The organism is Streptomyces sp. NPDC003327 (assembly GCF_053589515.1).
This window is the reverse complement of record NZ_JBSFSA010000043.1, coordinates 1-55,458: the sequence shown is the minus strand read 5'-3', so window position 1 is coordinate 55,458 and position 55,458 is coordinate 1. Positions and strand designations below refer to the sequence as shown.

At 74.9% G+C, this 55,458-nt stretch carries 52 protein-coding genes (1 of these 52 only partly in view); 29 read left to right on the top strand and 23 right to left on the bottom strand.

Going from position 1 to position 55,458, the window contains the following annotated elements; translation table 11 throughout:
- The 4 genes in view from ACWDVG_RS26105 to ACWDVG_RS26090 are tightly spaced (at most 3 nt apart) and all read left to right on the top strand, a layout consistent with a single transcriptional unit that may run on beyond the window.
- Nucleotides 1–505, top strand: the final stretch of a protein-coding gene (locus tag ACWDVG_RS26105) for an AAA family ATPase (protein WP_451702438.1). The gene continues 761 nt to the left of window position 1, outside the view; the window shows 505 of its 1,266 coding nt (coding positions 762–1,266); its start codon lies off the left edge, out of view; the stop codon is at nt 503–505.
- Nucleotides 502–1,242, top strand: coding sequence for an NUDIX hydrolase (locus ACWDVG_RS26100; protein WP_451702436.1), 741 nt, complete (start codon nt 502–504; stop codon nt 1,240–1,242). Before ACWDVG_RS26105 ends, ACWDVG_RS26100 begins: the two co-directional genes overlap by 4 nt.
- Nucleotides 1,239–2,255, top strand: a complete 1,017-nt coding sequence (locus ACWDVG_RS26095; protein ID WP_451702433.1) for an ADP-ribosylglycohydrolase family protein — start codon at nt 1,239–1,241, stop codon at nt 2,253–2,255. Before ACWDVG_RS26100 ends, ACWDVG_RS26095 begins: the two co-directional genes overlap by 4 nt.
- A gap of 3 nt (nt 2,256–2,258) precedes the next feature.
- Entirely contained in the window at nt 2,259–3,023 is a 765-nt protein-coding gene (locus ACWDVG_RS26090) for a nucleotidyltransferase domain-containing protein (RefSeq protein ID WP_451702431.1), read from the top strand.
- Here the strand turns inward: ACWDVG_RS26090 and ACWDVG_RS26085 are convergent.
- The 3 genes from ACWDVG_RS26085 to ACWDVG_RS26075 form a co-directional block, all read right to left on the bottom strand.
- Nucleotides 3,020–3,709: a nucleotidyltransferase domain-containing protein gene (locus ACWDVG_RS26085; RefSeq protein ID WP_451702443.1), complete on the bottom strand. Its 690-nt coding sequence runs from the start codon at nt 3,707–3,709 to the stop codon at nt 3,020–3,022. The genes ACWDVG_RS26090 and ACWDVG_RS26085 overlap by 4 nt on opposite strands.
- A gap of 16 nt (nt 3,710–3,725) precedes the next feature.
- Nucleotides 3,726–4,232, bottom strand: a complete 507-nt coding sequence (locus ACWDVG_RS26080) for a Rieske (2Fe-2S) protein (RefSeq protein ID WP_451702429.1) — start codon at nt 4,230–4,232, stop codon at nt 3,726–3,728.
- 221 nt (nt 4,233–4,453) lie between these two features.
- Nucleotides 4,454–4,789 (bottom strand): DUF952 domain-containing protein, encoded by a 336-nt coding sequence (locus ACWDVG_RS26075; RefSeq protein ID WP_451702426.1) that lies wholly within the window; start codon nt 4,787–4,789, stop codon nt 4,454–4,456.
- 127 nt (nt 4,790–4,916) lie between these two features.
- Between ACWDVG_RS26075 and ACWDVG_RS26070 the strand changes: the two genes are divergently transcribed.
- The 5 genes from ACWDVG_RS26070 (at nt 4,917) to der (ending at nt 9,403) form a co-directional block, all read left to right on the top strand.
- The gene (locus tag ACWDVG_RS26070; protein WP_451702424.1) at nt 4,917–5,258 is read left to right on the top strand and encodes a chorismate mutase; all 342 of its coding nucleotides are present in this window, start codon (nt 4,917–4,919) and stop codon (nt 5,256–5,258) included.
- The gene (locus ACWDVG_RS26065) at nt 5,255–6,343 is read left to right on the top strand and encodes a prephenate dehydrogenase (protein ID WP_451702422.1); all 1,089 of its coding nucleotides are present in this window, start codon (nt 5,255–5,257) and stop codon (nt 6,341–6,343) included. The genes ACWDVG_RS26070 and ACWDVG_RS26065 overlap by 4 nt, the downstream gene beginning before the upstream one ends.
- A gap of 198 nt (nt 6,344–6,541) precedes the next feature.
- The gene (gene cmk / locus ACWDVG_RS26060; protein ID WP_451702420.1) at nt 6,542–7,243 is read left to right on the top strand and encodes a (d)CMP kinase; all 702 of its coding nucleotides are present in this window, start codon (nt 6,542–6,544) and stop codon (nt 7,241–7,243) included.
- Complete coding sequence (locus tag ACWDVG_RS26055) at nt 7,171–7,884, top strand: lysophospholipid acyltransferase family protein (RefSeq protein ID WP_451702418.1); 714 nt, start codon at nt 7,171–7,173, stop codon at nt 7,882–7,884. The genes cmk and ACWDVG_RS26055 overlap by 73 nt, the downstream gene beginning before the upstream one ends.
- 70 nt (nt 7,885–7,954) lie before the next feature.
- Nucleotides 7,955–9,403 (top strand): ribosome biogenesis GTPase Der, encoded by a 1,449-nt coding sequence (gene der / locus ACWDVG_RS26050; protein WP_451702416.1) that lies wholly within the window; start codon nt 7,955–7,957, stop codon nt 9,401–9,403.
- A gap of 96 nt (nt 9,404–9,499) precedes the next feature.
- Here the strand turns inward: der and ACWDVG_RS26045 are convergent, their stop codons facing one another.
- Both ACWDVG_RS26045 and ACWDVG_RS26040 read right to left on the bottom strand, forming a co-directional pair.
- A complete protein-coding gene (locus tag ACWDVG_RS26045) occupies nt 9,500–9,775 on the bottom strand; it encodes a hypothetical protein (protein WP_451702414.1) in 276 nt (91 codons plus the stop codon).
- A 206-nt stretch (nt 9,776–9,981) separates the two neighbouring features.
- The gene (locus ACWDVG_RS26040; protein ID WP_451702411.1) at nt 9,982–10,764 is read right to left on the bottom strand and encodes a hypothetical protein; all 783 of its coding nucleotides are present in this window, start codon (nt 10,762–10,764) and stop codon (nt 9,982–9,984) included.
- A 274-nt stretch (nt 10,765–11,038) separates the two neighbouring features.
- Between ACWDVG_RS26040 and ACWDVG_RS26035 the strand changes: the two genes are divergently transcribed.
- On the top strand, nt 11,039–11,626 hold the full coding sequence (locus ACWDVG_RS26035) for a LysM peptidoglycan-binding domain-containing protein (RefSeq protein WP_451702409.1): 588 nt from the start codon (nt 11,039–11,041) through the stop codon (nt 11,624–11,626).
- 22 nt (nt 11,627–11,648) lie between these two features.
- On the opposite strand, the gene ACWDVG_RS26030 is transcribed toward ACWDVG_RS26035, so the two are convergent.
- Genes ACWDVG_RS26030 through ACWDVG_RS26020 form a run of 3 tightly spaced genes read right to left on the bottom strand, consistent with a single transcriptional unit; the run spans nt 11,649 to nt 15,513 of the window.
- The gene (locus tag ACWDVG_RS26030; protein ID WP_451702407.1) at nt 11,649–12,296 is read right to left on the bottom strand and encodes an ATP-binding cassette domain-containing protein; all 648 of its coding nucleotides are present in this window, start codon (nt 12,294–12,296) and stop codon (nt 11,649–11,651) included.
- Nucleotides 12,293–15,112, bottom strand: coding sequence for an ABC transporter permease subunit (locus tag ACWDVG_RS26025; protein ID WP_451702405.1), 2,820 nt, complete (start codon nt 15,110–15,112; stop codon nt 12,293–12,295). Before ACWDVG_RS26025 ends, ACWDVG_RS26030 begins: the two co-directional genes overlap by 4 nt.
- Nucleotides 15,100–15,513, bottom strand: a complete 414-nt coding sequence (locus ACWDVG_RS26020; protein WP_451702404.1) for a hypothetical protein — start codon at nt 15,511–15,513, stop codon at nt 15,100–15,102. The genes ACWDVG_RS26025 and ACWDVG_RS26020 overlap by 13 nt, the downstream gene beginning before the upstream one ends.
- Nucleotides 15,514–15,614: 101 nt before the next feature.
- Between ACWDVG_RS26020 and ACWDVG_RS26015 the strand changes: the two genes are divergently transcribed.
- From ACWDVG_RS26015 to ACWDVG_RS25995, 5 genes are all read left to right on the top strand, one after another.
- A complete protein-coding gene (locus ACWDVG_RS26015; protein WP_451702403.1) occupies nt 15,615–16,184 on the top strand; it encodes a hypothetical protein in 570 nt (189 codons plus the stop codon).
- Nucleotides 16,162–17,454, top strand: a complete 1,293-nt coding sequence (locus ACWDVG_RS26010; RefSeq protein WP_451702401.1) for an ABC transporter substrate-binding protein — start codon at nt 16,162–16,164, stop codon at nt 17,452–17,454. Before ACWDVG_RS26015 ends, ACWDVG_RS26010 begins: the two co-directional genes overlap by 23 nt.
- A 68-nt stretch (nt 17,455–17,522) precedes the next feature.
- Nucleotides 17,523–18,800, top strand: a complete 1,278-nt coding sequence (locus tag ACWDVG_RS26005; protein ID WP_451702399.1) for a glycosyltransferase family 4 protein — start codon at nt 17,523–17,525, stop codon at nt 18,798–18,800.
- A gap of 112 nt (nt 18,801–18,912) precedes the next feature.
- Entirely contained in the window at nt 18,913–19,905 is a 993-nt protein-coding gene (locus ACWDVG_RS26000; RefSeq protein ID WP_451702397.1) for a helix-turn-helix transcriptional regulator, read from the top strand.
- A 338-nt stretch (nt 19,906–20,243) separates the two neighbouring features.
- A complete protein-coding gene (locus ACWDVG_RS25995) occupies nt 20,244–20,459 on the top strand; it encodes an I78 family peptidase inhibitor (RefSeq protein ID WP_451702396.1) in 216 nt (71 codons plus the stop codon).
- A 73-nt stretch (nt 20,460–20,532) separates the two neighbouring features.
- On the opposite strand, the gene ACWDVG_RS25990 is transcribed toward ACWDVG_RS25995, so the two are convergent.
- A complete protein-coding gene (locus ACWDVG_RS25990; RefSeq protein ID WP_451702395.1) occupies nt 20,533–21,423 on the bottom strand; it encodes a phosphatase PAP2 family protein in 891 nt (296 codons plus the stop codon).
- Between the two features lie 403 nt (nt 21,424–21,826).
- On the opposite strand from ACWDVG_RS25990, the gene ACWDVG_RS25985 reads away from it, so the two are divergent.
- A complete protein-coding gene (locus ACWDVG_RS25985; RefSeq protein WP_451702394.1) occupies nt 21,827–23,635 on the top strand; it encodes an MFS transporter in 1,809 nt (602 codons plus the stop codon).
- A gap of 42 nt (nt 23,636–23,677) precedes the next feature.
- Here the strand turns inward: ACWDVG_RS25985 and ACWDVG_RS25980 are convergent, their stop codons facing one another.
- A complete protein-coding gene (locus ACWDVG_RS25980; protein WP_451702392.1) occupies nt 23,678–24,112 on the bottom strand; it encodes a cell division protein SepF in 435 nt (144 codons plus the stop codon).
- A gap of 323 nt (nt 24,113–24,435) precedes the next feature.
- On the opposite strand from ACWDVG_RS25980, the gene ACWDVG_RS25975 reads away from it, so the two are divergent.
- The 3 genes from ACWDVG_RS25975 to ACWDVG_RS25965 all read left to right on the top strand — a co-directional run bounded on the left by ACWDVG_RS25975 (nt 24,436) and on the right by ACWDVG_RS25965 (nt 28,225).
- Entirely contained in the window at nt 24,436–25,803 is a 1,368-nt protein-coding gene (locus ACWDVG_RS25975; protein WP_451702391.1) for a DUF5685 family protein, read from the top strand.
- Nucleotides 25,804–26,248: 445 nt separating this feature from the next.
- A complete protein-coding gene (locus ACWDVG_RS25970) occupies nt 26,249–27,115 on the top strand; it encodes a S1 family peptidase (protein ID WP_451702389.1) in 867 nt (288 codons plus the stop codon).
- Nucleotides 27,116–27,370: 255 nt separating this feature from the next.
- Nucleotides 27,371–28,225: a S1 family peptidase gene (locus tag ACWDVG_RS25965; protein ID WP_451702441.1), complete on the top strand. Its 855-nt coding sequence runs from the start codon at nt 27,371–27,373 to the stop codon at nt 28,223–28,225.
- Between the two features lie 102 nt (nt 28,226–28,327).
- Here the strand turns inward: ACWDVG_RS25965 and ACWDVG_RS25960 are convergent, their stop codons facing one another.
- The gene (locus ACWDVG_RS25960) at nt 28,328–29,368 is read right to left on the bottom strand and encodes a DUF3533 domain-containing protein (RefSeq protein ID WP_451702387.1); all 1,041 of its coding nucleotides are present in this window, start codon (nt 29,366–29,368) and stop codon (nt 28,328–28,330) included.
- A 173-nt stretch (nt 29,369–29,541) separates the two neighbouring features.
- Here ACWDVG_RS25960 and ACWDVG_RS25955 point away from each other — a divergent pair, with 173 nt between their 5' ends.
- The 3 genes from ACWDVG_RS25955 to ACWDVG_RS25945 all read left to right on the top strand — a co-directional run bounded on the left by ACWDVG_RS25955 (nt 29,542) and on the right by ACWDVG_RS25945 (nt 35,067).
- Nucleotides 29,542–33,054: a DNA polymerase III subunit alpha gene (locus tag ACWDVG_RS25955; RefSeq protein WP_451702385.1), complete on the top strand. Its 3,513-nt coding sequence runs from the start codon at nt 29,542–29,544 to the stop codon at nt 33,052–33,054.
- Complete coding sequence (locus ACWDVG_RS25950) at nt 33,051–34,034, top strand: DNA polymerase Y family protein (RefSeq protein ID WP_451702383.1); 984 nt, start codon at nt 33,051–33,053, stop codon at nt 34,032–34,034. The genes ACWDVG_RS25955 and ACWDVG_RS25950 overlap by 4 nt, the downstream gene beginning before the upstream one ends.
- 145 nt (nt 34,035–34,179) lie before the next feature.
- A complete protein-coding gene (locus tag ACWDVG_RS25945; protein ID WP_451702382.1) occupies nt 34,180–35,067 on the top strand; it encodes an esterase/lipase family protein in 888 nt (295 codons plus the stop codon).
- Nucleotides 35,068–35,070: 3 nt separating this feature from the next.
- On the opposite strand, the gene ACWDVG_RS25940 is transcribed toward ACWDVG_RS25945, so the two are convergent.
- Nucleotides 35,071–36,102, bottom strand: a complete 1,032-nt coding sequence (locus tag ACWDVG_RS25940) for a lytic polysaccharide monooxygenase auxiliary activity family 9 protein (protein WP_451702380.1) — start codon at nt 36,100–36,102, stop codon at nt 35,071–35,073.
- 287 nt (nt 36,103–36,389) lie between these two features.
- Between ACWDVG_RS25940 and ACWDVG_RS25935 the strand changes: the two genes are divergently transcribed.
- Nucleotides 36,390–36,803: a DUF6299 family protein gene (locus ACWDVG_RS25935; RefSeq protein ID WP_451702378.1), complete on the top strand. Its 414-nt coding sequence runs from the start codon at nt 36,390–36,392 to the stop codon at nt 36,801–36,803.
- Here ACWDVG_RS25935 and ACWDVG_RS25930 read toward each other — a convergent pair.
- Both ACWDVG_RS25930 and ACWDVG_RS25925 read right to left on the bottom strand, forming a co-directional pair.
- Entirely contained in the window at nt 36,800–37,282 is a 483-nt protein-coding gene (locus ACWDVG_RS25930; protein WP_451702377.1) for a DUF402 domain-containing protein, read from the bottom strand. The genes ACWDVG_RS25935 and ACWDVG_RS25930 overlap by 4 nt on opposite strands.
- Nucleotides 37,263–38,186, bottom strand: coding sequence for an N-acetyltransferase family protein (locus ACWDVG_RS25925; protein WP_451702375.1), 924 nt, complete (start codon nt 38,184–38,186; stop codon nt 37,263–37,265). Before ACWDVG_RS25925 ends, ACWDVG_RS25930 begins: the two co-directional genes overlap by 20 nt.
- A 74-nt stretch (nt 38,187–38,260) precedes the next feature.
- On the opposite strand from ACWDVG_RS25925, the gene ACWDVG_RS25920 reads away from it, so the two are divergent.
- Nucleotides 38,261–38,638: a GntR family transcriptional regulator gene (locus tag ACWDVG_RS25920; RefSeq protein WP_451702372.1), complete on the top strand. Its 378-nt coding sequence runs from the start codon at nt 38,261–38,263 to the stop codon at nt 38,636–38,638.
- Between the two features lie 64 nt (nt 38,639–38,702).
- Here the strand turns inward: ACWDVG_RS25920 and ACWDVG_RS25915 are convergent, their stop codons facing one another.
- From ACWDVG_RS25915 to ACWDVG_RS25900, 4 genes are all read right to left on the bottom strand, one after another.
- On the bottom strand, nt 38,703–39,812 hold the full coding sequence (locus ACWDVG_RS25915; RefSeq protein ID WP_451702370.1) for a DUF5925 domain-containing protein: 1,110 nt from the start codon (nt 39,810–39,812) through the stop codon (nt 38,703–38,705).
- A gap of 91 nt (nt 39,813–39,903) precedes the next feature.
- Entirely contained in the window at nt 39,904–40,668 is a 765-nt protein-coding gene (locus tag ACWDVG_RS25910) for a polysaccharide deacetylase family protein (protein WP_451702440.1), read from the bottom strand.
- Nucleotides 40,669–40,712: 44 nt separating this feature from the next.
- Complete coding sequence (locus ACWDVG_RS25905; protein WP_451702368.1) at nt 40,713–41,777, bottom strand: glycosyltransferase family 2 protein; 1,065 nt, start codon at nt 41,775–41,777, stop codon at nt 40,713–40,715.
- A complete protein-coding gene (locus tag ACWDVG_RS25900; RefSeq protein ID WP_451702366.1) occupies nt 41,774–42,601 on the bottom strand; it encodes a glycosyltransferase family 2 protein in 828 nt (275 codons plus the stop codon). The genes ACWDVG_RS25905 and ACWDVG_RS25900 overlap by 4 nt, the downstream gene beginning before the upstream one ends.
- 562 nt (nt 42,602–43,163) lie before the next feature.
- Here ACWDVG_RS25900 and ACWDVG_RS25895 point away from each other — a divergent pair.
- The gene (locus ACWDVG_RS25895; RefSeq protein ID WP_451702364.1) at nt 43,164–43,970 is read left to right on the top strand and encodes an SGNH/GDSL hydrolase family protein; all 807 of its coding nucleotides are present in this window, start codon (nt 43,164–43,166) and stop codon (nt 43,968–43,970) included.
- Here ACWDVG_RS25895 and ACWDVG_RS25890 read toward each other — a convergent pair.
- Nucleotides 43,954–45,036 (bottom strand): protein kinase domain-containing protein, encoded by a 1,083-nt coding sequence (locus ACWDVG_RS25890; protein ID WP_451702362.1) that lies wholly within the window; start codon nt 45,034–45,036, stop codon nt 43,954–43,956. The genes ACWDVG_RS25895 and ACWDVG_RS25890 overlap by 17 nt on opposite strands.
- Nucleotides 45,037–45,360: 324 nt before the next feature.
- Between ACWDVG_RS25890 and ACWDVG_RS25885 the strand changes: the two genes are divergently transcribed.
- Nucleotides 45,361–45,633: a hypothetical protein gene (locus ACWDVG_RS25885; RefSeq protein WP_451702360.1), complete on the top strand. Its 273-nt coding sequence runs from the start codon at nt 45,361–45,363 to the stop codon at nt 45,631–45,633.
- A 159-nt stretch (nt 45,634–45,792) separates the two neighbouring features.
- Here ACWDVG_RS25885 and ACWDVG_RS25880 read toward each other — a convergent pair whose 3' ends face one another.
- The 4 genes from ACWDVG_RS25880 to hmgA are packed head-to-tail and all read right to left on the bottom strand — an operon-like array spanning nt 45,793 to nt 50,425.
- Nucleotides 45,793–46,989 carry a CaiB/BaiF CoA transferase family protein gene (locus ACWDVG_RS25880; protein ID WP_451702358.1) on the bottom strand — a complete coding sequence of 399 codons (1,197 nt, stop codon included), beginning with the start codon at nt 46,987–46,989 and terminating at the stop codon, nt 45,793–45,795.
- A gap of 59 nt (nt 46,990–47,048) precedes the next feature.
- Nucleotides 47,049–48,266 (bottom strand): type ISP restriction/modification enzyme, encoded by a 1,218-nt coding sequence (locus ACWDVG_RS25875; RefSeq protein WP_451702355.1) that lies wholly within the window; start codon nt 48,264–48,266, stop codon nt 47,049–47,051.
- A 54-nt stretch (nt 48,267–48,320) separates the two neighbouring features.
- Complete coding sequence (locus ACWDVG_RS25870; protein WP_451702353.1) at nt 48,321–49,070, bottom strand: GntR family transcriptional regulator; 750 nt, start codon at nt 49,068–49,070, stop codon at nt 48,321–48,323.
- A gap of 41 nt (nt 49,071–49,111) precedes the next feature.
- Nucleotides 49,112–50,425 (bottom strand): homogentisate 1,2-dioxygenase, encoded by a 1,314-nt coding sequence (hmgA, locus tag ACWDVG_RS25865; RefSeq protein ID WP_451702350.1) that lies wholly within the window; start codon nt 50,423–50,425, stop codon nt 49,112–49,114.
- Between the two features lie 278 nt (nt 50,426–50,703).
- Here hmgA and ACWDVG_RS25860 point away from each other — a divergent pair, with 278 nt between their 5' ends.
- From ACWDVG_RS25860 to ACWDVG_RS25850, 3 genes are all read left to right on the top strand, one after another.
- On the top strand, nt 50,704–51,441 hold the full coding sequence (locus ACWDVG_RS25860) for a TetR family transcriptional regulator (protein ID WP_451702348.1): 738 nt from the start codon (nt 50,704–50,706) through the stop codon (nt 51,439–51,441).
- Nucleotides 51,442–51,468: 27 nt separating this feature from the next.
- Nucleotides 51,469–53,724 carry a molybdopterin oxidoreductase family protein gene (locus tag ACWDVG_RS25855; protein ID WP_451702345.1) on the top strand — a complete coding sequence of 752 codons (2,256 nt, stop codon included), beginning with the start codon at nt 51,469–51,471 and terminating at the stop codon, nt 53,722–53,724.
- A gap of 133 nt (nt 53,725–53,857) precedes the next feature.
- Complete coding sequence (locus tag ACWDVG_RS25850) at nt 53,858–55,333, top strand: CitMHS family transporter (protein WP_451702342.1); 1,476 nt, start codon at nt 53,858–53,860, stop codon at nt 55,331–55,333.
- The last annotated feature ends 125 nt before the right edge of the window (nt 55,334–55,458 follow it).

The window sequence follows — 55,458 nt, the reverse complement described above, 5'->3', positions numbered from 1 at the left end:
GGAGGCGGCCCGGGACGGCTCGCCCGTCCTCTTCTGCGACACCGACGCCTTCGCCGCCACCATCTGGCACGAGCGGTACACCGGGACGACCAGCCCCGACACGGGTGCCGTCGCCGCGCGCGGCCGCCAGCACCTCTGGCTGCTGACCGACCACCGGGGCGTCCCGAACCGGCCCCGCGCCGCACACGCGGCTCCGGACGGCGCCCCGCCCGGGGGCGAGCGGCTGCGGGCCTGGACGACCGCCCGCTTCCTCACCCAGCTCGCCCGCTCCGGCCGCTGCGCGGTCCTCCTCACCGGCCCCCACGAGGAACGGCTCGCCACCGCCGTCGCCGCCGTCGACGCCCTGCTGGCCGAAGGGCCGCGCCTCGCCGACGCGCCCCCCGGCCGGCCCGGTGACCGAGCAGCCGTCGGGCCCCGCGACCGAGCAGCCGCCCGGCCCGCCGTCGGGCCCCGCGACCGAGCAGCCGCCCGGCCCGCAGACCAGCCCCTCCGGGAACGCCGATGACCACGCCCGGCCCGCCCCCGCACGGCTACGACAAGCGCGCCTTCGAGCCCTTCGCCGTCACCGTCGACCTCGCCGTCCTCACCGTCCGCGAGGAACGGCTGCACGCCCTGCTCGTCCAGCGCGGCCAGGAGCCGTACGCGGGCGAGTGGGCGCTCCCCGGCGGCTTCGTCCTGCCCCGCGAGTCCGCCGAGGCCGCCGCCCGCCGCGAACTGGCGGAGGAGACCGGCCTGCCGGGACCGACCGTCGAGGGCCTCCACCTCGAACAGCTCCGCACCTACAGCGAGCCGGACCGCGACCCCCGGATGCGGGTCGTCTCCGTCGCCTTCACCGCCCTCGTCCCCGGGCTGCCCGAACCGCACGGCGGGGGCGACGCGGTCGAGGCCCGCTGGCTGCCGTACGACGAGGTTCCCGGCCTCGCCTTCGACCATGACCGCATCCTCGCCGACGCCCGGGAACGCGTCGGCGCCAAGCTCGAGTACACCTGCCTCGCCACCGCCTTCTGCCCGCCCGAGTTCACCCTCGGCGAGCTGCGGCAGGTGTACGAGACGGTCTGGGGCGTCCCGCTCGACCGCCCCAACTTCCGGCGCAAGGTCCTCACCACGCCAGGCTTCGTGGAAGCCGTGGCGGGACCGCCGCGCCGCACCGGCGGACGGGGGAAACCGGCCGCGCTCTACAGGGCGGGCGAGGCCACGGCCCTCCACCCGCCACTGCTCCGACCGGAAGGACGATCCGCATGACGACGAAGCAGGCAGCGACCGGGACCCTGATCGGACTGGCGCTCGGCGACGCCCTGGGCTTCCCGACCGAGTTCCACGACGTCCCCGCGATCCTCGCCGCGCACGGACCGTGGCGGTCCATGGAACTGCCGCTCGCCCGAGGCACGGCGTACGTCACCGACGACACCCAGATGACCCTCGCCCTCGCCCGGGGCATCCGGACCGCCTCGGAGCGGGGCCCGCTCACCCCGCTGCGGCTCGCACGGCCCGTCCGGGAGGAGTACGTCGACTGGTACCACTCCCCGGAGAACAACCGCGCCCCGGGCCGCACCTGCCTGGTCGCCTGCCGGCTCCTCGACGGCGACCGGCCCTGGCAGGACGCCAGCCAGATCCACTCCAAGGGCTGCGGCGCCAACATGCGCGTCGCCCCCGTCGGACTCGTCCCCGGACTCACCGAGGAGCAGCGCGCGGGCGCCGCCCAGCTCCAGGCCGCCCTCACCCACGGCCACCCCACCGCCCTCGCCGCCTCCGACCTCACCGCCCGCGCCGTGTACCTGCTCGCCCAGGGCGTCGACCCGACCGGCCTCGTCGGACAGCTCCGCTCGTACGCGTACGAGAACCGCTCCCGCTACGACGAGCGCTGGCTCGGCGACCTGTGGACCCGCTCCCAGGACCCCGGCGCGACGCACTTCGCCCGGCGCGGCTGGGACGAGTGCCTGGCCGTCCTGGAGCGGCTCGACGCCGTCCAGCGCACCGCCGACCCGGAGCTCGACCCCTGCACGTACACCGGCGACGGCTGGATCGCCGAGGAAGCCCTCGCCACCGCCCTGCTCTGCTTCCTGCTCTTCCCCGACGAGCCCCTCACCGTCCTGCGCCGGGCCGCCTGCACCCGCGGCGACTCCGACTCGATCGCCGCCCTCGCGGGCGCCTTCGCCGGCGCCCACCTGGGCGCGGACGCCTGGCCCGCCGCCTGGTCGCAGACCGTCGAACACCGGGCCGAGCTGCTGGCCTTCGGAGCGCTCTGGGACGCTTGAGCCATGACACAGCTCGTGGACGCCGACCTCTCCGCCGTCGTGGCGGAGCAGCCCGACCGGCTGCTCTTCGCGACCGTCTCCGGTGCGCACCTGTACGGATTCCCCTCGCGGGACTCCGACGTGGACCTGCGCGGGGCGCACCTGCTGCCGCCGGAGGCGCTCCTCGGGCTGCGCGAGCCCGAGGAGACCCGGGACCGGATGTGGGTCAGGGACGGCGTCGAGATGGACCTCGTCACCCACGACCTGCGGAAGTTCGCCCGGCTGATGCTGCGGCGCAACGGCTACGTCCTGGAGCAGCTCACCTCCCCGCTGGTCGTGCACACCACGGACGTCCACGCCGAGCTCGTCGCCCTCGTGCCCCAGGTGCTGACGCGCCACCACGCCCACCACTACCGGGGCTTCGCCGGCACCCAGTGGCGGCTGTTCGAGAAGAGCGGCGAGCTCAAGCCGCTGCTCTACACCTACCGCGCGCTGCTCACCGGCATCCACCTGATGCGCGCGGGCGAGGTGCAGGCGCACCTGCCGACGCTCGTCGGCGAGGTGCCCGAGGCCCCGGCCCGCCTCCCCGGGCTCGTCGCGGCGAAGGCCGAGGCCGAGCACGGTGCCGCCGAGGTCGTACGGGAGGACGTACGGGCCGAGGTGGAGGCGCTGCACGCGGTCCTCGACGCGGCGCAGGAGGCCTCGGCCCTCGGAGAGACGGTGCGCGCCCACGACGCGCTCCACGACCTCGTCGTACGGGCCCGGCTCCATCCGGAAGGGACGGGCTAGACCTCCCGCAGGGCCGAGGCGCGGCGGGCCCGGATCAGGAAGTCCTCGATCCGGGCCGCGTCCGGGTCGGCGGGCAGCGGGCTGGCGTCGTGCGCCCGGTCCGCCTCCTCCTGGAGCCGGTTCATCCAGGCCTCGACCTCGGGCCAGGCCACCTCGCCGCGCTTGACGGCGAGGAGCCGGTCGCGGTCCTCGCCGACCTCGATGTGGAGTTCGCCCGTGCGCAGCAGGTCGCGGCAGCTGGTCAGCAGCCGGAGCAGGTGCATCGCGTGCTTCCAGCGGGGCCGGCCGTACTGGCGGACGTCCGCGTCGAGCTTGCGGCGCTGGCCCCCGGCGTACCGGACGAAGGTCTGGTGGGAGCGGCGGGACAGGAACGAGCCGCGCAGCGCGATCAGTTCGCGGCCGAGGTCGTCGGCGTGGGTGACGACGGGGGAGTGGAGGCACTCCAGGACGTTCGGGTTGTTGCGCAGGGCCAGCTCGCAGAAGCGTTCCAGCTCCCAGCTGAACTGCTCCTCGCGGGGGCCCTCGACGTGCGCGGGCGGCTTGTCGAAGCGCCAGAACAGCGGCGTCGGGGCGAGGTAGACGCCTCGGACGTCCGTGTCGCTGTCCTCGGTGGCCAGGCCGAACGCGCGCGAGCCCATCACGCAGGAGTAGATCGTGTGGTCGCGCACCAGCGCTTCCGGAGTCATGTCCATGCCGGTCAGGCTACGCGAGGGTGATCGACTCCCCGGAGACGGTGATCCGCTCGGCCGGCAGCGGGCGGGTGGCGGGTCCGGCCGCCACCGAGCCGTCGGCGATCCGGAACCTCGACCCGTGGCACGGGCAGTCGATGGTGCCGTCCGCGACCTTGTTCACCGTGCAGCCCTGGTGGGTGCAGACGGCCGAGAACGCCCTGAACTCACCGGCGGCCGGCTGCGTCACGACCACCTTCTCCTTCGCGAAGACCGTGCCGCCGCCGACCGGGATCTCGGACGTCCGGGCCAGCGCCCCGCCCGCCGACGCGCTCGGGGTGTCCTCGGCGGCCGGGCCGCTCGGCGTCGACGGTGCCGAAGGAGCAGTCGTGGACCGGCCGGGCTCCGCGGGCGACGCCGTGGTGCTCGTACCGTCCCCGCCGTCCCCGCCGCCGTCCGAGCCGCAGCCGGTGGTCGCCGCGGTCGTCAGGGCCGCGGCGGCGAGGAGGACGGTACGGCGCGGAGTCGCGTGCGAAGTCATACGGCCCAGCTTGGCGCGGGCCCGTGCCGAGCAGGACGCAACACGCCGTCGACCCGGCCCGCCGGCCGGCGTCGCGCCGAGAGTGCCCGCTCGTGCGGCCGGGCAGGACTCGCACGGGCGGGCAGGACTCGTGCCGGCGGGCCGGGCCCGCGCCGCTCGGGCAGGACTCGTGCAGGCGGGCAGGACTCGTGCCGGCGGGCCGGGCCCGCGCCGCTCGGGCTTCACGGCCAGGGCGTCAGCTCCCGCGCGCGGCCGTCCGGATCGCGGCGGACCTCCAGGACGGACGTCACCGCCGCCCGCTCGATCGGGCCGTGGACGTGCGGGAACAGCCGGCCCTCCGAACCCTCCCAGCGGACCTCGGCGCCCAGCCGCGTCTCGTCGATCACCAGGACGAGCAGCGGGCCCCGGACGTCCCGGTAGCGGGCGTCGGCGATCGCGAGGGCCGCGCGCTCGTCCGGCGAGCAGTGGACGAAGCCCTCGGCCGCGAGCGACGGCGGGGCGTACGGGACCTCGGGAGCGGCGGACCACGAGTCCAGGGGCACGACGTGCATCAGCATGCCGACCTTTCTACCTCTCTGCCTCCCGGCCCGCCCGCCGCCCGTCTCGGAGGGCGGGCGCCCCGGCGCGCCGCACCCCGGCTGGCTAGGCTGAGTGGTGCGCAGACGCAGGTGAAGGAGTGAGGACGTGGCCGTACGAGCGGTCCGGGGCGCGGTCCGGCCGGACCGGGACGAGGCCGGGCGGACGCACGCGCGCGTCCAGGAGCCGCTCACCGCCGTGCCCGACCGCAGCGGATGCACCGCCGTCGGCGTCCCCCTGGTCCGCGCACAGGAACTCGACGCCCGGTACGAGGGCGACCCTCCGCCTTGCGATCGCACGCACCGGACGCCGCAGGCCCTGCCCTTCGGGCAGACGGCGCTACTTTCCGGACACGACCCGGCCCACGTCGAGACCGACCTCCCCACGTCCCGGACCGCGCCCGTCCACCCCGGCGCCGCGGCCGCCCTGCGCAAGGACATCGCCCCGTGAGAACAGCCCTCGTCATCGGAACCGGACTGATCGGCACCTCCGCCGCGCTCGCCCTCGCGAGCCGCGGGGTCACCGTCCACCTCCGCGACCACGACCCGGCGCGCGCCCGCACCGCCGCCGCACTCGGCGCGGGCACCGACGAGGCGCCCGAGGGCCCCGTGGACCTCGCGATCGTCGCCGTACCGCCCGCGCACGTCGCCGCCACCCTCGCCGGGGCGATGGCCGCCGGGCTCGCCCGCGGCTACCTCGACGTGGCGAGCGTCAAAGGCGGGCCGAAGCGGGAGCTGGAGGCGCTGGGCCTCGACCTCACCGCGTACATCGGCACCCACCCCATGTCCGGCAAGGAGCGATCCGGCCCGCTCGCCGGGACCGCCGACCTCTTCGAGGGCCGGCCGTGGGTGCTCACCCCGACCCGGGACACCGACACCGAGGTGCTCAACCTCGCCCTGGAGCTGGTCGCCCTCTGCCGGGCCGTGCCCGTCGTCATGGACGCCGACGCCCACGACCGGGCCGTGGCCCTGGTCTCCCACACCCCGCAGCTGGTCTCCTCGATGGTCGCCGCGCGCCTGGAGGAGGCCGACGAGACGGCCGTACGGCTCTGCGGGCAGGGCATCAGGGACGTCACCCGGATCGCCGCCTCGGACCCGCGGATGTGGGTCGAGATCCTCTCGGCCAACCCGGGGCCCGTCGCCGACGTCCTCGCGGGCGTCGCCGCCGACCTCGACGAGACCGTCCGCGCCCTGCGCGCCCTCCAGTCCGCCGACGACGACAAGCGCCGCGACGGCGCCTCGGGCGTCGAGGACGTCCTGCGCCGCGGCAACGCCGGCCGCGCCCGCGTCCCCGGCAAGCACGGCGCCGCCCCCACCGCGTACGAGACGGTCGCCGTCCTCATCAGCGACCAGCCCGGCGAGCTGGCCCGGATCTTCGCCGACGCGGGCCGGGCGGGCGTGAACATCGAGGACGTCCGCATCGAGCACGCGACCGGCCAGCAGGCGGGCCTGGTCCAGCTGATGGTGGAGCCGTCGGCCGCCCCGACGCTGGGCACGGCCCTGAAGGAACGCGGCTGGGCGCTCCGCACGGGCTGAGGCGGCCGCACGAGCCGGGGCGTACGGTCGCACGGGCTGAGGCGGTCGTACGAGCCGGGGGTACGGCCGCGCGGCGCGGGCCGGGGCGCCGGGCGCCGTGCGGGCTGGGCCGAACGGGTGCGTGGGACTCGGTAACCTTGTGGGGGTCCCCCGCATCCCCGCCGGGTCCAGCCGTTCACCCAGGAAGGTGTCCCCACCGTGGAATCCGTGATCGTCGCCATCGACGGGCCCTCCGGCACGGGCAAGTCGAGCACCTCGAAGGCGGTCGCCGCCAAGCTGGGGCTGAGCTACCTCGACACCGGCGCCCAGTACCGGGCGATCACCTGGTGGATGATCAGCAACGGGGTCGACGTCACCGACGCCGAGGCCGTCGCCAACGCCGCCTCCAAGCCGGTCATCGTCTCCGGCACCGACCCGGCCCGGCCCACGATCACCGTCGACGGCGCCGACGCCTCCGGCCCGATCCGTACGGAGGAGGTCACCTCGAAGGTCAGCGCCGTCAGCGCCGTCCCCGAGGTGCGGACCCTCATCACCGAGCTCCAGCGGAGCATCGCCCGCGGCGCCGAGGCCGGCATCGTCGTCGAGGGCCGGGACATCGGCACCACCGTCCTGCCCGACGCCGACCTCAAGATCTTCCTCACCGCCTCGCCCGAGGCCCGCGCCGCGCGCCGCTCCGGCGAGCTGAAGGGCGCCGACGTGCAGGCCACCCGGGAGGCCCTGGTCAAGCGGGACGCGGCCGACTCCAGCCGCAAGACGTCGCCGCTCGCCAAGGCGGACGACGCCGTCGAGGTCGACACCACCGACCTCACCCTGGACCAGGTCATCGAGTGCGTCGTCACCCTGGTCGAGGAGCGGCGGAGCGCGACCGCGAGCCCGGAGAAGCGGGCGGAGGCCAAGTGACCGTGCCCTCCGGGAAGGGCGCCGCCGTCGGCCGCCGCATCGGCATCGGACTGATGTACGGCCTCTGGAAGCCGCGCGTCCTCGGCGCCTGGCGGGTGCCGGCCTCCGGCCCCGTCATCCTCGCCGTCAACCACGCGCACAACATCGACGGCCCCATGCTCATGGGCACCGCCCCGCGTCCGGTGCATTTCCTCATCAAGAAGGAGGCGTTCGTCGGCCCGCTCGGCGGCTTCCTGGAGGGCATCGGGCAGCTCAAGGTCGACCGCGAGAGCACCGACCGCACCGCGATAGCCGGCGCGCTCGGCGTCCTGGAGCAGGGCGGCGTCCTCGGGATCTTCCCGGAGGGCACCCGCGGCGAGGGCGACTTCGCCTCCCTCCGTGCCGGGCTCGCCTACTTCGCCGTACGCAGCGGGGCCCCGATCGTCCCGGTCGCCGTGCTGGGAAGCACCGAGCGCCGCGGACGGCTGGTCAAGGCGCTGCCGCCGCTGCGCGGCCGCGTCGACGTCGTCTTCGGCGACGCCTTCGAAGCGGGGGACGGCTCGGGCCGCCGCACCCGCAAGGCGCTCGACGAGGCCACCGTACGCATCCAGGGCCGGCTGACCGCCCACCTGGAAAACGCCAGGCGCCTCACCGGGCGCTGAGCGACACTCTCAGTAGTGGGCCCCGTCGCCCGGGGACCCACCGACCACGAATGATCAAGGAACGGACTTCATGAACGACCAGCACGACCACGGGGCACTTGGCGACGCCGAGTACGCGGAGTTCATGGAGCTCGCCTCGGAAGAGGGCTTCGACGTCGAGGACGTCGAGGGCGCGATCGAGGAGGCCGGGCACGGTCCGCTCCCCGTCCTCGCCGTCGTCGGCCGCCCGAACGTCGGCAAGTCGACCCTGGTGAACCGCATCATCGGCCGCCGCGAGGCCGTCGTCGAGGACAAGCCGGGCGTCACCCGCGACCGCGTCACCTACGAGGCCGAGTGGGCGGGCCGCCGCTTCAAGGTCGTCGACACCGGCGGCTGGGAGCAGGACGTCCTCGGCATCGACGCCTCCGTCGCCGCCCAGGCCGAGTACGCCATCGAGGCCGCCGACGCCTGTCTCTTCGTCGTCGACGCCACCGTCGGCGCCACCGACACCGACGAGGCCGTCGTCAAGCTGCTGCGCCGCGCCGGCAAGCCGGTCGTCCTCGCCGCCAACAAGGTCGACGGCCCCTCCGGCGAGGCCGACGCCGCCATGCTGTGGTCCCTCGGCCTCGGCGAGCCGTTCCCGGTCTCCTCCCTGCACGGCCGCGGCACCGGCGACCTCCTCGACGAGGTCCTCAAGGCCCTGCCCGAAGCGCCCGAGCAGCGCTTCGGCAACGCCGTCGGCGGCCCGCGCCGCATCGCCCTCATCGGCCGCCCGAACGTCGGCAAGTCCTCCCTCCTCAACAAGGTGGCGGGCGAGGAGCGGGTCGTCGTCAACGAGCTGGCCGGCACCACCCGCGACCCGGTCGACGAGCTGATCGAGCTCGGCGGCGTGACCTGGAAGTTCGTCGACACGGCGGGCATCCGCAAGAAGGTGCACCTCCAGGAGGGCGCGGACTACTACGCCTCCCTGCGCACCGCCGCCGCCGTCGAGAAGGCGGAGGTGGCCGTCATCCTCATCGACACCACCGACCACATCTCGGTCCAGGACCAGCGCATCATCACGATGGCGGTCGAGTCCGGCCGCGCGATCGTCATCGCCTACAACAAGTGGGACGAGCTCGACGAGGAGCGCCGCTACTACCTCGAGCGCGAGATCGAGACCGAGATGCAGCAGGTCGCCTGGGCGCCGCGGGTCAACGTCTCCGCCAAGACCGGCCGCCACATGGAGAAGCTCGTCCCGGCCATCGAGACGGCGCTCGCCGGCTGGGAGACCCGCGTCCCCACCGGCCGGCTGAACGCCTTCCTCGGCGAGCTGGTCGCCGCCCACCCGCACCCGATCCGCGGCGGCAAGCAGCCCCGCATCCTCTTCGGTACGCAGGCGGGCACCAAGCCGCCCCGGTTCGTGCTCTTCGCCTCCGGCTTCCTGGAGGCGGGCTACCGCCGCTTCGTCGAGCGCCGGCTGCGCGAGGAGTTCGGCTTCGAGGGCACCCCGATCCACATCTCGGTCCGGGTGCGCGAGAAGCGCGGCAAGAAGAAGTAACCCCCCCGCGGGGCATCCCGCGACGGACACGGCCGAGGGCCGGGGTGACGTTCACCCCGGCCCTCGGCCGATTCCGTACGGCGCCCGCCGCCGGTCCTACAGTCCCCTGCGCGGCCCGGGCGGCAGCGCCGCCCACGCCGCCGGGTACGCGGCGGGCCGGTGCGCCGCCTGGCCGGACGCGGCCCCGCCGTACCCCTGGCCCTGCCCGTACCGGCTGGGACTCATCGCCGTCCCGAAGGCCCGGAAGCCGAGTTCCTCCTCGCCGCTGCGGTCGCCCGGCAGGGTGCGGAACGACCTTCGGTACTCCGAGTACAGGGCGTCGAAGATCGGCGTGGCCGAGAAGCCCGCTCCGCCGTCCTGCGCGGGGCGCATCGACGGGATCTGACTCGGATACGGCTGGGGAAAGGGGTCGTATGTGTGCACGTACGTGCCAACGACCCCGCCGCCGGTCGGATGCGGGCGGCTCTCGGAAAGAGGCGCCCGCCGCGGACGCGGCACGGCCGGCACCCCCGGGCCCTCCGGACGACCGGAGGGCCCGGGGGTGCGTCCCGGCCCTATCGCGGGCCGCGCCTCGTCCGTCACGTGCCGGCCAGCGGCATCGCGGCGGCCACCAGACGGCCGTTCGCCGCGGCCTTCTCCAGGGCGTCGCGCAGCAGGTCCTCGCGCGGCTGCTGGCCGATGGAGCCGACCGGGGCGGCGAAGACCAGGACCGTGTGCGACTTGTTCGCCGCCGCGCGCCAGCCCTCGGTCACCTGGAGCGGCTGGTGCGCCTGCCACCAGGCGGCCTGGCCGGCGCCGTTCGGCCCCGGCTGGAGGACGGAGTGCAGCTGGCCCATGGCCACCAGGACCGACCAGCCCGGCAGGATCGCCGGCTTCTGGTTGAGGTCCGAGACCGGCTGGAAGCCCTGCTCGGCGAGGAGCGGGAGGAACTCGTCGGTGAGCCCGCCCGTGCCCGGACGGGCCACGGGCGCGGTCGGCTCCACGACGAGCGCCGGGTGCAGCTCGCCCTCGATCAGGACGAGACCGCTGGTCACGCCGAGCACCGCCTGCTCGGGGTGGGACGCGGACAGCGCGTCGGCGGCGTCCGAGGCCTCGATGGAGGCGACGGCGCCCTGGAGCTGCTCCTCGGCGACCCGGACGACCTGGGACGGAATGCAGCTGGCGTGGGCGAACGCCAGGACCGCGGTCTCCTCGCCGACGAAGAGCACCGTGCTGGTGCGCTCCTGCTCGGAGTCGCCCGGCGTGCGGCAGGAGGTGCAGTCGTAGTTGCCCGGGGCGTTGTCGCCGGCGAGCAGTCGGTCGGCTTCTTCGTCGCCGATCTCGGCGCGTACGTCCTCGCTGACGTCGAGCATGCGCGGCACGGGGGGCTCCCTGGACTCGGTACGGGGGGACGCCGGGCCGTTCCCGTGCGTCTCATGCCGAGTTCAACGGGCAAGGCTCCACCGGGGTCACGCGTGGAATTGCGGCAACTTGCCACTGGCGCGTGCGCGGGGGCGCCCGGGACGGGTGGGACGCACGGGGTGCCTGGCGGGACGGCCGAGGGGATGAGCCGGGGTGACTCCGACCGGGTGGGGTGTGCACGGTGTTCCGCGCGGCACGGGGTGGCGGTGCGGGCCGGGTGCCTAGCCTGCACCGATGTCGAAGATCCGATTTTGGACGGCCGGCTCGCTCGTGGCGGCGTCTGCGGCGGCGCTCCTGAGCCTCACCCCCGCGACCGCGCGTGCCGCCGTCGCCGCCCCCGCCTCCGCGCCCGCCTCCCCGATCGCGGGCGCCCCCGCGGACGGCGCCGTGCCGGGCTACGCCTGCGCCGAGGACCAGTGGCCGTGGGGCTGCGTCGCCGAGTGCGAGAGCAGCGGGCGCTGGGACATCAACACCGGCAACGGCTTCTACGGCGGGCTCCAGTTCTGGCAGCCCACCTGGGTCGAGCACGGCGGCCTCGCCTTCGCGCCGCGCGCCGACCTGGCGACCCGCCAGGAGCAGATCACCGTCGCGGAGGAGGTGCTGCGGACCCAGGGCTGGGGCGCCTGGCCCGTCTGCTCCAAGCGGTACGGCCTCAGCGGCCGCGTCCACACCGTCCAGCCCGGCGACACGCTCGCCTCCATCGCCCGCCGGTTCGGCGTCGAGGGCGGGTGGCAGGCGCTGTACGAGGCGAACCGGCAGGTCATCGGGCCCGACCCCGACCGGATCGTCGTCGGGATGATGCTGCGGTTCGCCCCGCTCTGACGCACACCCCCCGTCCCGCCCCTCAGCCGAAGTCGGCCGGCTCCCCGCTGAACGCACGGGAGCCGCGCCGCAGTTCGTGCACCAGCGTGCCGGGCGGCAACCCGTCCGGCACGCGCTGCTCCGCCAGCACGACGGCCGTCCCGCGCTCCCCGGCGAGCGCCGCGAGCATCCGGTACGTACGGGCCGCGACCGGCGGCGCGAGTCCGAGGGACGGCTCGTCGACCAGCACCACCCGGGCCGTCGCCAGCAGCGCCCGGGAGAGCGCCAGCATCCGGCGCTCCCCGCCGGAGAGCGTCTCCGCCGTACGGGACAGCAGGGGGACGAGTTCGGGGTACGGGGGCGGGGGCGGCGCGCCGGGCGCGAACGACGCCAGGTTCTCGGCCACCGTCAGGCGCGCGAAGACGGCCCCCAGGTCCGGCACGAAGCACAGGCCGCGCCGCGCCCGTTCGTACGGCGGCAGCCCCGTCACGTCGTCACCGCGCCACAGGACCCGGCCGGCCGAGAGTCGCACCGTCCCGGCGAGGGCCCGCAGGACGGTCGTGCGGCCGGAGCCGTTCCGGCCCACGAGCACGGTGACCGTCGCGGCCGGGACGGGCAGGTCGAGGCCGTGGAGGGCCTCCAGGGGGCCGTACCGGACCCGGGCCGCGCACAGCCGCATCTCGACGCTCATGACACGATCCGGCCGCCCTCCATGACGTGCGTGGTGCGGGCGGTCCCGGCGACCAGGTCCGGGTCGTGCTCCACCACGAGGACCGTCAGGCCGTCGGCGGCCAGCGCGGCGAGGACCCGCGCCAGGGCGGCGGCCTCGGTGGCGTCGAGGCCGGCGGCCGGTTCGTCGAGCAGCAGCGTGTGCGGGCCGCCCGCGAGCGCGCGGGCCAGCTCCACCCGGCGCAGGACACCGGTCGGCAGCCCGGCCGCCGGGCGGTGCCGGACCGGTCCGGCGAGCCCCAGGAGCCGCAGGCAGCGCTCGACGGCGGCCGGGTCGCGGACCCGGCCCTGCTCGGCGCCGAGGCGGACGTTCTCCTCCACGGTCAGGGACGGGAAGACGGCGAGCTGCTGGAACGTCCGGGCGATCCCCAGGCGGGTGCGGGCGTGCGCCGGGCGGCGCGTGATGTCGACCCCGTCGAGGGTGACCCGCCCCGAGCCGGGCCGCAGGGTGCCGGCCAGACAGTCGAAGAGGGTGCTCTTGCCCGCGCCGTTGGGGCCGACGAGGGCGGTGATCCCGCCGGGTCGGGGGAGCGCGAGACCGACGTGGTCGAGGGCGGTGACCCCTCCGGGGTGGGTGTGGACGAGGTCGTGGGCGACGAGGGCGGGCGCCGCGGGCCGCCGCGCGGGTCCGCGGACGCGCGCCCTGCCTCCGGCCGGGGCCGCGCCCCCGCCCTCCCCGCGCGGCGGGTGGGTGGTGGCGGCTTGCACGGCCGCCGGAGGCGCGGGGCGGGGTGCGGAGTCGGTTCCCGCCGGGGCGCCCGTCCCGGCGTCCCCTCCCGCCGGTCCGGTCGGTCCGCCGACGGGCGGGTCAGGGCGCGGCGGGTGGGTGGTGGCGGCGCGCACGGCCGCGATGGGCGCGGGGCCCGGTGCGGAGTCGGTTCCCGTCGGGGCGGCGGTGGGCCGGTCGGCGCGGGGCGGGTGGGCCGCGTGGCCGCCCGCGACGGGGCCGGGGACCGCTCCGGCGTCCCCTCCCGCCGGGGCAGGCGGGGGCGAGGGGTCCGCGCCCCGGGTGCCGGCGGGGCCGGGCGGGAGGAGGCTCAGGAGCGGGGGGAGGCGGCCCGAGAGGGTGGCGAGGAGGCCGATCAGGGCCGCCGCCGTGCCGGCCTGGGGGCCCGCGTCGAGGGTGACCAGGAGCGCGGCGGCGGCCAGGGGCGTGAGGAGGCTGTCGGCGCCGAGGACCAGGACCGCGGCGAACCACAGGAGGCCGCGGACCGGGTCGTACGCGTCCGGGTCGAAGGCCCGCACGCCCATGCCCAGGAGGCCGCCGCCGAGGGCCGCCAGGGCCGCGCCCAGGACGAAGGCGAGGAGCTTCAGGCCGGAGACCCGTACGCCGGCGCAGGCCGCGCCCGGCTCGTGGTCGCGCAGCGCGGCGAGCGCCCGGCCCGTAGGGCCCCGGCGCAGGGCCGCGACCAGGGCCAGGGCGCAGGCGAGGACGGCGAGTTCCACGGCGTAGAAGGCGCGGTCGTCGGCGAGGCCCGCCGGGCGGTCGAGGGTCAGCCCGGCCGTCGCGTACGGTTGCGCGAAGACGAAGCGGCTCACCGCGACCCCGACCGCCAGCGTGGCGAGGGCCAGGGCGAGCCCGTGGCGGCGGATCGCCGGCCACCCCGTCAGGAGCCCGGCGAGCCCCACCAGGACCACCGCCGCGCCCAGGGCGACCAGCTCCGGCAGGCCCGCCGCCGCGAGCAGACCGGTGAAGAGGGCGCCGAGCCCCGCGTACGCCGCCTGGCCGAGCGCGATCTGGCCGCCCCGGCCGGTCACCACGACCAGGGAGAGCAGGATCACCGCGAGCGCCGGGACCTGGACCGCCGTGCGGAGGTCCGTGCCCGCGAAGCCCAGCGGGAGGAGGAACAGCACGCCCACGACCGCCCACAGTCCGCCGGGGACGCGGGCCGGGGCCGCGGGCGGCGGCAGGGCGTCCCGGCCGGGGCCGCCGACGCCGGGCAGCACGAGCGCCGCGACCAGCAGCGCCACCACGAACAGGTTCGCGCCCACCGCCTGCACCAACGGCCCCGCCCAGCCCTCCGGGTGGAGCCGGGTCAGCTGCGCCTGCGCCACCCCCAGCGCGAGCGCCGCGCCGATCGCGACGGGCAGGGACCGCATCCGGGCGATCACCGCGACCGCGATCACCTCGACGACGAGCAGCGGCATCCCGTACGGGTCGAGCCGGACGTACGGGGCGAGGAGGACGCCCGTGAGGCCGGCCGTGAACGAGCCGAACGCCCAGCCCGCCGCCGCGACCCGGTCCGCGTCGATACCCGTGAGCACCGCGAGCGGCCGGTTGTCGACCACCGCCCGCAGCTCCCGCCCGAACCGCGTCCACCGGGTCACCGCCCCCACCAGGCAGGCCAGCGCCACCACCGCCCCCAGCTGCGCCCACGGGTCGTCGCCCAGCAGCGCCGGCGCGTCGTCCCGCGCCCCGACGCCCCACAGCAGCGCCGCCGCGCCCACGAGCAGCACGAAGACGCCGATGGAGGCGACCAGGGTCCCGGCCGGACCGGAGCCGCGCAGCGCGAGCGGCCGGAACACGCCCCGGTCCAGGAGCAGTCCGAGGCCCGGGGCGACGACGAGCAGCGTGAGCGCGGCGCCGAGCGGCAGCGGCCACCCCCACTCCACCACCAGCTGGCGCAGCACGTACGCGCAGACCATGGCGACGGCGCCGTGCGCCAGGTTGAGGACGCCGGTCGCCCGGTGGGTGACGACCAGTCCGATGCCGGTGAGCGCGGCGGCGCCGCCGACGGCCAGGCCGGCCAGCGTCAGCTCGTACGTCAGGGAGGCCACGGCTCACACACCGGGCACGGGTCCAGGGCCGCGTCCCCCGCTGCCACGGCGTCCGCCCGGTCCGCCACCAGCGGGCAGTCCGCGCGATGCGCCAGTGTCCCGCCGGGCGTCCGCAGCCACGGCCCCTCCGCCGAGGGCCGCACCTCCTCCTCCGGCGCCGACGGCTGCGGCGGGCGCGGCGGCACGGGCAGGTGGACGGCGGCGGCCACGAGCACCGCGCCCGCCACCAGGAGCGCCGCCCCCGGCACCGTGCAGGAGGCCAGGTAGGGCAGCTGGCGCTCGGCGAACCGCTCACCGGAGATCCCGTACCAGCCCAGCGCGCAGAGCACCGAGCCCCCGGCGGCGGTCGCGAGCCCGCCCCACAGCAGGAGCCGCGCGGTCGGCGTCGACGCCACGGGCACCTCCCTCGGGACTGTCCCCTTCCTTGCACTATGCCCCGAACCGTCCCACCCTGGAAACGTCAGGCCGCCGACGGCCTGCCCGGACACCGGGGGTGAGCCCGATGGTTCTCAAGCGACGTGCGGCAGCGCTCGCGGCCGCCGCGGTCCTCGTCCTGACCCCGGTCGCCGCGGGGTGCTCGGACGACGAGGCGACCCCCGGCGACCGGGCGACCTCGGTCCTGCCGCCCGCCCCGACCACCGAGGCCCCCGGCGCCGACGAGTCCCCCGACGCGGGCGAGTCCCCGGAGACCGGCGACTCCCCGGGCGCCGGAGAGCCCGACGACCCGGACGCCGCCGAGGACGAGATCACGAGGAACTGGACGGCCTTCTTCGACCCGAAGACGCCGGTCGACCAGAAGGTGCGGCTCCTGGAGGACGGCGAGCGGATGCGGCCCGTCGTCACCGCCTTCGCCGGGGACAAGAACGCGGCCATGACCTCGGCGAAGGTCACCGACGTCGAGTTCACCTCGGCCACCGGCGCCGACGTCGCGTACGACCTGCTCGTCGGCGGCAACCCCGCCCTCCCCGACTCCCGGGGCACCTCCGTGCTCCAGGACGACACCTGGAAGGTCTCCGTGAAGACGCTCTGCGGCCTGGTCGAGCTGAGCGGTGTCACCGTCCAGGGCTGCTGACGCGGGAGCGGCGCTGCTCCTGGCCCTCGCGCTGCTGCTCCTCGCGGCCTGCGGCAGCCGGCTCCCGGAGAGCGCCTTCGGGACGCGGCCCACCGCCCACCCCTCCGGCGGTGAGCCGCTCCGCGTCGGCATCATCACCAGCGCCACCAGCCCGGTCGGCGGCGCCGCCCTCACCGGGCCGCGCGACGGCGCCCTCGCCTACTTCACGGCCCTCAACGCCCGCGGCGGCCTCGACGGCCGCCGGATCGAGGTCGAGACCTGCGACGACGGCGGCAGCGGCGTCGGCAACCAGGCCTGCGTCCACCGGCTCGTCGACGAACGCAAGGTGTTCGCCCTCGTCGCCACCACCGCGCTGAACTACGCGGGCGCGCCCCTCGTCTCCCGGGCCGGCGTCCCCGACATCGGCGGCCAGCCCCTCACCCCGGCCTACGACACCTACCCGCACCTGTACGGCATCTACGGCAGCGCGGCCCCGCGCACCGGCGAGGAGCCGGGCTGGGACGGGGTCCTGTACGGCGGGACCGAGGTCTACCGCTGGTTCGCGCGGGAGCACGGTGCCAGGACCGCCGCCGTCGTCTCGTACAACCAGGCCGCCTCCGCCGCCTACGCCCGGCTCGTCGCGGACGGCCTGCGCACCGAGGGCTACCGGGTCGTCGAGGAGCAGGTCGACTTCGCCCTCCCCAACTTCCGTGCCGTCGCCGCCGACCTGCGGGACCGTGAGGTCGACCTCCTCTTCGACGCGCTCGACACCCACGGGAACGTCCGGCTCTGCGAGGCGATGGAGGCGCTCGGCGTCCGCGTCACCGCCAAGGTCACCCACGTCCAGAACTGGTCCTCCTCCGTGGCCCGCGACCACGCCCGCGCCCCCGGCTGCCGCGCCGCCCTCTGGGCGACCGGAGCCAGCCGCAACTTCCAGGACTCCGGCCATCCGGCGGTCCGCGAGTTCCGGGCCGCGCTGGGCGAACGGGCCACCTCCCAGTGGCAGCTGGAGGGCTGGGCCGCCGCCATGTGGTTCACCGACGCCGCCCGCTCCTGCCTGGCCGGGCCCGGACTCACCCGCGCCTGCGTCGAGCGGTTCCTCGACCGCCCGGAGCCGTACACCGCGCGCGGACTGCTCCTGCCGGTGCGCTTCGAGCGGCTGGCCCGGCCGCCCGCGACCCGTGACACCTGTCTCTCGGTGGCCCGTTGGCAGGACGGGCGGGGCTGGGTGAGCCAGGGCGAGATGACCGCCAACTGCGCGACCGTGCCCCAGCTCGGCTACCGGCCGTGAACGGCGGGCCCGTCCGGGCAGTACAGTCGCCCCGACCGACCAACTGACCGGGGGGAACCGGCAGCGCGATGCGAATCTCCTTTCTGCTCCACAACGGCTACCACTACGGCGGCACGATCCGTACGACCTTCACGCTCGCCGAGGAGCTGGCGGAGCGCCACGAGGTGGAGATCGTCTCGGTGTTCCGCCACCGCGACCAGCCGGCCCTCGGCCTGCCCTCGGGGGTGACCCTGCGTCACCTCGTCGACCTGCGCAAGGACAGCCCCGGATACGACGGCGACCACCCCGACGCCCACCGGCCCGCCGCGGTGTTCCCGCGCGGCGACGGCCGCTGGAAGCAGTACAGCGCGCTGACGGACGCCCGGATCGGGGAGCACCTGCGCGGCGTCGAGGCCGACGTCCTCGTCGGCACCCGCCCGGGGCTCAACGTCCACCTCGCCCGGCAGGCCCGGCGCGGCCCGGTCCTCGTCGGGCAGGAGCACCTGATCCTCGACGGCCACAGCTTCCGGCTGCGCCGGGACATCGGCCACGAGTACGCGCTGCTCGACGCCGTCACCACGGTCACCGTGGCCGACGCCCGCTCCTACCGGCGGCTCGGCCTGCCGGCCGCCGTACGGATCGAGGCCGTGCCCAACAGCGTGCCCGCCCCGTCCGTGCCGCCCGCCGACCCTGCAGCGAAGACCGTCGTCGCGGCCGGCCGGCTGACCCGGGTCAAGCGGTACGACGTGCTGATCGACGCGTTCGCGGAGGTCGCCGCCGACCACCCCGACTGGAAGCTGCGGATCTACGGCTCCGGCGACGCCGTCCAGGACCTCAGGAAGCCGCTGGCCCGGCGGATCGAGGAGCGGGGGCTGGGCGAGCGGGTCTTCCTGATGGGCTCGGTCACCCCCCTGGAGCCCGAGTGGGCCAAGGGCTCGATCGCGGCCGTGACCTCCGAGCGCGAGTCCTTCGGCATGACGATCGTCGAGGCGATGCGCTGCGGCCTGCCGGTGGTCTCCACCGACTGCCCGAACGGGCCGCGCGAGATCATCGAGGACGGCGTCGACGGCCGGCTCGTGCCCGTCGACGACGTCGCGGCGTTCGCCCGGGCGCTGCGCGAGCTCGTCGAGGACGACGAACTGCGCGCCAAGACGGCGCGGGCGGCGCTCGCCGCCTCCGAGCGCTTCGACCCCGCCCGGATCGCCGCGCGCCACGAGACGCTGTGGACGGAGCTGCTGGAGCGCGGCGCGGGCCGCCGCACGCACGGGCCCGCCGCTGCGGCCCGGCACCGCGCGGCCGGCCGGGCCGTCGACGCCGTCTACTCCCTGAAGGCCCGCGCGGGCCGCCTGGTCCGCCGCTTCCGCTGAGCGCGGGCGGGGAGCGGGACCCGGGCCGGGCGGCCGGAACCGGGGACCTGAACCGGGGCCGGGGCGGGGACCGGGAGCGGCGCCGCCCGGGCGGGCTGGGAGACTGGCGGGCATGTGGGAGACCTCCGGACGGCTGCTGCGTCTGCTGTCGCTGCTCCAGGCGCGCCGCGAGTGGTCCGGCGCCGACCTCGCCGAGCGGCTCGACGTGACCACCCGGACCGTGCGGCGGGACGTCGACCGGCTGCGCGAGCTGGGCTACCCCGTGCACGCCGCCCCCGGCACCGGCGGCGGCTACCGGCTCGGCGCCGGGGCGGAGCTGCCGCCGCTGCTGCTCGACGACGAGGAGGCCGTGGCGGTCGCCGTGGGGCTGCGCGCCGCCGCCGGGTACGGGGTCGAGGGCATCGGCGAGACCTCCGTACGGGCCCTGGCGAAGCTGGAGCAGGTCCTGCCGGGGCGGCTGCGACGCAGGGTCGGCGCCCTCAACGCCGTCACCGTGCCGCTCCTCCGCACGCCCAGGGACCGGGTCGACCCGGCCGTCCTCACCGAGCTCGCCCACGCCTGCCGGGACGGCGAGCGGTTCCACTTCGCCTACCGGGACCACGGGGGCACCGCCACCCGCCGGACCGTCGAACCGCACCGGCTGGTGTGCACCGAGCGCCGCTGGTACCTGGTCGCCTGGGACGTGGACCGGGGCGACTGGCGCACCTTCCGGGCCGACCGGATCGAGCCGAAGCCGCCGCACGGCCCCCGTTTCCCGCCGCGCGAGCCGCCCGCCGAGGACCTGGCCGCCTACGTCTCCGAGGGCGTCTCCCGCTCGGCGTACGCGGCGGAGGCGACGATCCGGCTGCTCGTGCCGCTCGCCGAGGCGGCCGAGGCCGTCGGGCCCCTGGACGGCGTCCTGACGGCGGACGGCCCCGACGCCTGCCTGCTGCGGACCGGGGCGCACGGCCTGGACGTCATGGTGATCCACGTGGCGCTCCTCGGCTTCGACTTCGAGGTGGTCGAGCCGGAGGAGCTGACCGCGCGCGTGCGGGCGCTCAGGGACCTGCTGTCCCGCTCCCTCGACCGGACGGACGCCGCCCGGCCGCCCGCGACGGGCCCGTGAGCCGCGTACGTTCCGCGACGGCGCACTCCGGGAGCGCGCGTCCGGTAAGCGTTCTGTAAAGGAAGCGTGGGGACGACGGACGCGGCCCCATAGCGCATCCCCGGAGCGCAATTCGACGCACCGTCACGGGGACGGAATTCGCCGACGACTTACCGCGTCGTGCATGGACTCCGGGCCGCGGAGAACGCCCTCGTGCGAACTGCCGGACACGCTCGGGAATTGCCGGAGAAACGGCCGGAAGTTGTCCCTTCGGGTGACTGCCGGCGTGTCAAACATATGTCGAGAACTTGTGACACAAGCGTGACCGCCAAGAGGCCGGGGAGGCTAACGTGGGGCCCATGGCACCCACATCGCGCACTCCCGAACCGCCCCGCGACGCCCCCGAGTCCTATGTGGGCCTCGACGCGGACGGCGCCGAGCAGCTCGCCAGGAGAAGGGGCTGGAGCGTCGTCAGGGCCCTGCCGCCGGGCTCGATCATCACCATGGAATACCTGTCGGGACGCATCAACTTCGAGGTCGAGGACGGCACGGTCACCCGCTGCTGGCTCGGCTGAGGGACACGCACGCGGAAGGGCCCCGGCCGGTGCGGCCGGGGCCCTTCTCGTACGTACGGAACGGGGGGACGGGTCAGCCGCCCGCACCGGGCGTCGAAGGGGTCCGCCGGGCCGCCATGCCCACGGTCTCCCTGACCGGCTCCTCGACCCCGGTCGGGCGCTGCGGGAAGTACCCCGGACGCGGGCCCCCGGAGGCCACGGGCAGCGAGGGAACCAGCCGGCGGCGGGCCCGCAGCCGCTCCACGAGCGCGTCGCGCAGTCCGAGCACCCAGACCTCCGCCACGGCGATCACCGGCTCGCACCAGGGCAGCGCCAGCAGGATGAGGAGCCCGGCGGCCCAGCCGAGCAGGACGTCGCTCAGCCAGTGCGTGCCCAGGTAGACGGTGGTGAGGCCGACGCCCAGCGCCACCACCGCGGAGAGCGCCGACAGATAGCGCCGGGCCCGCGGGGTGGTCGCGAGGTAGGCCAGGATGCCCCAGGTCACGACGGCGTTCGCGGTGTGACCGGAGGGGAATATATCGCCGCCGGCGAAGAGCTCGGCGGAGCCGACCTGCGTCGCGTAGTGGGGGCCGAGACGGCCGAGTCCGAGCTTGACCGCGCCGACCGTGACGTTCAGCAGGAGCAGCGCGGCGCCGAGGCAGAGCAGCGGCCGCAGCGTGTGCTGGCGCCAGGAGCGCCAGCCCAGCCAGGCGGCCACCATCACGGCCGTCGGGCCGCGCTGACCGAGGACGACGTAGTAGTCGAGGAAGGCGTGCAGCTCGGGCCACTGCTGGTACGGCCGGAAGAGCATGATCTTCCAGTCGAGGGTGACCAGCCAGGTGGAGAGCAGAACGGCCACGACGATGACGAGATAGAACGCCGACGTCCCGCCGAAGAGGGCGAGACGCGTCGGGGTCATCCGCGGGACCTCTATCTTCGGCGGTTCCGGCTCCCGGTCCAGCCGGGCAAAGATGTCGGTACGCACCCAATGGACGTTACAGGGAGTGAGTAGCGGGCCCGGTCGATCCGGTGCCTTCGTGATGACGATGTGATGTGGAGTAGGTCTCACGGAGCGACTTATTCCGGCCGCCCGTCAGGAAATCCGATGACCTCCCGCCCTATTGCCGACGGGCCGAATCCGTAAGCCTGTTTGTATCCTCGGGAAATGTCTCGCACGGTTGTCCGTGCGGAATTCCATGCGACGCGCGGACAACCGCGAGTGGCGTACGCCACACCCGGAGCCCCGCCGGGGTGAGAGCTGCGCCACGCGCTCGGGGCTTGAACTCGCGTACGCTGACGGCTCACTCGCCCGTCGATGCCGGGCCGCCCGGGGGCGAACGCCCTGGTCGGGGCCGCCGAGCGCGAGAGTTTCACTGGGAGGTACGTACATGTCGCGGACGATCACGGCCCCAGCACGACCGCGTGCCGCCGACGGCGGTGCCAACCGCTGGGTCGTCCTCGTCGTCCTCTGCGTCAGCCTCCTCCTGGTCGCGCTCGACGCGACCATCCTCCACGTCGCCGTCCCCTCGCTCACCGAGGACCTGCGCCCCGGCTCCACCCAGCTGCTCTGGATCGTCGACGCCTACCCCCTGATCTGTGCCTCGCTGCTGATCCTCTTCGGCACGCTCGGCGACCGGGCCGGCCGCCGCAGGGTGCTGCTCCTCGGCTACGCCCTGTTCGGCGTCGCCTCCGCGGTCGCCGCCCTCGCCACCACGCCCGGTGTCCTCATCGGCGCCCGCGCCCTCCTCGGCGTCGGCGGCGCCATGATCATGCCGGCGACGCTCTCCCTCATCCGGACCGTCTTCCCCGACCGTCGGGAACGCGCCACCGCCATCGGCATCTGGACCGCCGTCGCGGCCATCGGCGCCGCCGCCGGACCGGTGCTCGGCGGCTTCCTGGTCGAGCACTACTGGTGGGGCTCCGTCTTCCTCATCAACATCCCGCTCATGGCGCTGATCCTGCCGCTCGGCCGCCGCCTCCTCCCCGAGTCCCGGGGCAGCGGCGACGGGCCCTGGGACGTGCTCGGCGCCCTGATGGCCGCCGCGGGCGTGCTCGGCTGCGTCCTCGGCGTCAAACGCGTGGGCGCGGGGGACCCGGTCCTCACCCCCGCCACCCTGGGGCCGCTGCTGCTCGGCGCCGCCCTCCTCGTCCTCTTCGTACGGCGCCAGCGGCGGCGCCCGCACCCCCTGATCGACATGCGGCTCTTCTCGCGGGCCGCCTTCACCACCTCCGTCGGCTGCATCGTCCTCGCCATGCTGGCCCTGGTCGGCCTGGAGCTCATCGCCGTCCAGTACCTCCAGCTCGTCCTGGGGCTCAGCCCCCTGGAGACCGGCCTCCGGCTCCTCCCGCTGACCTTCGCCGCCATGGCCGCCGGCGCCACCGGCTCGTACACCCTGCGCCGGATCGGACCGCGCCGGATGGTCGGCTGGGGCTTCGTGCTCACCGCCGGAGCCGTGCTGCTGCTGACGTTCATGGGGCAGCACGACCGGCCGGTGCTGCTCACGGCCGGCTTCGTGCTGCTCGGCTTCGGCCTGCAGACGACGCTCTTCTCGGCGTACGAGTCGATGCTCAGCGAGGCCCCGCCGAGCAGCGCGGGCGGTGCCGCCGCGATCGGCGAGACCTCCTACCAGCTCGGCGCGGGCATGGGCATCGCCCTGCTCGGCAGCGTGATGAACGCGGCGTACGCACCCGGGCTCACCGCGGTCCCCGGCGTCCCCGCGGAGGCGGGCCGGGCCGCGTCCAACTCGCTCGGGGAGGCCTATCTGGTCGCCGAGCGGCTCGGCGGCGCGGCGGGGGAGGCCCTGCACCGGGCCGCCCGGCACGCCTTCGTGGACGGGCTGCACCTGACACTCTGCGTGAGCGCCGGGCTGCTGCTGCTCGGTGCGGTGATGGCCAGGCGGCTGCCCCGGGTCATGGAGTGCCTGGTGGACCAGGAGGCGCTCGTGGACCGCGCGGAGCGCGAGCGGACGGCGCCGCCGCCGCACGCGGGACCGGGGAAGGACGGGGGACCGGGGGAGGCCGCGTCGGCGGCTTCCGGGGGGTCGGCGGCGTCCGGTGGGTCGTCGGGGGCCGGCGGTGAGGAGCCGGGCTCCGGGGGCTTCGGCTCCGAGGGGCGGTGCGTCGAGGCGTCCGGGCCGCGGGTGCCCGCCACCAGGGAAGCGATCGAGCCCGCCGGCTCGGGGCGTCCGGGGCACTGACCCCGACGACGCGGGGTGGCCCGGCCGGGCCGGCGGACCCGCTCAGCTCTGGTTGAAGAAACCGTCCTGTCGGCGGCGGCCCGACTCGCCGCTGACGATCTGGGTGTCGGCGGGGGTCAGCAGGAAGACCCGCGTCGCCACGCGCTCGATCGAGCCGCGCAGGCCGAAGGCGAGACCGGCGGCGAAGTCGACCACGCGCTTCGCGTCGTTCGGCTCCATCGCGGTCAGGTTGACGATCACCGGGACGCCCTCCCGGAACAGCTCTCCGATTCCCCGGGCGTCCCGGAATCCGTCCGGCGAGACGGTGGCGATCCGACGGCCTCGCTCCTCGGCGGTGTCCGTGGCCACCCGGACCCGGGGGTCCGTCACCCAGGCGTCGCCGCCCTCGGCACCGTCGGCGTACTCGTCGTCGTAGTAACGCTCGTCGTTGTCCTCGACGAGTCCCAGCCAGGCACTCGCCTTGCGCACCGATCCCATGGACGCCTCCTTCCAGCGCGGTCACTTGTGGTTCCGCATGTCCCTATCGTCGACCATGATGCGGATCGCGCGCCAAGTGGATAGTCGGCGCGCAGAGGATTCGTGACGGTACTGGTGCAGAACGTGAGGCCGTTTTTCTGGCGATTCGTCAGGAAACGTACGGTATGCGGGGCCTGAGGGAGGGCCATGCAGATGAAAATATGAAAGTCGGCCCAGAAGGGTGACGATGGGCGCGTCCGGGTGAACGGGACGGCTCGCTACGATGCCGCGAGGCCATCGGACGGCATGTTCGCGCCACTCACGACGACTCACGGGGGAGTCCTTTGTTCGGCATCGTCAGACCCTGCACCCACCGGCTGACCGACGGCCTCAGGACCGAGTGGATGGCGCACCTCTGCGGCCTCTGCCTCGCGCTGCGCGCCGACCACGGGCAGTTCGCGCGGATCGTCACCAACTACGACGGCCTCATCGTCTCGGTCCTGACGGAGGCTCAGACGGGGGTGACGGCGGCCGGCCGGCGGACGGCGGGCCCCTGCCCGCTGCGCTCGATGCGGACCGCCCCCGTCGCCCGCGGCGAGGGCGCGCGCCTCGCCGCCGCCGTCTCGCTCGTCCTCGCCTCGGCGAAGGTACGGGACCACGTCGCCGACCGCGACGGCCTGCTGGCCCGCCGCCCCGTCGCCGCGGCCGCCCGCAGGGTCGCCCGCTCCTGGGACCGGGCGGGGGCCAGGACCGGCCGGAGCCTCGGCTTCGACACCGCCGTCCTCGTCGACGCCGTGGACCGCCAGACCGGGATCGAGGCCCTCGCCGGGCCGGGCACCCCGCTCCTCGTCGTCACCGAGCCGACCGAGACCGCCACCGCCGCCGCCTTCGCGCACACCGCCGTCCTCGCCGGCCGGCCGGGGAACGCCGAGCCGCTCGCCGAGGCCGGCCGGCTCTTCGGCCGCCTCGCCCACCTCCTCGACGCCGTCGAGGACCAGGCGGCCGACGCGGCGAGCGGCGCCTGGAACCCGCTCACCGCCACCGGTACCTCCCGCGAGGAGGCCCGCCGCCTCGCCGACGACGCCCTGCACGGCATCCGGCTCGCCCTGAAGGACGCCGAGTTCGGCAACGGCAAGCTGCTCCACGTCCTGCTCGCGCACGAACTCCGCACGTCCGTCGACCGCGCCTTCGGCACGACGAGCTGCTCGCACGTGACGCCGGACGGCGGGGCCGGCGGGGCCCACCGGGCCACAGGGACCCACGGGGCCGGCGGGGCTCATGGTGCTCACGGGAGCCACGGGGCTCCGGTCGTCGGGCACGGACCCGTCCCGGGCAACCCCTACGCGCCGAACGGGCCGGGGCCGGTGCCCGGGAACCCGTATGCCGACCCGGGTGCGGGCGGGCCGGGCGGGCCCTGGTCCCCGGGCCCCGGTGGCTCCGGCGGATCGGGCGGGCCCGGCGGGCCCGTTCCGCCCGGTCGACGCGGACTGATCGCCGGGTGCGCCCTCTGGCTCGGTCTCGCCTGCACCTGCCAGATGTGCTGCGGAAGTTACGAGGACCCGTGGAGCCGGGAGCGGAAGGACGGCCTCTGCAGCCAGTGCGACCCCGGCAGCTGCTGCGACTGCTGTGACTGCTGCGGCAACTGCTGCTCCTGCGGCGGCGAGGGCGGGGACGGCTGCTGCGGAGGCTGCGACTGCGGCTGCGACTGCTGACCCCGTCCGGACGCGCGGGCCGTGCGGGACGGCCGACGGTTCCGCTTGCCGCCGCCGGGGCCCCGGCGGCGGGCGGCTCCGTGACGGGGGACTCCGCCGCGCGCCGCTGTCGCCGTGCGCCTGCCCGGACCCCTCCCTCGGCCCGTTCCCGCCGCCGGTGAACGCGCTGCACACCGCCGTCGCGGCGGGGGAGCGACGGCTGACGTCCGCCCGGACCCCGCGGAACCTGGCCGGACGCGACCGGATCCGGTCTTTCCGTGTCTCCGCGGGGGTGACAGGGTGCCCCCGACCGCCGAGATCGGAGGCGCCCGTGCGGACGGCGGTCTTGTGCGGCCGTCCGGGGCGCGTCAGTATCACTGGCGGTGCATGTCAGGGACACGTCACCTGATGGCGCCTCACGGACCCGCCACCCACGGGTCCCTCCGCTTTTCCCAGAAGGAGAACTGTGAGGAGCACAGTGAGGAACACCCGCACCCGACTGCTCGCCCTCGCCGCGGGACTCGCGGCCGTCACGGCCCTCGGACTCCCCGGCGCCCAGGCCGCCCCCGTCCCCGGCCCGGCCGGAGCGGCCCAGCTCGCCCGTGCCGAGGCCGCCGTCGACGCCGCCGGCATCGGCGGCACCGCCTGGTACGTGGACAGAGCGGCGGGCCGGGTCGTCGTCACCGCCGACTCCACCGTCACCGACGAGGGCCTCGCCACCCTCCGCAGAGCCGCGGGCGCCGACGCCGGAGCCCTCCGCGTCCAGCGCACCCCCGGCGTCTTCAAGCCCCTCCTCGGTGCGGGCGACGCAATCTACGGCAGCGGCTACCGCTGTTCGCTCGGCTTCAACGTCCGCAGCGGCAGCACGTACTACTTCCTCACCGCCGGCCACTGCGGCAACGTGGTGAAGACCTGGTACGCCAACTCGGCGCAGTCGACCCTGATCGGCGCCACCACCGGGTCCAGCTTCCCGGGCAACGACTACGCCCTGGTCCGGTACGACAACGCCTCGCTCAGCCACACCGGCGGCTTCACCGCCGCCGACGCCTACGTGGGCGAGCCGGTCAAGCGCTCCGGCTCCACCACCGGCACCCGCAGCGGCACGGTGACCGGTCTCGACGCGACCGTCCACTACTCGGGGGGCGGCACCGTCCGCGGCATGATCCAGACCAACGTCTGCGCCGAGCCCGGCGATTCGGGCGGCGCGCTCTACGACGGCACGAAGGCGCTCGGCATCACCTCCGGCGGCAGCGGCAACTGCTCGACCGGCGGCACCACCTTCTACCAGCCGGTGCCGGAGGCCCTCGCCAAGTACCGGGTCAGCCTCTACTGACGCGCCGACCCCGTCGCGGCCGGGGAATCCCACCCTCCGGCCGATCCGGTCCATGACCGCCCCCGGCCGTGACCGGCCCCGGTCCCCGGCCGATCCCGGTCGGCGACCGATCCCGATCCCGAGCCCGGTCCGCGGCCGATCCCGGTCCGCGACCGAGGACCCACGCTGAACGATCCCCGCCACTGATCCATCCCCCCCACCCAGGAGGAACCAGACGTGAGGACCCAGCGCACCACCTCCACCCGCAAGGTCCGGATGCTCGCCGTCGCCGCCGGGCTCGCCGCGGCGGCGAGCCTCGCGGTCCCCACCGCGAACGCCGGTACGGAGCAGACCTTCGGCGCCACCCAGCTCGCCGCGGCGAGTGACGCCGTCCTCGCCGCCGACGTCGCCGGCACCGCCTGGCACGTCGACTCCGCCACCGGCAAGGTCGTCGTCACCGCCGACTCCACCGTCTCCCAGGCCGAGATCGCCCGGATCAAGCAGCGGGCGGGCGCCAACGCCGGGGCGCTCCGCGTCGAGCGGACCCCCGGCAAGTTCACCAAGCTGATCTCCGGCGGCGACGCCATCTACGCCGACGGCGGCTGGCGCTGTTCGCTCGGCTTCAACGTCCGCGACAGCGCGGGCGCGTACTACTTCCTGACCGCCGGTCACTGCACCGACGGCGCGGGCACCTGGTACTCCAACTCCTCCCGCACGACCGTCCTCGGCACCACCGCCGGGTCGAGCTTCCCGAACAACGACTACGGCATCGTCCGCTACACCAACAGCACCGTCACCAAGTCCGGCAGCGTCGGCAGCGTCGACATCACCAGCGCCGCCAACGCCACCGTCGGTATGTCCGTCACCCGTCGCGGCTCCACCACCGGCACCCACAGCGGTTCGGTGACCGGCCTCAACGCCACCGTGAACTACGGCGGCGGCGACATCGTCTACGGCATGATCCGCACGAACGTGTGCGCCGAGCCCGGCGACTCCGGCGGCCCGCTCTACTCCGGCAGCCGCGCCATCGGCCTCACCTCCGGCGGCAGCGGCAACTGCTCCACGGGCGGCACGACGTTCTTCCAGCCCGTGACGGAGGCCCTGAGCGCGTACGGCGTCAGCGTGTACTGACCCTCCCCCCCGCGCACCGCGGTCCCTCCCGTCCCTCCGGCCGTTCCGACGGCCGGAGGGACGGTCGTCTCCGGAATCCCCGGGGCCGCGGGGCCCGGGCCCTCAGGCCGCCCTGACCTCGCCCAGCTCCCCGGCGATCGGCTCCGCCTCCGGCTTGCGCCGCAGGGAGGACATCACCAGCGTCACGGCCGCGCCGACGACGGCCCAGGCCGAGAGGACCAGCAGCGACGCGGTCATGTCGTTGCCCTTGAAGTACGCGATCGAGCGCGCCGCCCAGGTGCCCGCGCCCGGCGGCAGGGCGGGGCCGATCGCCTTCCAGAACGGCGGCAGCATCGGCAGCGGGAAGGCGCCGCCCGCGCTCGGGTTGCCCGCGACGACGATCAGCAGGATCGCCAGGCCGATGCCGACGATCCCGAAGACGGACTGGAGGGCGAGGGTGGCGGCGCCGACGGCGAAGACCACCAGGGTGCCCAGGCCCCACAGGGCGGCGACGCTGCCGGGCAGGGCGCCGAGGACCGGGCCGACGATGACCGCGCCGCCCAGGCCGCCGAGCACCGCGTAGAGCGCGAGGACGCCGAGCCGGATGACCGCCCGTTCCCGGTTGGCGGGCCGGGAGCCCGCGCTGATCGCGAGGATCGCGGCGCAGATGTAGCCGCCGACGCACCAGCCGACGACGAGGTAGAAGGCCGAGAGCCCGTCGAAGTCCTCCGGGGAGGCGGGGGCCACGTCGACCGTCCGCACGGTGCGCCCCTGGGTGCCCTCCACCCGGGTGAGGATCGTCTCCAGGGCGGAGGAGAGCACGGTGCCGCCGCCGGAGGCGACGAGCAGGGTGTCGGTGCGGCCGGCGGGGGCGACGACGAGGGCCCCGTCGATGTCCCGGTTCATGATCTGCTTCCGCGCCTCGGCCTCGTCGGTGACGGCCCGCGGGTCGAGCGGCGCCCCGGGGAGCTTCTCCAGTTCCCCGACGAGCCGGGCCGAGAGCTGCTGCGGGGCCGCCACGCCGAAGGGCACGTCCGTCGGCTTCGGGTGGTGCAGGGCCCCGACGTACGAGGCGATGAACAGGAGCTGGAGGGCGAAGACGCCGACGACGAGCAGGGCGGCTCGGGGCGTGACGGCGCTTTTCAGTTCGTCGACGAGACTCATGCCCCCACGCTCCGGGGAGGGAGGTGTTTCCGCAGGTGGGTGGGGGCCGAATGGTTGACCGGGGCCGCGCCGCCCCGGTTATCGTACGGACGTTCGAAAATGGGTTAGGGTGGGAGCGGGGGGTGGGAACGTATGTACGAATTCGATGCGGGAGTGCGGGAGGTGCGCCAGCCATGCCGGGTTTCACGCACCTGCACACCGCCTCGGGCCACTCCCTGCGCTACGGCGCCTCGCACCCCGGCCGTCTCGCCGAGCGCGCCACCGAGCGCGGCATGGACGCGCTCGCCCTGACCGACCGCGACACCCTCGCCGGCGCCGTCCGCTTCGCCAAGGCCTGCGCGGAGGCGGGGGTCCGCCCCCTCTTCGGCGTGGACCTCGCCCACGGCACCCCCGAGGCCCCCGGCACCCCCGGAGCCGTCGGCGCCGACCGCGGCTCCGCCCGGCGCGTCCCCGTCAAGGGCGGTGCCTTCGTCGACGAGTCCGCGCCCCGCGCCGTCCTCCTCGCCCGCTCCCGGAGCGGCTGGGCCTCCCTCTGCGCCATGGTCACCGCCGCCCACGCCGCCGGGTCCGGAAGCCCCCGGCTGCCCTGGTCCGAGCTGCGCGAGGAGGGCGTCACCGTCCTGCTCGGCCCCCACTCCGACGTCGGCCGCGCCCTCGCCGCCGGCCGCCCCGACCGGGCCGCCCGGCTGGTCGCCCCCTGGCGCGAGCGGTACGGCGACGCGCTGTGCCTGGAGGCCGTCCACCACGGCCTGACCGGCACCGGGCCCGGCTCCCTGCGGCTCGCCGCCCGCACCGTCGGCTTCGCCGCCGAGCACGGCGTCCGCCCCGTCCTCAGCAACGCCGTCCGCTACGCCGACCCCGGCCAGGGGCCGGTCGCCGACGTCCTCGACTCCGCCCGCCGCCTCGTCCCCGTCGACCCCCGCAAAGGGCTCGACAGCGGCGAGGCCTGGCTCAAGGGCGCCGAGGGCCCCGACGGCATGCTGGCCGTCGCCGAGCGGATCGTCGAGGCCGCCGGCTTCCGCGGGGACGCCGCCCACCGGCTGCTCGACCGGACCGAGGAGGTCGCCGCGGCCTGCCTGGTCGACCCCGAGGACGACCTCGGCTTCGGGGTCGCCCACTTCCCCGAGGGGCACCTCGTCGGCGCCGCCCGCCGCACCGCCCAGCGCGTGCTCGCCTCCCGGGCCGCCGCCGGGATGCTCCTGAAGGGGTACGACCGCCGCCCCGACCGCCGGGTCTACTGGGACCGGATGCACCACGAGCTGGACATCATCGCCCACCACGGCTTCGCCACCTACTTCCTGACGGTCGCCCAGGTCGTCGACGACGTACGGGGGATGGGGATCCGGGTCGCCGCCCGGGGGTCCGGCGCGGGCTCCCTCGTCAACCACCTCATCGGCATCGCGCACGCCGACCCGGTCGAGCACGGCCTGCTGATGGAACGCTTCCTCTCCAAGCGCCGCACCGCCCTGCCCGACATCGACATCGACGTGGAGTCCGCCCGCCGGCTGGAGGTCTACCGGGCGATCATCGACCGCTTCGGCGCCGAACGGGTCGCCGCCGTCGCCATGCCCGAGACCTACCGGGTCCGCCACGCGGTACGGGACGTGGGTGCCGCCCTCTCCCTCGACCCCGCCGAGATCGACCGCATCGCCAAGGCCTTCCCGCACATCCGTGCCCGGGACGCCCTCGCCGCCCTCGACGAACTGCCCGAACTGCGCGCCCTCGCGGGCGAGAAGCGGAAGTACGGGAAGCTCTGGGAGCTGGTCGAGGCGCTCGACGCGCTGCCCCGCGGGGTCGCCATGCACCCCTGCGGGGTGCTGCTCTCCGACGCCTCGCTGCTCACCCGTACCCCCGTGGTCCCCACCAGCGGCGAGATCCCCCTGGGGGACGGGGAGCGCGGAGGGGCGCCCTTCCCCATGTCCCAGTTCGACAAGGAGGACGTGGAGGAGCTCGGGCTGCTCAAGCTCGACGTCCTCGGGGTGCGGATGCAGTCCGCGATGGCCCACGCCGTCGCCGAGGTCGAGCGCGCCACCGGCACCCGCCCGGACATCGACGCGATCCCGCCCGGCGACCCCGAGACGTACCGCCTCATCCGCTCCACCGAGACCCTCGGCTGCTTCCAGATCGAGTCCCCGGGCCAGCGCGACCTGGTCGGCCGGCTCCAGCCCGCCGACTTCCACGACCTCGTCGTCGACATCTCGCTCTTCCGGCCGGGCCCGGTCGCCGCCGACATGGTCCGCCCCTTCATCGAGGCCAGGCACGGCCGCGCCCCCGCCCGCTACCCCCACCCCGACCTGGAGGAACCCCTGAAGGAGACGTACGGCGTGGTCGTCTTCCACGAGCAGGTCATCGAGATCGTCCGGATCATGACCGGCTGCGGCCGGGACGAGGCCGACCAGGTCAGGCGCGGGCTCTCGCACCCCGACTCCCAGGGCCGGATCCAGGTCTGGTTCGCCCGGGAGGCGGAGCGCCGGGGGTACGCCCCCGAGACCGTCGCCCGCACCTGGGAGATCGTGGCCGCCTTCGGCTCGTACGGCTTCTGCAAGGCGCACGCCGTGGCCTTCGCCGTGCCCACCTACCAGTCCGCCTGGCTCAAGGCCCACCACCCGGCCGCCTTCTACGCCGGGCTGCTCACCCACGACCCCGGCATGTACCCCAAGCGGCTGCTGCTCGCGGACGCGCGGCGCCGCGGGGTGCCGCTGCTGCCGCTGGACGTGAACCGGTCGGCGGCCGCCCACCGTATCGAACTGGTGTCCGATGCGAAGGAGGGGAAGCCCGCGGTGTGGGGCCTCCGGCTCGGCCTCGCCGACGTCCACGGCATCAGCGAGGCCGAGAGCGCCCGCATCGAGGCCGGCCGCCCCTACGCCTCCCTGCTCGACTTCTGGGAGCGGGCCAGGCCCCGCAAGCCCGTGGCCGAACGCCTGGCCCAGGTCGGCGCGCTCGACGCCTTCGGCGCCAACCGCCGCGACCTCCTCCTGCACCTCACCGAACTCCACCGCACCCAGCGGGGAGCCGCCTCCTACGGCGGCCAACTCCCTCTCGCCCAGGGCCGGAAGACCGCGCCCGTCGGCCTGCCGGACCTCGACGAGTCGGAGCGCCTCAGCGCCGAACTCGGCGTCCTCGGCATGGACGCCTCCCGCCACCTCATGGGCGACCACCAGGACTTCCTCCGCGAACTCGGCGTCCTCTCCGCCGAACGGCTGCGCTCCGCGCCCCACGGCAGGACCGTCCTGGTCGCGGGCGCCAAGGCCGCCACCCAGACCCCGCCGATCCGCTCCGGCAGGCGCGTCATCTTCACCACCCTCGACGACGGCACCGGCCTGGTCGACCTCGCCTTCTTCGACGACGCCCACGAACGCTGCGCCCACACCGTCTTCCACTCCTGGCTGCTCCTGGTCCGCGGCGTGGTGCAGCGGCGCGGCCCGCGCAGCGTCAGCGTCGTCGGCACCGCCGCCTGGAACCTCGCCGAACTGGTCGACCTGCGGGCCTCCGGCGGCCTCGCCGCGGTGGGGGAGCGGCTCGCGGAGACCCCGCCCCCCACCGGGGAGACCACCGACAACGGCCGCCGCATCACCCTGCCCACCGGCTACGAGATGAACCCCTGGGCCGACCTCCGACCGGCCGGCGAGGGCGCCGCCACACCGGCGCGGAAGCTCTGGCACAGCAGCCCCGGGAGCGCGGGATGATCCTCTGCGTACGGTTCCGGCTCGACCCCGCGGGCGAGGTGCTCCTGCCCCGACTCGTCGAGCTCGTCGGCGAGTTCACCCCCGTCGTGGAGGCGTCCCCGCCCGACGGGCTGCTCGCCGACGTGCGCGGCGCGCTGCGCTACTTCGACCGCACCCCCGCCGAACTCGCCGCCGTGATCCGGGTCCGGGCCCTCGCCCTGTACGGCGTCGACTGCGTCATCGGCGCGGGACCCAACCCGATGCTCGCCCGCATGGCCGCCCGCGAGGCCCGGCCCGGGATCACCCTGACCGTCGACGACCCGGCGGCCTTCCTGCGCGACCGCCCCGTCGTCGCGCTCGACGGCGTCGGCCGCGCCACCGCCCGTACCCTCTGCGGCTACGGACTCGACTCCGTCGGCCGCGTCGCCGACGCCCCGCTCGCCGTCCTCCAGCGGCTCGTCGGCGCCCGGACCGGCCGCGACCTGTGGGAGCGGGCCCGGGGCGTCGACCGCACCCCCGTCGTCCCGAACGCGGCCTCCCGCTCGGTCGCCGCCGAACGCTCCTTCCCGCACGACGAACTCGACCGTACGGAACACCGCAGGGCCCTGCTCTCGCTCGCCACCGAACTCGGCGCCCTGCTGCGGACCGAGGGCCAGGTCTGCCGGGGGCTCGCCGTCACCGTGCGGTACGCCGACCGCACCACGACCACCCGGAGCCGCACCCTGCCCGAGCCGACCGCCCACACGGCGGCGCTCACCGCCCTCGCGTACGCCATCCACGACTCGTACGGCCTCCAGCGGGCCCGGGTGCGGGGCATCGCGCTGCGCGCCGAGGGCCTCGGCCCGGCCGAGGGCGCCGCGCACCAGCTCTCGTTCGACCCCGCCGACGACCGGGCGCGCCGGATCGAGGCGGTGGCCGACCGGGCACGGGCGAAGTTCGGGCCGCGCGCGGTGCTGCCGGGCTCCCTCGCGGCGCCCTCCGCAGGGCCGAGGGCCGCCTGACGGGGACACAGGACTTTTTACCGACGCGTAACTTCCCAGCGCAGGCTACCCGTGCGTAGCTTGGCTGAAGCGCATCCCCACTTGTGGTCCGGACCGCAGGGCACAGCACCCCCACCTTCCCCTTGAGCCGCAAGGAGATCGCCCGATGCTGCCCCGGAAGCCCTGGAAGCGCGCCGTCAGAGCGCTGTCCGTCCTGCTCCTCACCGCCGCCGCCACGCTCGTCCCCGTCGCCACCGCCGCCCCCGTCGCCACCGCCCAGGCCGACACCGCGCCCAGCCGTGGCTGGAACGACTGGTCGTGCAGGCCCTCCGCCGCCCACCCCCGGCCGGTCGTCCTCGTCCACGGCACCTTCGGCAACTCCGTCGACAACTGGCTCGGCCTCGCGCCCTACCTCGTCCACCGCGGCTACTGCGTCTACTCGCTCGACTACGGCCAACTGCCGCACGTGCCCTTCTTCCACGGCCTCGGCCCCATCGCCGAGTCGGCGAAGCAGCTCGACGCCTTCGTGGACCGGGTCCTCGCCGCCACGGGCGCCCCCGAGGCCGACCTCGTCGGCCACTCGCAGGGCGGCATGATGCCCCGCTGGTACCTCAAGTTCCTCGGCGGCGCCGAGAAGGTGAACGCCCTCGTCGGGATCGCCCCCGACAACCACGGCACCACCCTGCTCGGCCTCACCAAACTGCTGCCGTACTTCCCCGGCGCCGAGGACCTGATCAGCTCCGCCACCCCCGGCCTCGCCGACCAGATCGCCGGCTCGGCCTTCCTGACCGCGCTGAACGAGGGCGGCGACACCGTGCCCGGTGTCCGCTACCACGTCATCGCGACCCAGTACGACCAGGTCGTCACGCCGTACCGCTCGCAGTACCTCTCCGGCCCGAACGTCACCAACGTCCTCATCCAGGACAGGTGCGCGCTCGACCTCTCCGAGCACGTGGCGATCGGCACGGTGGACCGGGTCGCCTTCCACGAGGTCTCCAACGCCCTCGACCCGGCCCACGCGACCCCGACCACCTGTCTCTCGGTGGTCGGCTGACCGTCAGCCCCGGCCGGTGCGCCGCCGGGCGGTCCCGAAGAGGACGGCCGCGCCGAGCGCGAGCACGGCGGCGCCGCCGACCGCGAGGTACGGGGTCGCGGTGTCGCCGCCGGTCTCGGCCAGCTCCGTGCCGGAGCCCGGCACGGCGGCGGGCGCGGGCGCGTTGGGGAAGTCCTCGACGGGCGGCGCGGTCGTGGCGGCCGCCCCGGGGGCCGCCGTCGTCGCCGGGGGCTCCGGCGCGGCCGTGGCCTCCGGAGCCGCGGCCGTCCGTCCGGGGCCGGTCGACGCGTCGTCGTCGCCGTGGCCGCCGTGCTCCACCGAGGACTCGTCCGCGCCGTCCTCGAACTGCTCCTCGCTCGGCGCGGAGGCGGTCGCCGCCGGAGCCGTACCGCCGCCGTCCGTACCGCCGCCGTCCTGGCCGAACACCACGTCGGAGCAGGTGTAGAACGCCTCGGGGGAGTCCGACCGCTGCCAGATCGAGTAGATCAGGTGCCGGCCGGACTTCTCCGGCAGCGTCCCCGGGATGACGTACTCGCCGTTCTCCATCCGGGGGTCCGTCGCCGTCGCGAACGGCTTCTCCTCCAGGTCCGACCAGGTCAGCGGCTTCGACGGGTCGTAGCCGTCCTTCGTCACGTACAGCTCGAACGTGCCCCGGTGGGGCGCGGTGCCCCGGTAGCGGAAGGTGTGGGCACCGGAGTCCACCCGGCTCGCGGGCCAGTCGGCGCGCGCCAGGTCCAGGCCGCGGTACGTGTCGTTGCCCGCGCTGCACAGCTCGCCGTCCGGGATCAGCAGGCGGTGCCGCCCGGCGGCGTTCGCGATGTTCACCGCGTTCCAGTCGTAGAAGGCCTGCGTCCCGCTCGCCGCCACCGCCGCCCGGCAGGCCGCCGAGTCCGGCGACTCCGGCCCCTCCGCGTAACAGGCCGCGACCCGGCTCACGGGGTCGGTCATCGACCCGTGGGCGAGGGCGGGCACGGTGGCGAGGGCGGAGAGGACCAGCGCGGCGGCGGTGACCGTGACCGTACGGCGTGAGGTCATGGGGGGACAGCTCCTTCACGGGAGGGGGGTGGTGGGGTCGCCCCGCACGCTAGCCGCCCGGGAAGGGCTGACGGCGGCCTTTAGGGCCGCGTTAAGGCGGACGAAAGAAGCGCCTCAGGTACGCCCTCGGGGAGCGCCGTGCCGCACGGGAGGGGTGACGGTCGGACCGTACGACGATCGGTGCGGCGCCCGTCCAACTCGCCCCCAATGGGGTGAGTTTCGGACAGTGCGCGGCCGAATCCGATATGCCTGGCGGCGACATCCCCCCACCGAAGGGAACCGCTCCCATGCGCGTCCGACTCGCCCTCACCGCAGCCGCCGCCCTGATGGCCGCCGCCACCGCCCCCCTCGCCCACGCGGGAGGGGCGGACGGCCTCTCCGTCCACGGGGAGGGGACCATCGGAGCCGACGGCACGGTCACCCTCTCCGGCACCTACCGCTGCCTCGACGACAGCGCGGGCCCCGTCTTCGTCGGCTCCACCCTCGTCCAGGACGACCGCACCGCCGGCATCGGCGGCACCCGTGCCGTCTGCGACGGCCACGTCCACACCTGGATCAACACCTCCGTCGTCAAGGACCCCGCCTACCGGCCGGGCGCCGCCCGCGTCGAGGCCTCCCTCGTGCAGCTCACCGCCTCCGAGGCCGGACTGCCGCAGCCCGCCTTCCTGACCACCCAGGAAGCGCCCGTGACGCTCCGCTAGCGGAGCAGCCGGACCAGGCCGTCACGGCCCAGCCGGGCCAGCTCGTCCAGGGCCGCCACGGCCCGCTCGGCCGCCTCCGGATCGGAGGCGGTCAGCCCGCTCGCCGCGAACTCGTCCTCGTCGAGCCGCAGCACCTCGCTGCCGTCCGCCGACACCCACAGATCCAGGTCGAGGTCCTCGACCACCACCCCCGCCGGACCGATCTCCGCCGGCCGGGTGATGTCGCAGTACCAGCCCTTCAGGGCGCCGTCGGCTGACCACACCTCCTTGACCGTGTACCAGCGGTCCCGCCAGTAGTGCTCCACGAACACGTCCCCCGGCTCGAACCGCACGAAGCCGAAGTCCCGCACCCCCTCGGCCGCCCAGGGGGCGCGCACCGAGAGCCGCGCGCCGTCCTCCGCGCCCAGCACCTCCGCCGGATAGCGGATCTTCGTCCGGCCGCCCTTCCGCAGGGTGACCTCAACCGAGCGCCCGGACATGCCGCACCTCCGTCGCCGCGATCTCGTAACCGAACCACGCGTTGATCGCCAGCATCGGCCCGTTCTGCGCGTCGTTGCCGGTGAACGCCTCCGTGCAGCCCGCCGCGCGGGCCCGGTGCAGGGACGCGTTCTTCACCAGCTTGGCGAGCCCCCGGCCGCGGAACGCCGGGGCCGTGCCCGTCATCCCCGAGCCGTACCGGCCGCGGCCGTCCGTCTGCGCCGCGCTGAACGCTGCCGGGACGCCGTCCACCACCGCCACCGTCGTCAGCGCCCGGTCGAGCAGCGGATGGTTCCAGGTGGTCTCCAGCCAGTGCGCGTAGTCGTCCATCTCCACGCCCACGTCACCCGGCTCGTCGGCCGTCGTCGCCGCGTCCAGCTCGAACAGCGGCCGCGGGTCCGCCGCGAACTCCTCCGCCGGGCACAGCTCGACCCCCGCCGGCGGGTCCTGGAGCGGCGGCAGCTCCGCCGCGGCCAGGTCGAGCCGGAGGAAGTGCGCCGACCGGCTCGGCGCGTACCCGCGCCGCTCGGCGAAGGCACGGTTCGCGGGCGCGTCGAGGACCCAGGTGTAGAGGGTCGTCGCGCCCCGCTCGGCGAGGTACTCCTCGGACGCGCGCTGCAACAGCGACCCGGCGCCGAGCCCGCGCCGCGCCGGGTCCACGTACACGTTGACGTACCCGATGCCCGGCCTCGGCGCGTCATGGGCGAGGCCCACCTGGGCGGTCCCGATGACCGTGCCGTCCTCGGTCACGGCCACGAGCGGGCGGTAGTGGCTCTCGGGATGGGCGTGCGCCCAGTCGAACGCCACTTGTTCGGCGGTCGCGAGCATGAAGGGAAGCGCGGCCAGACGGACGCGGGCGAACCCCTCGGCGTCGTCGGGGCGCACGTCACGGACGATGACAGTCATGGGCCCGCACGCTACGGGTGCGGGCCGCGCAGCCGCCTCCCATTTTCCGGTGGGGTGAGGGCAGAATCGGAGGGGTGACACTGACAATCGCCGTGGACCACGGATCCACCACCGCTCCCTACGAACAACTGCGGGCCCAGATCTCGGAGCGGGCCCGTTCGGGCCGACTGCCGGTCGGTTACAAGCTGCCGACCGTACGGGGACTGGCGGAGCAACTGGGGCTGGCCGCGAACACGGTCGCCAAGGCGTACAAGGCCCTGGAGGCGGACGGGGTGATCGAGACGCGCGGCCGGCACGGCACCTTCGTCGCCGCCGCGGGCGACGAGGCGAGCCGCCGGGCCGCCACCGCCGCCGCCCAGTACGCGGAGGAGGCCCGCCGCCTCGGCCTCACCCACGAGGCGGCAGGCGCGGCCGTGACCGACGCCCTGCGGGCCGCGTACGGCACGGTCTAGCACGCGATCCCTCCCCAGCCGGTGACGCCCGTTCCGGCCCCGTCCCTTTCCGGGGGCGGGGCCGCTACAGGTACAGGCCCGCGCCCGAGGAGCGCGGCTCCGGGAGTTCGGCCGCGGGGGTGCCGCGCCGGAGCGCGTAGAGCTCCGCCAGCGTCGCGCCCTCCCGCGGCACGTCCCGCTCGGTGCCCAGCCAGGCCACCGACTCCGCACGGCTCAGCGGGCCGACCTCGATCCGGGCCAGGCAGCGGCCGGGTCTGACCACCGCCGGATGGAGCCGCTCCAGGTCCTCGTTGGTCGTCACCCCGACCAGCACGTTCCGCCCCTGGCCGAGCAGCCCGTCCGTCAGGTTGAGCAGCCGGGACAGCGCCTGCCCCGCCGCGTTCTTCGCGCCGCCCCGGATCAGCTCGTCGCAGTCCTCCAGGAGCAGCAGCCGCCAGCGCTCCTTCGCCGTGCCGTCGTCCTCGCCGATCGCGATGTCCATCAGGTACCCGATGTCGTTGAAGAGCCGCTCCGGGTCGAGGACGCAGTCCACCTGGCACCAGTCCTGCCACGCCCGCGCCAGGGTCCGCAGCGCCGAGGTCTTGCCCGTCCCCGGCGGCCCGTGCAGCAGCAGGAGCCGGCCGCTGATGTCCTCGGGGGTCACCTTCATCAGCCGGTCCATCGCGTCGGCCACCGGCGCCGCGTAGTTGGGCCGGACCTCCTCCCAGGTCCCGGCGCTGATCCGGCGGGTCATCCGGCGCGGGCCGCGCTGCGGGGCCACGTACCAGAACCCCATCGTGACGTCGTCGGGCTCCGGCTCCGGTTCGTCCTTCGCCCCCTCCGTGGCCTCGGAGAGGATCCGTTTCGCCAGCTCCGGGTCCGTCGCCGTGACGGTCACGTCCGCGCGCCGGTTCCAGCGGGAGGAGAGGATCGTCCAGCCGTCGCCCTCGGCCAGCACCGAACTGCGGTCGTCGTCCCGTGCCGCCCGTACGACCCGGGCGCCGGCGGGCAGCAGGGTCGCGTCGGGCCTCGCCCGGTCCAGGGTGGTGCTGTGGGCGTACGGCTGCTCCCCGGTCGCGAAGCGGTCGAGGAACAGCGCGTCGATGACGTCGCCGGGCGAGTCGCTGTCGTCGAGGTTGACGACGACGGGCAGCGACTGCCGCGGCGCGGACGGTACGGCGGGGGTGTCGGACATGCCGCCATGATCCGGCAACGGAACCGGCCCCGCACGGCAATTACGGGCCCGCACGGCCGGCCGGCGGGTACGGGGCCGAGGCCGTCGGCCGTCAGATCCAGTGGCCTCGCACCGCGCCCCGGGCGCGCCTGACCAGCGCGTACCCCTTCGTCATCGCCCGGTCCGCCGCGAAGTTCCGTCCGATCGCCCGCCCCTCGACGAGCCGCGTGAACTCCTCGATGTCCGTGGAGCGGCGGACGGTGACGCGTTCCAGGGCGTACGGCCCCTGGCGGCGGCGGGCCAGCGCGTTGCCGACGGCGAGCGCCTGGGTGAACCCGGCCTCGCGGACGGTGTCCCGGACGCGCCTGCTGGAGTAGCCGTACGGGTAGGCGAAGGAGACGGGCGCGGTGCCGAGCTCCTCGGCGACGATCTCGCGGCAGCGCAGGGTCTCGAACCGGAGCCGCTCCGCGTCGAGTTGGTCGAGCTGCGGGTGGGAGTGGCTGTGGCCGCCGATCTCCGTGCCCGCCTCCGCGAGCTCCCGCACCTGCCGCCAGTCGAGCATCGTGTCGAGCGCGCCGCCCTGTTCGTGGCGGCCGCGCAGCCAGCCGGTGGAGACGAAGACCGTGCTCGCGAAGGCGTGCCGGGCCAGCACGGGCAGCGCGTGCCGGTGCACCCCCTCGTAACCGTCGTCGAACGTGATGAGGAGCGGGCGCTCCGGCAGTGGACCCCCGGTGCGCCAGGCGGCGGCCAGGGCCGCGGTGGTGAGCGGGGTGAACCCGCGCTGTGCGACCACGTCCATCTGCGCGGCGAAGGCCTCGGGCGTGACCGAGAGGCCCAGGGTCGCGGGCGCCGGGTCCCCGTCGACGGCGTGGTACATGAGGATCGGCACGGCGGTGCCCGCCGCCCCCGTCGCGGGCCCGCTCACGCGGCCGCCCCCTTCGCGTCGCCGTCGGCTGCGGCGGTCACGGCCGGCCCCGCCGCCTCCGCCGGTTCGATCGGCCCCCAGGAGAACGTCGGCGCGCCGCCGCGCCGGGACCGCAGGGTGCCGAGGACGTAGCCGACGGCCGCGCCGGTCACGCCCGCGACGATCGCTCCGGCCCGCCCGGCGCCGCCCGCGCGGCCGCGCAGCGCGTCGCCGAGCCCGCGCAGCACCCCGGCGGGCAGCACCCGCGTGGTGTAGCGCCGCTCGGACTCCAGGCCCTTCTGCGCGCCGACGCTCCGGGCGACCAGCGCCTTGGAGAGCCCCTCGGCGTAGACCCGGGTGCGGAAGTAGGCGAAGCGCTCGCGGGCGGCGGGCACCTTGTGGTGGATGACGGCCCGGTCGTCGATGAGCAGGACGGCGCCGGGCAGCGCCTGGGCGAGGCGGATGCACAGCTCCGTCTCCTCGCAGCCGAGCGGCCGCCGGTCGCCGTCCCGGCCGATGCCGGTGGCGAAGCCGCCCGCCGCGTCGAAGGCGGTGCGCCGGAAGGAGGCGTTGCCGCCGAGGACGTTGCGCACCCGGACGCGGCCGGGGGGCAGCCCCCGGTACGTACAGCCGACGACCCAGTCGAACTCCTCGGGGAACCAGGCCGGGCGGTGGCCGGAGGCCCAGGCGGGGAGGGTCCGGCCGCCGACGGCCATGACCCGCGGGTCGTCGTAGGCGGCGGCGAGGTGGTGGAGCCAGTCGTGAGCGGCGACGGCGTCGTCGTCGAGGAAGGCCACGAACTCGCCGCGGGCGGCGGCGATGCCGGTGTTGCGTCCGGAGGAGAGGCCGCGGGGGCCCGCGTTGGCGAGCACCCGCACCTCCTCACGGAGCCGTGCGTCCGCGTACTCCTCGGTGAGCCGGTGGAGCAGCCGCTCGTTGTGGTCGACCACGAGCAGCGTCTCCAGCGGCGCCAGGGACTGCTTCCGTACGGAGTCGACGGCGGCGAGGATGTCCTCCCACCGCTCCTCCGTGTAGACGCAGATCACCACCGAGAAGCCGGGCGGGGACGGACGGTCGCTCAAGAGACCCCTCCGCGGGGGACGTTCACCGAGAAGGCGGCGGGCCGGCGGCGCGCGGCCCGGCTGACGGCCTTCTCCTTGAGGATGACCTTGAGGACGCGGATGCCGTCGCGCACCGCGTTGAGGTTGCTGACGCCGTGGATGCGGAGGTACTCGTGGCTGGGCACCTCCTGCACCTTGAGACCGGCCTTGACGACGCGGATGTTGATCAAGGTCTCGATCTCGAATCCGGTGCAGTCGAGGGTGATCTTGTCGAGGCAGTGCCGCCAGAAGGCGTTGTAGCCGTAGCAGAGATCGGTGTACCGGGCGCCGAACTTGCGGTTGACGAGGGTGCACAGGGCCCAGTTGCCGAGGCGCCGGATGGTGGTCATGTCGTCCGTGCCGCCGCCGTTGGCGAAGCGCGAGCCCTTGGCGAAGTCGGCGCCGCCCACGAGGGCGGAGACATAACTGACGATCTCCTGGCCGTCGGCCGAGCCGTCGGCGTCGACCATGACGATGATGTCGCCGGTGCACGCGGCGAATCCGCTGATCAGCGCGTCGCCCTTGCCCTTGCCGACCTGCTTCACGACCTTGACGTCCGGCCACAGGTCACGGGCGACCTCGACCGTGTTGTCCGTGGAATTTCCGTCGACGAGGACGACTTCGTGAATCCATTCCGGCAGCGTCTGGAAGACGTACGGAAGATTTTCGGCTTCGTTCATCGCCGGGATGACGACACTCACCGGCGGAGTGATCGCCAAATGCGAGGTGATGGCCCGGTATTCGGCCGCTATTCGACTCGGCTCGGTGATTTCTTGGCCCGTGGCAGGGCGCAGGAACGAGCTCATGGTCCGGTTTCCCTCTCGTCCGGTGGGCCGCCCACCCCTTGGGCGGTCCGATGGTGTGTCCGGTTACGAAAGGGGGGTTCTCACCCCGCCCGCACGGCAGCGATCTCCGTACGGGATCGGCGAGTTGGCATGACTGGCCGCGCGGTACCCGCGACTCGGCGCACGTTCGAACACCGAGCACGGCACCCCCCTACCGCGCCCCGCGCCGTGGTCCGTCGCGACGCCTGTGCCCTCCCCTGGGCGGCGTTCGGCACGGTTCGGTGCGGGTGAGATGTACGACGGTATTGATGAATGGGACTGTATGGCAAGTGCCGGATCTGTGGCCCGCTTTTCCGTAGATTGGCGAAGCTTCGACGGTCAGATGTGCAACCGTCCCGATCGGATTCTGTCAATCCCTCTCAGAGGCGGGAGTGGAAGTTCCGGTTCCTCAGGTGGCTTGAAACCGCCGGTTTCTGAGCAGGCGTCGGCCGGACTTCATCTCCAGTTTTGACATGAACACTTCCGGAGCGGCGGATCCGATGCTACTACCTGGTAGCGCAGAGATCCTGCTACAGGAGGTCCCATGAAACTGTCCCGATTCGCGGCCTTTTCGTCCTCGCTCCTGCTCGGCGCCGTCCTCGCACTCACCGGTGCGGGCGCGGCGAACGCGGCCGAGACCGCCGCCCTCGACTACGTGGCCCTGGGCGACTCGTACTCCTCCGGCGTCGGCGCCGGCAGCTACGACAGCGCCAGCGGCGACTGCAAGCGCTCCACCAAGGCTTACCCCCGGCTGTGGGCCAACGCGAACGCCCCCTCGTCCTTCGCCTTCACCGCCTGCTCGGGCGCCCGAACGGGTGATGTGACCGCCAATCAGCTCGGCCCGCTCTCGTCCGCCACCGACCTGGTCTCCGTCACGATCGGGGGAAATGACGCCGGTTTCGCCGACGTCATGACCACCTGTGTGCTCCAGTCCGAGTCCACCTGCATCAACCGTGTGAATCAGGCCAAGAGCTACGTCGACACCACGCTCCCCGGCAAGCTCGACTCCGTCTACACCGCCATCAGGAACAAGGCTCCGGCCGCCCGCGTCGTCGTCCTCGGATACCCGCGCTTCTACCAGCTCTCCGGCAGCTGCATCGCCGGCCTCAGCGAGAACGAGCGCCGTGCCATCAACGGCGCCGCCGACTACCTCAACGCGGCCACCGCCAAGCGCGCCGCCGACCACGGCTACACCTTCGCCAGCGTCGTCCCCGCCTTCACCGGCCACGAGATCTGCTCCGGCTCGGCCTGGCTGCACAGCGTCAACTGGCTCAACATCGGCGAGTCGTACCACCCGACCGCGGCCGGCCAGTCCGGCGGCTACCTGCCCAGCTTCAGGGCCGTGCTGTAACGGTCGGGACGTTCCCCGTGACCGTGGCACCGGGTTCGGCCGGGGCGGTGCTCGAAGGATCGCCCCCGCCCGGACCGGTGCCCGGTTCCCCGTCCCTCAGCAGATGAAACGCCAACGCCCCCGCGAGCAGAAGCGCGCCGACGATCCCGGCCGCGAGCACGGCGCCCCGACGGGGCCCGCGCGGGGGCCTCTTCGTGACGGTGGGTGAGGAACCGGGGCCCGGCCCCGCCGTGCTCCCCGCGCCGACGCCGGATCCCCCTCCGGCCCCCTCCCCGTCCCCTTCTCCGTCGCTGGTGCGCCGCCGCGCCTCCCGGTCCTGGGGGTGCGAGGCCGGGCGCACGTCCCCGTCGGGCGTCCCGCCCGCCGCGATCCGGCGCAGCTCCCGCTCGGCCCGGTCCGCCGGGGTGCGGGCCTCCGGGTCCTCCCGGAGCAGCCCCTCGACCACGGCGGCCAGCGGGCCGGTCGGACGGCCGCCGACGGCGGCCTCCAGGAGCGCGCCCACCGCCCGCAGGTCCTCGGCGGACCCCTCGGCGCGCGCTTCGGCGCTCGTGTCCGCGTCGGCGCGGTGCGCGGTCCCGGCCGTCGCCCCGCCCGTCGCCGTACCGAAGCCGGTCACGACCGTCCGCCCGTCGTTGGCGAGCAGCACCCGGTCCGGTCCGGGGTCCCGGTGCGGGACGCCCGCCGCCCGGGCCGCGTCCAGCGCGGCGAGGACGTCGGCGCCGACGCGCGCGGCCTCCCGGTCGTCCAGCGGGCCGTCGGCCTCCACGGTCTCGGCCAGGGTGAGGCCCCGGACCAGCTCCATGACGATCCACGGCCGGCCCCGCTCGACGGCCACGTCGTACACGCGGGCGATGCCGGGGTGGTCGAGCCGTCCCGCCGCCCGCGCCTCGCCCGCGATCCGTTCGTGGAGCCGCCGCTCCTCCGCCGCGGCCAGGCCGGGCGGGGCGTGGACCTCCTTGACGGCGACCTCGCCGCCGGTGGTCTCGTCGCGGGCGCGCCACACCGTGCCCGTGGCGCCCTCCGCCAGAAGGTCGAGAAGCCGGTAACGACCCGCGATCACCGTCATGGATCCACGGTAGCCGAGCCCGCTCCACCCGCCCCCGTTCGTGTGCGCCCGGCGTGGGTAGACGAGTAGCATGATCGTGGTGGTGGAGATCACACCGCGTTCACCCTCGCAGTGGGCGTCCACGGGCCCCCGGGGAGGGTTCGTGACGATTCGACAGGTGTTCGACCGCTGTCCAACTCGGCCTGGAATCAGATGGATTCGGACAGTGACCGTCAATCACCGTACGAGTGCGGTGAATCGCGTCGCCGGGATACACGCGTGTCATGGTGGGGCGATAGGGTTAACCTGCCCGGGCCGGGTGCCCTCGTACGGGTGGGGAGTGACATGGAACAGATAGCAATGCGCAGCAGGCCGCGAGTGCCTGCCATCACCTGCGGGAGCAGCGCGACCAGTTCGCGGCTCGACCGCCATCTCTCGGTGCTGGGCGGACCCGCCCTGCCGCAGCGCGAGGTGGCCGAGGCGACGCTGCTCATGCGGGAACTGACGACACGTACGCACGAGGCGCCGGTGCAGGGTCACCGCAGCCGCAGCGCGCGCGTCTCGCTCTTCGCACCGCTCCGCCGCCTGCGCCGCTCGCTCTTCGGCGCGCGCGGCTAGCCACCGGCCGGGCCCGGCCCCGCGTACCCCGACGCATCCCGCCCACGTCGGCCCGGCCCGCCCGTACGTCATCCGACCGCGACCCCGCCGGACGTGTCCCCGCCCGTCCGGCGGAGCCGCGGTCGCGCCGTGACCGGCGGGCGGCGCGTCCCGCACCGCTCAGGCGACGACCCCCGCCTCCCGCAGTTCCCTCACCTCGGACACCGGCACGCCCAGATCCGCCAGGATCGCGTCCGTGTCCTGCCCCAGCGCGGGCACGCGGTCCATGCGCGGCTCCGGCGCGTCCGGGAAGACCACCGGCGGCAGCAGCGCACGCAGCGGCCCCACCGGCGTCTCCACCTCGCGCCAGCGGCCCCGGGCCGTCAGCTGCGGATGCTCCGCGAGCTGCGCCACCGAGTTGAGCCGGGCACAGGCGATCCCCGCCGCCTCCAGGCGCGCCAGGGCCTCCGCCACGGACAGCGGCGCCAGGGCCTCCGCCACGACCGCGTCCGTCGCCCCGCGCCCCGCCACCCGCGCCGCGTTCGTCGCGAACGCCGGGTCGTCGGCGAGCCCGGGGCGGCCGATCACCCGCTCGGCGAGGCGCCGCCACTCCCGGTCGTTCTGCACCGAGAGCAGCACCAGGTCCCCGTCCGCCGTCGGATAGGCGTCGTAGGGCGCGATCACGGCGTGCGCGAGCCCCGTGCGCGCCGGGGCCGTGCCCCCGTGCATCCCGTGGTGCAACGGATGCCCCATCCACTCGGCGAGGGAATCGAACAGCGACACCTCCACCGGACCGCCGCGCCCGGTCGTGCCGCGCCGTACGAGAGCGGCGAGGACACCGGAGAAGGCGTACATCCCGGCCGCGATGTCGGCGGCCGGGACGCCGGACTTGACGGGCCGCTCCGGCGTGCCGGTGACGGAGACGAGACCGGCCTCGCACTGCACGAGCATGTCGTAGGCCCGCTTGTGGGCGTACGGTCCCTCCGCCCCGTACCCGGAGACGTCGACCGCGACCAGCCGCGGGTGCGCCGCGCACAGCGTCGCCGCGTCGAGGCCGAGGCGGGCCGCCGCGCCCTGCGCGAGGTTCTGCACGAAGACGTCGGCGTCCGCCACCAGGCGCCGCACCAGGGCGAGTCCGCGCGGGTCCTTCAGGTCGACCGCGAGGGACTCCTTGCCGCGGTTGCACCAGACGAAGTGCGAGGCGAGGCCGCGGGCCGCCGTGTCGTACCCCCGGGCGAAGTCCCCGCCGTCGGGGCGCTCGACCTTCACGACCCGCGCGCCGAGGTCGGCGAGCTGCCGGGTGGCGAAGGGGGCGGCGACGGCCTGCTCGACGGCGACGACCGTGATCCCCTCCAGGGGGAGTGGCTGAGTGCTCATGACAGCCCTGCCTACCCTGCGGGCCCGGCCCCTGTCACCTGCCGCCCCCGGGCCGGGCGTCAGAGCAGCGCGAACTGCCCCTCCGGCCCTTCCTCCCGGTGGTCCAGTACGGACGCGGGGCGGCGCGCCCGGTCCGGTACCGGGAGCACCCCCGCCGCCTCCAGCGCCGTCCGGCCGAGGCCACCCGGTTCCGCCGCGAACGCGGCCCGCTCCGCCTCCCGCGCCCCCAGCAGCGCCAGGACCGTGATCAGCTCCAGCAGCTCCGAGGTCCATTCCTGCGGCCAGGCCGCCGGGCCGATCGCCTCCAGCGAGCCGGGCTCGGCCGGCGCCGTCCTGCGCTCGAACCACTGCTCCAGGACCCGCACCCCGCCGACCCGGAAATCCCAGGCCTCCGCCGGCACGGGCGAGATCCGGCCCTCGCCGAGGCACAGGACCTCGTCCCCGGCCTCGTACGTCATGGTCCCCGGCCGTGCCGGGACCGCCGCCCGCACATAGGGGCGCCGCCCGCCGGGCAGCCGCGGCCGCGTCCCGCTGAGCGCCCCGCGCAGCTGGACGTCCAGCAGCTCCCGGCCCAGGGCCACGCCCGCCGCCCACACCTCCGGTTCCGCGGGCAGCGGCACCCGGCATCCGGCGGGGGAGGGGAGGGCGGCCGCCACCGTCCACGCCAGGAACTCCGGGGCGTCGACCCGGCGGCCGTACCGCGCGCCGAGGGCGTCGAGCAGCCCCGGCGCGAGGTTGGGCTCCAGGCCTCCCGGGCGGCGGAACAGCGGCCGGATCCGCCCCGGGCGCCCCGCGGGGGAGCGGCCCTCCGGCAGCGCCGCCGTCACCAGGAGCGCGGGCCCGGCCGCCGCCGGCACGTACCCCTGCTCGACGGCGAAGAGCTGCGGCTCGCCCGCCACCCGCCACAGCTCGGGGCGGGCGGTGTCGATCAGCCGGTGGTCGGGGAGCAGCCACTGCTCGTCGAACGGCGCGTGCGCCACCCGTACGGGCGCGGGACACGGGCCGGACTCGCGGACGAACCGCACGGTCCCGGTCCGCTGACCGGGCAGCGCCGCCACCGCGCTCGCGGGGGTCCGCGCCCTGCTCGGCCGGAACAGCGCCTCGCGCTCCGCTCCCTCGGCCGCCACCAGCCGGTCCCAGCGGGCCCGCAGCGTACGGACGTCGGGGGCGACGATCCACGACCGCCCGAACCGCAGCGGCGCGACGGACCAGGGCATCAGCTCGTCGAGGAGGGGCGCGTCGCCGACCGGTCCAGAGGCTTCCGTCACGCCCCGCATGCTAACGACCGCCCTCAGCGGGCCTCCACCGCCTCAGTGGGCTTCCACCCACCGTCAGTGGGCTTCCACCGTCACGGTGAAGGAGAACCGGTCGCCCCGGTAGCGAATGCGGGCCACGTCCACGACCCGGCCCGCCTCGTCGTACGTCACGCCCGTGTAGTGCAGGATCGGCGAGAGCAGCGGGACCTGGAGGAGCGTCGCCGTCTCCGGGTCGGCGAGCCGGGCCTCGACCGTGTCCGTGATCCGGCTGATCCGCACGCCCACCGCGTCCCGCAGCACCTTCGTCATCGGCCAGCGCTCCAGGTCGGCCGGGTCGATCGCCGCCGCCACCTCGGGCAGGACCGCGTTCTCCGCCCAGTTCGTCGGCTCGCCGCTCTCCCCGTCCGCGCGCAGCCGCCGGTACGCCACGACCTCCGGCACCTCGGGGAAGTACTCCGCCAGCTCCCCGGGCACGGGCTCCGTGCCGTGCCCGAGGAGCGTGGTCCGCTCGCCCGACTGCTGGGCCACGATCGCGTCGATCGAGCCGAGCAGCCGGCGCGGGGTGGAGCGCCGCGCACCCGGCTCGATGAAGGTGCCGCGCCGCCGGTGGCGGCTGATCAGCCCCTCCTCCTCCAGCTCCTTGAGCGCCTGGCGCATGGTCAGCACGCTCACGCCGTAGTGCGCGGCGAGCTGCTCCTCGGTGGGCAGCCGCAGCGACGCGTCGGGCGCGCGGCCCAGTATGGAGGCGCGCAGGGACTGCGAGACCTGGTACCACAGCGGCAGCTTGCGGTTCAGGACCAGCGAGTCGGGGGCGAAGGCGGTCACGGGGATCTCCGTACGACGGCTACGGGCTTACGGCCGGGACACTACGACCGGAAGTGGCGCTCAAGACCCTGCCACACGTCGTCGTACCCCTTCTGCAGATGGTCGGCGTTCACGGCCTGCGGGGTCGTGGCCACCGGCCAGCGGGTCTCGAACATGAAGGCCAGACCGTCGTCGATCTTCTGCGGCTTCAGCTCGGCGGCGCTCGCCCGGTCGAAGGTCTCCCGGTCGGGGCCGTGCGCCGACATCATGTTGTGCAGCGAGCCGCCGCCCGGCACGAAGCCCTCCGCCTTGGCGTCGTAGGCGCCCTCGATGAGGCCCATGTACTCGCTCATCACGTTCCGGTGGAAGTACGGCGGGCGGAAGGTGTCCTCGCCGACCAGCCAGCGCGGCGCGAAGACGACGAAGTCGACGCCCGCGAGGCCCGGGGTGTCGGAGGGCGCGGTGAGGACGGTGAAGATCGACGGGTCGGGGTGGTCGTAGGAGATCGTCCCGATGACGTTGAAGCGCCGCAGGTCGTAGACGTACGGGGTGTGGTTGCCGTGCCAGGCGACGACGTCCAGCGGGGAGTGGCCGTACGTCGCCGACCAGAGGTTGCCGCAGTACTTGTTGACCACCTCGACCGGGCCCTCGACGTCCTCGTAGGCGGCGACGGGGGCGCGGAAGTCGCGGGCGTTGGCGAGGCCGTTGGCGCCGATCGGGCCGAGGTCCGGCAGCTGGAACGGGGCGCCGTAGTTCTCGCAGACGTACCCGCGGGCGGTCTCGTCCAGCAGCTCGACGCGGAAGCGGACCCCGCGCGGGATCAGCGCGACCTCGCCGGGGCGGGCGGCGAGCAGCCCCAGCTCCGTGCGCAGGAGGAGGCCGCCGCGCTCGGGCACGATCAGCAGCTCGCCGTCGGAGTCGCCGAAGACCCGCTCCATGGAGGCGTTGGCGTGGTAGAGGTGCACGGCCATGCCGGTGCGCTGCGTCACGTCGCCGTTGCCGCCGAGGGTCCACAGCCCGGCCAGCCAGTCGGTGCCGGGCGCGGGCTCGGGCAGCGGGTTCCAGCGCAGCCGGTTGGGGTCCGGCACCGTCCCGGTGAAGGGCGCGCCCGCGAGGGCGCCGTTGTCGGTCCGGGTGAACGGCGGATGCGCGGCCGAGGGCCGGATCCGGTAGAGCCAGGAGCGGCGGTTGTGGGCCCGCGGCTCGGTGAAGGCGCTGCCGCTGAGCTGCTCGGCGTAGAGGCCGAGGGGGGCGCGCTGCGGCGAGTTCCGGCCGTCCGGCAGTGCGCCGGGGACCGCCTCCGAGCTGTGCTCGTTGCCGAATCCGGTGCTGTAGGTGAGCGCCTCGGCCGTCTTCCTGGCCTGCTCCGTGGTCATCGCCCGCTCCTGTCCTGAGCCCGCAAGGGAATCCTATGGGTGACCGTAGGATTCCGCACCCGCTCCCGTCAACGGGGCGCCCGGCCGGGGAGCCCCCGGACCGGGCGTGCGCGGGGGTCTGCTCGCCCGAACCAAGGGCCTCCCGGCGCGCCCGCGCCCGGTCCTTCGCCCGGCGGCGGCCGGCCCCTCGCCCGGCCTGCGCCACCCCCTCGCCCGGCCTGCGCCCGGCTGCGCCGTTGCCCGGAACGGCTGCCCCCGGCGGGGACCGGAGCGGCATCATGGATCCCGTGCCCCAGACCCGCCCCCAGACCGCCGCGGTGTTCCGCCGCGCCCCCGTGCAGCAGCGCAGCGCCGAGCGGCTCGCCCGCATCCTCGACGCCTGTGCCGTGCTCCTCGACGAGGTCGGCTACGAGCAGTTGAGCACCCGCGCCGTCGCCGTCCGCGCGGGCGTCCCGATCGGCTCCGTGTACCGCTTCTTCGGCAACAAGCGCGCGATGGTCGCCGCCCTCGCCCACCGCAACCTCGACCACTACGCGGAGCGGGTCTCCCGTCGTCTCGCGGCGGCGCCCCGCCTCGACGCGTACGGCGCGATCGACGGCGTCCTCGACGAGTTCCTCGCGATGAAGCGGACCGTCCCGGGCTTCGCACTCGTCGACTTCGGCGTCCCGGCCCCCGCTCCCGGCGAGACGGCCGCCGGAGGCGCCGACGCCACCGCCGCCACCGCCGACGCCGCCGACGCCGCCCCCGACGCGAACGGGGCCGCCGCCGACGCCGTCGTCGAGGACCCCAACCGCCTCGTCGCCGAACGGATCTGCGCCCTCCTCGCCGCCCATCTGGGCCGGCCCGCCGACGAGGAGCTCCACCGCAAGGTCCTCGTGGGCGTGGAGACCGCCGACGCCCTCGTCCGGCTCGCCTTCCGGGCCGATCCGCAGGGCGATCCGGCGCTCGTCGCCGAGACTCGGCAGCTGCTCCACGCGTACCTCGCCCCCTCCCTGACGCCGCCCCCCGCGCCGTAACCCTCCCCTACGTGCCAACCGGTCGGTATGCTCGGCGGCGCAGTCCGCCACCGCCGCCTGGCCACGCCCCCGGGAGACGCCTTGACCACCGCCCTGCGCATCTGCCCCCTCTGCGAAGCCACCTGCGGGCTCGTCCTGACCCTCGACGGAACCCGCGTCACCGGGGCCCGCGGCGACCGCGACGACGTCTTCAGCCAGGGGTTCGTCTGCCCCAAGGGCGCCGCCTTCCCCGAGGTCGACGCCGACCCGGACCGGCTCCGCCGCCCCCTCGTCCGCCGGGACGGCGAACTGCGGGAGGCCACCTGGGCCGAGGCGTTCGACACCATCGCCGCGCGCATCCGTCCGCTCGTCGAGCGGTACGGCCCCGACTCCGTGGGCGTCGTCCTCGGCAACCCCAACGTGCACACCATGGCCGGAGCCCTCTACCCGCCGCTCCTCATCGGCGCTCTCGGCACGCGGAACGTCTTCACCGCGTCCACGCTCGACCAGATGCCCAAGCACGTTTCCAGCGGCCTGCTCTTCGGCGACCCCCTCGCCGTCCCCGTGCCCGACCTGGACCGCACCGACCACCTCCTCCTGCTCGGCGCCAACCCGCTGGACTCCAACGGCAGCCTGTGCACCGCGCCCGACTTCCCCGGCAGGCTCAAGGCCCTGCGCCGACGCGGCGGCACCCTCACCGTCGTCGACCCCCGCCGCACCCGCACCGCGCGCCTCGCCGACCGGCACGTCGCCATCCGCCCCGGAGCCGACGCGCTGCTCCTCGCCGCCCTCGTCCACACCCTCTTCGACGAGGACCTCACCGACCTCGGCCCGCTCGCCGCCCACACCGAGGGCGTCGATGAGGTCAGGGCCGCGGTGCGGGAGTTCAGCCCCGAGGCCGTCGCCGCCGCCTGCGACATCGACGCCCCCACCGTCCGCGCGCTCGCCCGCGAACTCGCCGCCGCGCCCACCGCCGCCGTCTACGGGCGGATGGGCAGCTCCACCGTCGCGTACGGCACCCTCGCCAACTGGCTCGTCGACGTCCTCAACGTCCTCACCGGCAACCTCGACCGCCCGGGCGGCGCGCTCTTCCCCCTCTCCGCCACCGCCCCCGCGCCCCGGCCGGCCGGACCCGGCCGCGGCTTCGCCCTGGGCCGCCGCCACAGCCGCGTGTCCCACCACCCCGAGACCAAGGGCGAGTTGCCGATGGTCGCGCTCGCCGAGGAGATCGAGACGGAGGGCGAGGGGCGCATCAGGGCCGTGATCACCATCGCCGCCAACCCCGTCCTCTCCGCCCCCGACGGCCGACGCCTCGACGCCGCCCTCGGCACCCTCGACCTGATGGTCGCCGTCGACCCGTACCTCAACGAGACCACCCGCCACGCCGACGTCGTCCTGCCCCCGCCGCCGCCCACCCGGAGCGCCCACTTCGACTTCGCCTTCAACGGCTTCGCCGTCCGCGACCAGGTCCGCTGGACCCCCGCCGCCGTCCCCCTCGAAGCGGAGCTGATGGACGAGTGCGAGATCCACGCCCGCCTCGTCCTCGCCGCCTCCGGCATGCACGGCGCGCCGCCGTCCGCCGTCGACGACCTCGCCGTCGACACCACCCTCGCCAGGGCCGTCACCCAGGAGCACTCACCCGCCTACGGCGCGGACCCCAAGGAGTACGCCGCCCGGCTCGCCGGCGACAGCGGCCCCGAGCGCCGGCTCGACCTGATGCTGCGCCTCGGCCCGTACGGACTCACCCTCGACGAGCTGAAGGCGCACCCGCACGGCATCGACCTGGGCCCGCTGAAGTCCCGCCTCCCGCAGGTGCTGAAGACCCGCAGCGGCCGCGTCGAGCTCCTGCCCGGCCCGATCGCCGCCGACCTGCCCCGGCTGCGGGCCGCGCTCGACGACGTACCGGAGCCGGGGACGCTCCGGCTCGTCGGCCGCCGCCACCTGCGCTCCAACAACAGCTGGCTGCACAACGCCCCTTCGCTCAACGGGGGTTCCAACCGGTGCACCCTCCAGGTGCACCCGGAGGACGCGGCCCGCCTCGGGCTCACGGACGGCGGGCTCGCCCGCGTCGCCGGGAAGGGCGGCGAGCTGGAGGTGCCGGTGGAGGTCACCGACGCCGTGCGCCCGGGCGTGGTGAGCCTGCCGCACGGCTGGGGACACGACCGCCCCGGCACCCGGCTCACGGTGGCCGCCACCCGCCCCGGCGTCAACGTCAACCAGCTGCTCGACGGCTCGCTGATCGACCCGCTCTCGGGCACCGCGGTCCTCAACGGCTTCCCCGTCGACGTCGTGGCCCTGACCTGACCGCCCCGCTCTGACCTGGGGTTTTGCTCGTATTGCTCACGCGTCAACGTCTTGTTAACGCGGGAAGGGGGCACCTACGGTCGTCCGGACCGCCGCTCGGCGGCAGTTCAAGGGTGAACGTGAGGTGTCCTCCATGCTGACCGTCCTCGGCTTCGCCATGATCGCGACCTTCCTGGTCCTGATCATGCTGAAGAAGATGTCCCCGATCGCGGCGCTCGTGCTGATCCCGGCACTCTTCTGCGTCGCGGTCGGGCAGGGTGCCCAACTCGGCGACTACGTCATCGACGGCGTCGGCAAACTGGCGCCCACCGCCGCGATGCTGATGTTCGCGATCGTCTACTTCGGCGTGATGATCGACGTCGGACTCTTCGACCCGATCGTCCGGGGCATCCTGCGCTTCTGCAAGGCCGACCCGGTCCGCGTGGTCGTCGGTACGGCGGTGCTCGCCGCGATCGTCTCGCTCGACGGCGACGGCTCGACCACCTTCATGATCACCGTCTCGGCGATGTATCCGCTCTACAAGCGGCTCGGCATGAGCCTGGTCGTCATGACAGGGGTGGCCGCCACCGCCAACGGCGTCATGAACACGCTGCCCTGGGGCGGCCCCACCGCCCGCGCCGCGACCGCCCTCAAACTGGACGCCGCCGACATCTTCGTGCCGATGATCCCCGCGCTCGGCGCGGGCCTGCTGTTCGTCTTCGTCCTGGCGTACGTCCTCGGGCTCCGCGAGCGCAGGCGCGTCGGCTACCTGACGCTCGACGGCGCCCTGGCCCCGGAGACGGAGACGGAGACGGAGACGGAGACGGAGACCGTGCTCGCGACGACCGGCGGCGGAGAGGCCCGTGGAGGAGCGGCGGGAGGTGCCGCGCGGGGCGCCGGCGCGGGTGCCGCCGCGGGTGCCGGATCCGCCGGTCCCGCCGATGCCCCGCGTCCCGCCGGAGCCGAGGGCGCGGAAGGGGGCGGGTCCTTCCAGGGCCTCGACCCGCACCGCGCGACGCTGCGCCCCGGGCTGTACTGGTTCAACGCGGCGCTCACCGTCGCGCTGCTCGCCGCCATGATCATGGAACTGCTGCCGATCCCGGTGCTGTTCCTGCTCGGCGCCGCCCTCGCCCTCACCGTCAACTACCCGAACATGGCCGAGCAGAAGGCCCGGATCGCCGCCCACGCCGACAACGTCCTCAACGTCGCCGGCATGGTCTTCGCCGCCGCCGTCTTCACCGGCGTCCTCACCGGCACCGGCATGGTCGCGGCCATGGCCGACTGGCTCGTCGGCGCCGTCCCGGAGGGCATGGGCCCGCACATGGCCCTGGTGACCGGCCTCCTGAGCCTCCCGCTCACGTACTTCATGTCGAACGACGGCTTCTACTTCGGCGTCCTGCCGGTCCTCGCCGAGGCGGGTGCGGCGCACGGCGTGTCGCCGCTGGAGATCGCGCGGGCCTCGCTCGTCGGCCAGGCCCTGCACATGTCGAGCCCGCTGGTGCCCGCGGTGTACGTCCTGGTCGGCATGGCGAAGGTGGAGTTCGGCGACCACACCCGCTTCACCGTGAAATGGGCGGCGCTGACCTCGCTGGTGGTGCTGGCGGCGGCCGTGCTCTTCGGGATCGTCTGAGGCGACCGTCCCGGTCGGGCGACCGCCCGGCCGCTCACCGGAGTCGTAGACGAGTCCGGGCCGCAGCATGGCCCGTGCGTCCACCTCGCCGGCGCCCTGCGCGAAGGCGTCGTCGCTGTTCCTGC

Excerpts from the sequence above, each read along its gene's own strand:
- ACWDVG_RS26100 (WP_451702436.1), top strand. The coding sequence starts at position 502 with ATGACCACGCCCGGCCCGCCCCCGCACGGCTACGACAAGCGCGCCTTC.
- ACWDVG_RS26095 (WP_451702433.1), top strand. The coding sequence starts at position 1,239 with ATGACGACGAAGCAGGCAGCGACCGGGACCCTGATCGGACTGGCGCTC.
- ACWDVG_RS26090 (WP_451702431.1), top strand. The coding sequence starts at position 2,259 with ATGACACAGCTCGTGGACGCCGACCTCTCCGCCGTCGTGGCGGAGCAG.
- ACWDVG_RS26085 (WP_451702443.1), bottom strand. The coding sequence starts at position 3,709 with ATGACTCCGGAAGCGCTGGTGCGCGACCACACGATCTACTCCTGCGTG.
- ACWDVG_RS26080 (WP_451702429.1), bottom strand. The coding sequence starts at position 4,232 with ATGACTTCGCACGCGACTCCGCGCCGTACCGTCCTCCTCGCCGCCGCG.
- ACWDVG_RS26075 (WP_451702426.1), bottom strand. The coding sequence starts at position 4,789 with ATGCTGATGCACGTCGTGCCCCTGGACTCGTGGTCCGCCGCTCCCGAG.
- der (WP_451702416.1), top strand. The coding sequence starts at position 7,955 with ATGAACGACCAGCACGACCACGGGGCACTTGGCGACGCCGAGTACGCG.
- ACWDVG_RS26045 (WP_451702414.1), bottom strand. The coding sequence starts at position 9,775 with ATGCGCCCCGCGCAGGACGGCGGAGCGGGCTTCTCGGCCACGCCGATC.
- ACWDVG_RS26035 (WP_451702409.1), top strand. The coding sequence starts at position 11,039 with ATGTCGAAGATCCGATTTTGGACGGCCGGCTCGCTCGTGGCGGCGTCT.
- ACWDVG_RS26030 (WP_451702407.1), bottom strand. The coding sequence starts at position 12,296 with ATGAGCGTCGAGATGCGGCTGTGCGCGGCCCGGGTCCGGTACGGCCCC.
- ACWDVG_RS26015 (WP_451702403.1), top strand. The coding sequence starts at position 15,615 with ATGGTTCTCAAGCGACGTGCGGCAGCGCTCGCGGCCGCCGCGGTCCTC.
- ACWDVG_RS26005 (WP_451702399.1), top strand. The coding sequence starts at position 17,523 with ATGCGAATCTCCTTTCTGCTCCACAACGGCTACCACTACGGCGGCACG.
- ACWDVG_RS26000 (WP_451702397.1), top strand. The coding sequence starts at position 18,913 with ATGTGGGAGACCTCCGGACGGCTGCTGCGTCTGCTGTCGCTGCTCCAG.
- ACWDVG_RS25995 (WP_451702396.1), top strand. The coding sequence starts at position 20,244 with ATGGCACCCACATCGCGCACTCCCGAACCGCCCCGCGACGCCCCCGAG.
- ACWDVG_RS25985 (WP_451702394.1), top strand. The coding sequence starts at position 21,827 with ATGTCGCGGACGATCACGGCCCCAGCACGACCGCGTGCCGCCGACGGC.
- ACWDVG_RS25980 (WP_451702392.1), bottom strand. The coding sequence starts at position 24,112 with ATGGGATCGGTGCGCAAGGCGAGTGCCTGGCTGGGACTCGTCGAGGAC.
- ACWDVG_RS25965 (WP_451702441.1), top strand. The coding sequence starts at position 27,371 with ATGCTCGCCGTCGCCGCCGGGCTCGCCGCGGCGGCGAGCCTCGCGGTC.
- ACWDVG_RS25960 (WP_451702387.1), bottom strand. The coding sequence starts at position 29,368 with ATGAGTCTCGTCGACGAACTGAAAAGCGCCGTCACGCCCCGAGCCGCC.
- ACWDVG_RS25955 (WP_451702385.1), top strand. The coding sequence starts at position 29,542 with ATGCCGGGTTTCACGCACCTGCACACCGCCTCGGGCCACTCCCTGCGC.
- ACWDVG_RS25950 (WP_451702383.1), top strand. The coding sequence starts at position 33,051 with ATGATCCTCTGCGTACGGTTCCGGCTCGACCCCGCGGGCGAGGTGCTC.
- ACWDVG_RS25945 (WP_451702382.1), top strand. The coding sequence starts at position 34,180 with ATGCTGCCCCGGAAGCCCTGGAAGCGCGCCGTCAGAGCGCTGTCCGTC.
- ACWDVG_RS25940 (WP_451702380.1), bottom strand. The coding sequence starts at position 36,102 with ATGACCTCACGCCGTACGGTCACGGTCACCGCCGCCGCGCTGGTCCTC.
- ACWDVG_RS25935 (WP_451702378.1), top strand. The coding sequence starts at position 36,390 with ATGCGCGTCCGACTCGCCCTCACCGCAGCCGCCGCCCTGATGGCCGCC.
- ACWDVG_RS25930 (WP_451702377.1), bottom strand. The coding sequence starts at position 37,282 with ATGTCCGGGCGCTCGGTTGAGGTCACCCTGCGGAAGGGCGGCCGGACG.
- ACWDVG_RS25925 (WP_451702375.1), bottom strand. The coding sequence starts at position 38,186 with ATGACTGTCATCGTCCGTGACGTGCGCCCCGACGACGCCGAGGGGTTC.
- ACWDVG_RS25915 (WP_451702370.1), bottom strand. The coding sequence starts at position 39,812 with ATGTCCGACACCCCCGCCGTACCGTCCGCGCCGCGGCAGTCGCTGCCC.
- ACWDVG_RS25910 (WP_451702440.1), bottom strand. The coding sequence starts at position 40,668 with ATGTACCACGCCGTCGACGGGGACCCGGCGCCCGCGACCCTGGGCCTC.
- ACWDVG_RS25900 (WP_451702366.1), bottom strand. The coding sequence starts at position 42,601 with ATGAGCTCGTTCCTGCGCCCTGCCACGGGCCAAGAAATCACCGAGCCG.
- ACWDVG_RS25895 (WP_451702364.1), top strand. The coding sequence starts at position 43,164 with ATGAAACTGTCCCGATTCGCGGCCTTTTCGTCCTCGCTCCTGCTCGGC.
- ACWDVG_RS25890 (WP_451702362.1), bottom strand. The coding sequence starts at position 45,036 with ATGACGGTGATCGCGGGTCGTTACCGGCTTCTCGACCTTCTGGCGGAG.
- ACWDVG_RS25885 (WP_451702360.1), top strand. The coding sequence starts at position 45,361 with ATGGAACAGATAGCAATGCGCAGCAGGCCGCGAGTGCCTGCCATCACC.
- ACWDVG_RS25880 (WP_451702358.1), bottom strand. The coding sequence starts at position 46,989 with ATGAGCACTCAGCCACTCCCCCTGGAGGGGATCACGGTCGTCGCCGTC.
- ACWDVG_RS25875 (WP_451702355.1), bottom strand. The coding sequence starts at position 48,266 with ATGCGGGGCGTGACGGAAGCCTCTGGACCGGTCGGCGACGCGCCCCTC.
- hmgA (WP_451702350.1), bottom strand. The coding sequence starts at position 50,425 with ATGACCACGGAGCAGGCCAGGAAGACGGCCGAGGCGCTCACCTACAGC.
- ACWDVG_RS25860 (WP_451702348.1), top strand. The coding sequence starts at position 50,704 with ATGGATCCCGTGCCCCAGACCCGCCCCCAGACCGCCGCGGTGTTCCGC.
- ACWDVG_RS25855 (WP_451702345.1), top strand. The coding sequence starts at position 51,469 with ATGCTCGGCGGCGCAGTCCGCCACCGCCGCCTGGCCACGCCCCCGGGA.
- ACWDVG_RS25850 (WP_451702342.1), top strand. The coding sequence starts at position 53,858 with ATGCTGACCGTCCTCGGCTTCGCCATGATCGCGACCTTCCTGGTCCTG.